The 42,642-nt window shown below is 47.3% G+C and carries 41 protein-coding genes; 34 read left to right on the top strand and 7 right to left on the bottom strand.

Annotation, left to right across the window (positions count from 1 at the left end):
* Positions 1-1,030 (top strand): tetratricopeptide repeat protein (locus QMA09_RS13785; RefSeq protein ID WP_290213503.1); only part of this gene is annotated, 1,030 nt, incomplete at its 5' end.
* Between the two features lie 250 nt (positions 1,031-1,280).
* Complete coding sequence (locus QMA09_RS13790; RefSeq protein ID WP_290213504.1) at positions 1,281-3,116, top strand: M6 family metalloprotease domain-containing protein; 1,836 nt, start codon at positions 1,281-1,283, stop codon at positions 3,114-3,116.
* Positions 3,117-3,203: 87 nt separating this feature from the next.
* Here the strand turns inward: QMA09_RS13790 and QMA09_RS13795 are convergent, their stop codons facing one another.
* Positions 3,204-3,938 carry a Bax inhibitor-1/YccA family protein gene (locus QMA09_RS13795; RefSeq protein WP_290213505.1) on the bottom strand — a complete coding sequence of 245 codons (735 nt, stop codon included), beginning with the start codon at positions 3,936-3,938 and terminating at the stop codon, positions 3,204-3,206.
* 194 nt (positions 3,939-4,132) lie between these two features.
* Here QMA09_RS13795 and QMA09_RS13800 point away from each other — a divergent pair, with 194 nt between their 5' ends.
* Together QMA09_RS13800 and QMA09_RS13805 are read left to right on the top strand one after the other, a co-directional pair.
* The gene (locus QMA09_RS13800; RefSeq protein ID WP_290213506.1) at positions 4,133-5,071 is read left to right on the top strand and encodes an HNH endonuclease; all 939 of its coding nucleotides are present in this window, start codon (positions 4,133-4,135) and stop codon (positions 5,069-5,071) included.
* Between the two features lie 266 nt (positions 5,072-5,337).
* Positions 5,338-5,673: a hypothetical protein gene (locus tag QMA09_RS13805; RefSeq protein WP_290213507.1), complete on the top strand. Its 336-nt coding sequence runs from the start codon at positions 5,338-5,340 to the stop codon at positions 5,671-5,673.
* Positions 5,674-6,118: 445 nt separating this feature from the next.
* Here the strand turns inward: QMA09_RS13805 and QMA09_RS13810 are convergent, their stop codons facing one another.
* Together QMA09_RS13810 and fdhF are read right to left on the bottom strand one after the other, a co-directional pair.
* Positions 6,119-6,601 (bottom strand): helical membrane plugin domain-containing protein, encoded by a 483-nt coding sequence (locus tag QMA09_RS13810; RefSeq protein ID WP_135504646.1) that lies wholly within the window; start codon positions 6,599-6,601, stop codon positions 6,119-6,121.
* Positions 6,602-6,607: 6 nt separating this feature from the next.
* Positions 6,608-9,544 carry a formate dehydrogenase subunit alpha gene (fdhF, locus tag QMA09_RS13815; RefSeq protein ID WP_290213508.1) on the bottom strand — a complete coding sequence of 979 codons (2,937 nt, stop codon included), beginning with the start codon at positions 9,542-9,544 and terminating at the stop codon, positions 6,608-6,610.
* A gap of 294 nt (positions 9,545-9,838) precedes the next feature.
* Here fdhF and QMA09_RS13820 point away from each other — a divergent pair, with 294 nt between their 5' ends.
* The 8 genes from QMA09_RS13820 to QMA09_RS13855 all read left to right on the top strand — a co-directional run bounded on the left by QMA09_RS13820 (position 9,839) and on the right by QMA09_RS13855 (position 16,344).
* Positions 9,839-10,222 carry a Na-translocating system protein MpsC family protein gene (locus QMA09_RS13820; RefSeq protein WP_183736512.1) on the top strand — a complete coding sequence of 128 codons (384 nt, stop codon included), beginning with the start codon at positions 9,839-9,841 and terminating at the stop codon, positions 10,220-10,222.
* Positions 10,209-11,000: a formate dehydrogenase accessory sulfurtransferase FdhD gene (gene fdhD / locus QMA09_RS13825; protein WP_183736511.1), complete on the top strand. Its 792-nt coding sequence runs from the start codon at positions 10,209-10,211 to the stop codon at positions 10,998-11,000. The genes QMA09_RS13820 and fdhD overlap by 14 nt, the downstream gene beginning before the upstream one ends.
* Before the next feature lie 219 nt (positions 11,001-11,219).
* On the top strand, positions 11,220-12,503 hold the full coding sequence (locus QMA09_RS13830; RefSeq protein ID WP_290213509.1) for an L-lactate MFS transporter: 1,284 nt from the start codon (positions 11,220-11,222) through the stop codon (positions 12,501-12,503).
* 166 nt (positions 12,504-12,669) lie between these two features.
* Positions 12,670-13,452 carry a molybdate ABC transporter substrate-binding protein gene (modA, locus tag QMA09_RS13835; RefSeq protein WP_135505106.1) on the top strand — a complete coding sequence of 261 codons (783 nt, stop codon included), beginning with the start codon at positions 12,670-12,672 and terminating at the stop codon, positions 13,450-13,452.
* A complete protein-coding gene (modB, locus tag QMA09_RS13840; protein WP_290213510.1) occupies positions 13,449-14,132 on the top strand; it encodes a molybdate ABC transporter permease subunit in 684 nt (227 codons plus the stop codon). Before modA ends, modB begins: the two co-directional genes overlap by 4 nt.
* Positions 14,133-14,138: 6 nt before the next feature.
* Positions 14,139-14,825, top strand: coding sequence for an ATP-binding cassette domain-containing protein (locus tag QMA09_RS13845; protein WP_135505102.1), 687 nt, complete (start codon positions 14,139-14,141; stop codon positions 14,823-14,825).
* Positions 14,791-15,810 carry a ThiF family adenylyltransferase gene (locus tag QMA09_RS13850; RefSeq protein ID WP_290213511.1) on the top strand — a complete coding sequence of 340 codons (1,020 nt, stop codon included), beginning with the start codon at positions 14,791-14,793 and terminating at the stop codon, positions 15,808-15,810. Before QMA09_RS13845 ends, QMA09_RS13850 begins: the two co-directional genes overlap by 35 nt.
* Positions 15,811-15,828: 18 nt before the next feature.
* Positions 15,829-16,344: a MogA/MoaB family molybdenum cofactor biosynthesis protein gene (locus tag QMA09_RS13855; RefSeq protein ID WP_135505098.1), complete on the top strand. Its 516-nt coding sequence runs from the start codon at positions 15,829-15,831 to the stop codon at positions 16,342-16,344.
* Here QMA09_RS13855 and moaC read toward each other — a convergent pair.
* Positions 16,329-16,817 (bottom strand): cyclic pyranopterin monophosphate synthase MoaC, encoded by a 489-nt coding sequence (gene moaC / locus QMA09_RS13860; protein ID WP_135505096.1) that lies wholly within the window; start codon positions 16,815-16,817, stop codon positions 16,329-16,331. The genes QMA09_RS13855 and moaC overlap by 16 nt on opposite strands.
* A gap of 84 nt (positions 16,818-16,901) precedes the next feature.
* On the opposite strand from moaC, the gene QMA09_RS13865 reads away from it, so the two are divergent.
* The 21 genes from QMA09_RS13865 to QMA09_RS13965 all read left to right on the top strand — a co-directional run bounded on the left by QMA09_RS13865 (position 16,902) and on the right by QMA09_RS13965 (position 38,543).
* Entirely contained in the window at positions 16,902-18,125 is a 1,224-nt protein-coding gene (locus tag QMA09_RS13865; protein ID WP_290213531.1) for a molybdopterin molybdotransferase MoeA, read from the top strand.
* Positions 18,113-18,625: a molybdopterin-guanine dinucleotide biosynthesis protein B gene (gene mobB / locus QMA09_RS13870; RefSeq protein WP_290213512.1), complete on the top strand. Its 513-nt coding sequence runs from the start codon at positions 18,113-18,115 to the stop codon at positions 18,623-18,625. The genes QMA09_RS13865 and mobB overlap by 13 nt, the downstream gene beginning before the upstream one ends.
* Complete coding sequence (locus QMA09_RS13875) at positions 18,622-19,059, top strand: molybdenum cofactor biosynthesis protein MoaE (RefSeq protein WP_290213513.1); 438 nt, start codon at positions 18,622-18,624, stop codon at positions 19,057-19,059. The genes mobB and QMA09_RS13875 overlap by 4 nt, the downstream gene beginning before the upstream one ends.
* Complete coding sequence (gene moaD, locus QMA09_RS13880) at positions 19,056-19,289, top strand: molybdopterin converting factor subunit 1 (RefSeq protein WP_290213514.1); 234 nt, start codon at positions 19,056-19,058, stop codon at positions 19,287-19,289. The genes QMA09_RS13875 and moaD overlap by 4 nt, the downstream gene beginning before the upstream one ends.
* A complete protein-coding gene (gene mobA / locus QMA09_RS13885; RefSeq protein ID WP_290213515.1) occupies positions 19,286-19,894 on the top strand; it encodes a molybdenum cofactor guanylyltransferase in 609 nt (202 codons plus the stop codon). Before moaD ends, mobA begins: the two co-directional genes overlap by 4 nt.
* Positions 19,863-20,879 carry a GTP 3',8-cyclase MoaA gene (moaA, locus tag QMA09_RS13890; RefSeq protein WP_290213516.1) on the top strand — a complete coding sequence of 339 codons (1,017 nt, stop codon included), beginning with the start codon at positions 19,863-19,865 and terminating at the stop codon, positions 20,877-20,879. Before mobA ends, moaA begins: the two co-directional genes overlap by 32 nt.
* A 532-nt stretch (positions 20,880-21,411) precedes the next feature.
* Complete coding sequence (locus tag QMA09_RS13895) at positions 21,412-22,545, top strand: sugar ABC transporter substrate-binding protein (RefSeq protein ID WP_290213517.1); 1,134 nt, start codon at positions 21,412-21,414, stop codon at positions 22,543-22,545.
* An 84-nt stretch (positions 22,546-22,629) separates the two neighbouring features.
* Entirely contained in the window at positions 22,630-24,150 is a 1,521-nt protein-coding gene (locus QMA09_RS13900) for a sugar ABC transporter ATP-binding protein (RefSeq protein ID WP_290213518.1), read from the top strand.
* 12 nt (positions 24,151-24,162) lie between these two features.
* Complete coding sequence (locus QMA09_RS13905; protein WP_135502847.1) at positions 24,163-25,338, top strand: sugar ABC transporter permease; 1,176 nt, start codon at positions 24,163-24,165, stop codon at positions 25,336-25,338.
* Between the two features lie 122 nt (positions 25,339-25,460).
* Complete coding sequence (locus QMA09_RS13910) at positions 25,461-26,438, top strand: substrate-binding domain-containing protein (protein WP_290213519.1); 978 nt, start codon at positions 25,461-25,463, stop codon at positions 26,436-26,438.
* A complete protein-coding gene (locus tag QMA09_RS13915; RefSeq protein WP_290213520.1) occupies positions 26,438-27,901 on the top strand; it encodes a sensor histidine kinase in 1,464 nt (487 codons plus the stop codon). The genes QMA09_RS13910 and QMA09_RS13915 overlap by 1 nt, the downstream gene beginning before the upstream one ends.
* Entirely contained in the window at positions 27,876-29,423 is a 1,548-nt protein-coding gene (locus tag QMA09_RS13920) for a response regulator (RefSeq protein WP_290213521.1), read from the top strand. The genes QMA09_RS13915 and QMA09_RS13920 overlap by 26 nt, the downstream gene beginning before the upstream one ends.
* 17 nt (positions 29,424-29,440) lie before the next feature.
* Positions 29,441-30,517, top strand: coding sequence for a D-xylose ABC transporter substrate-binding protein (gene xylF / locus QMA09_RS13925; protein ID WP_290213522.1), 1,077 nt, complete (start codon positions 29,441-29,443; stop codon positions 30,515-30,517).
* A 135-nt stretch (positions 30,518-30,652) separates the two neighbouring features.
* Entirely contained in the window at positions 30,653-31,498 is an 846-nt protein-coding gene (locus QMA09_RS13930) for a nucleotidyltransferase domain-containing protein (RefSeq protein ID WP_290213523.1), read from the top strand.
* 23 nt (positions 31,499-31,521) lie between these two features.
* Positions 31,522-32,490 (top strand): macro domain-containing protein, encoded by a 969-nt coding sequence (locus QMA09_RS13935; RefSeq protein WP_290213524.1) that lies wholly within the window; start codon positions 31,522-31,524, stop codon positions 32,488-32,490.
* A 103-nt stretch (positions 32,491-32,593) separates the two neighbouring features.
* Entirely contained in the window at positions 32,594-33,217 is a 624-nt protein-coding gene (locus QMA09_RS13940) for a flavodoxin family protein (RefSeq protein ID WP_135502861.1), read from the top strand.
* A gap of 110 nt (positions 33,218-33,327) precedes the next feature.
* Positions 33,328-33,978, top strand: coding sequence for a vWA domain-containing protein (locus tag QMA09_RS13945; RefSeq protein ID WP_135502863.1), 651 nt, complete (start codon positions 33,328-33,330; stop codon positions 33,976-33,978).
* Positions 33,979-34,084: 106 nt separating this feature from the next.
* Complete coding sequence (locus QMA09_RS13950; RefSeq protein WP_290213525.1) at positions 34,085-35,326, top strand: serpin family protein; 1,242 nt, start codon at positions 34,085-34,087, stop codon at positions 35,324-35,326.
* Positions 35,327-35,584: 258 nt separating this feature from the next.
* On the top strand, positions 35,585-36,262 hold the full coding sequence (locus QMA09_RS13955) for a response regulator transcription factor (RefSeq protein ID WP_135502867.1): 678 nt from the start codon (positions 35,585-35,587) through the stop codon (positions 36,260-36,262).
* Complete coding sequence (locus QMA09_RS13960; protein ID WP_290213526.1) at positions 36,249-37,664, top strand: sensor histidine kinase; 1,416 nt, start codon at positions 36,249-36,251, stop codon at positions 37,662-37,664. Before QMA09_RS13955 ends, QMA09_RS13960 begins: the two co-directional genes overlap by 14 nt.
* Positions 37,665-37,937: 273 nt before the next feature.
* Positions 37,938-38,543, top strand: coding sequence for a TetR/AcrR family transcriptional regulator (locus tag QMA09_RS13965; protein ID WP_290213527.1), 606 nt, complete (start codon positions 37,938-37,940; stop codon positions 38,541-38,543).
* A 223-nt stretch (positions 38,544-38,766) separates the two neighbouring features.
* Here QMA09_RS13965 and QMA09_RS13970 read toward each other — a convergent pair whose 3' ends face one another.
* The 3 genes from QMA09_RS13970 to QMA09_RS13980 all read right to left on the bottom strand — a co-directional run bounded on the left by QMA09_RS13970 (position 38,767) and on the right by QMA09_RS13980 (position 40,408).
* Entirely contained in the window at positions 38,767-39,567 is an 801-nt protein-coding gene (locus QMA09_RS13970) for a ZIP family metal transporter (protein WP_290213528.1), read from the bottom strand.
* 79 nt (positions 39,568-39,646) lie between these two features.
* Complete coding sequence (locus tag QMA09_RS13975) at positions 39,647-39,814, bottom strand: hypothetical protein (protein ID WP_175580290.1); 168 nt, start codon at positions 39,812-39,814, stop codon at positions 39,647-39,649.
* Positions 39,815-40,060: 246 nt separating this feature from the next.
* The gene (locus QMA09_RS13980; RefSeq protein ID WP_290213529.1) at positions 40,061-40,408 is read right to left on the bottom strand and encodes a hypothetical protein; all 348 of its coding nucleotides are present in this window, start codon (positions 40,406-40,408) and stop codon (positions 40,061-40,063) included.
* A 226-nt stretch (positions 40,409-40,634) separates the two neighbouring features.
* Between QMA09_RS13980 and QMA09_RS13985 the strand changes: the two genes are divergently transcribed.
* Positions 40,635-41,915, top strand: a complete 1,281-nt coding sequence (locus QMA09_RS13985) for a mechanosensitive ion channel (RefSeq protein ID WP_290213530.1) — start codon at positions 40,635-40,637, stop codon at positions 41,913-41,915.
* The last annotated feature ends 727 nt before the right edge of the window (positions 41,916-42,642 follow it).

The following is a 42,642-nucleotide window of genomic DNA, read 5'->3' on the forward strand; positions in this document are numbered from 1 at the left end:
GAACATGCGATATCGTGATATAAGTTTAGACGAACTAGAAGAAATTGAACAAGAACTGCATTTGAGCGAAGAAAGCAGAAAAGGGTTGTTGAATTACACGAAAATCGAGATTTATGATGCGATGCATACGCATTTGTCGATCCTCAGCAAAGACGATAAAGACTACCTTGATTATTATACATATATAAAGAAAAAATTGGTGTGCTATTTACTGCGCTATAGTTCAAGCGTCCATGGAAGCACTGCAAAAGAACGTGCAAAAGCTGAAAAAGTATTGAAAAGAGTGCAAAGCTACGATCGCAAAAACCCGATCGTATCTTATCGATTAGGCTGCCTGGCTTATGTGCAAAAAAAATTCAGCGAATCCATCGTCCATTTCCAAAAGGCGTTGGACTTTCAGAAGGACTATAGCGACGGAGCATTCCTGCTCAGCACGGAACAAATAAACCGAGCGGTCTTGTACTTGTCGAATTGCTCATTGCATACGGCATGCCAGGCGTTGGTTATCGGCTCAGAAAATGGGCAGAACAACGGAGCAGGAAATCCGATTTTTACCGGCTTTTTCACTCAGCTCAGCTATAATGAAGGCGTATTGAAATCCCAAGCATATCGCATGACGACATTGGACGGCACCGAATATTGTTCAATAGAGGAATGCAGCGAGACATGCAGTTCAGCGCCAAAAGACACAGTCATGCTGTTTTTCAGAGACACAGGCACGGAGCTCCACTTCAATGGCATAAAGGAGGCAGTGGCTGCACCGCACGCACACGTTCTGCGCCATCTTCTTTTAAATGCGCACCGGCTGAAAGCTGTAACGCCCGTCTGCTTAAAAGACTATTTTTTGGATAGCCATGTAATCGGAGGAGCATCGAAGCATGCCCTCGAACCGGTGATGGAAAACTTGAATACATTGTTGACGGAACTTGAAACACAGATTTCGATCAAAGAAACAGACGGCGGATATCAGTTGATCGGTTCATTCGAATATATTTTGATGGACCGGGCCGATGAACATTTGGCGGATTAATAAAAAACAGGAAAGCTGCTCCAAAGACCATTTTCATGGCTTTGAGCAGCTTTTTTCTTTGGAGCGCTGAATAACTGCTGGTTAATGGGATGCAAAAAAAAGGGGTTAAAACGTATTGCTTCGGAATCCGAATAAAATATGTAAATAGAGCTATGTGATTTATTTACAATAGATACATACTACCTATTCCAAATATACTGAATTATTTATACAATTTACCAGTACCATAAAACGTTTAGGGGGTCGAACAATGTTAAAAGTCTTTTCTACATCAGCTTTAACACTTGCTTTAGTCGGCAGCGCAGTTTTTGCCGGAGTGAACTCCAATGGCTCAACTGCCGAACAGGTAAGCCATCAAAGTGAGTTGAGCTTAGCGCATCATGTCGGAGCTTCTCCGGAACTCTCCGAAAAAGCTAAAGAACTCGGCATTGATCTGTCAAAAGCGGATCCAGCAGAAAAGTTAATGAATAAAGGCGAGAAGTTCCAAGCGCCAGGCGACAACCATGTTGCTTATAACCAAACCGAAGGGGACGTGCCGGTTCTCGTGCTTCTGGCGAAATACAAGGAAGGCGATGAGCCAATCGGTGATATGAAGGGGCAAGTGCCTGCAGCATATTACGAAGATTTGATATTCGGTGATGAATACAATCCGTATGAATTGGAGCAATTCCAGCAATACGCAGAATATAATGGTGTGAAAGTACCGACAGACCGTACGATGCAAAATGTCTATAAAGAGTCCAGTAACGGGAAAGTAAACCTTGTCCGCAAAGAAAATACGGATTTTGCTTGGGTGGAATTGCCAAAAGGGGCTTCCTATTACTTGGATCAAGATGGCACATATGCTGAAAATGGCAAGTATGTCCTGGGCAACGCAAATGGTGATGCACATACAGGAGAATTCGTACGAGATCTATTGGCAGCGGCTGACAGCGAAATCGACTTCTCGAAATACGCTATGGACGGCGAAGTGCCGAATATATTCGTCGTACATGAAGGGACCGGTGCAGAATTCAGCAGTGATCCGGCACAGTTCTGGTCGCATAAATGGAGCTTGTTGAGTGCATTGTATTACGGTAAATACTACGAAACTGGGAAGCCGGCAGATGTTTATGCAGGCATGGACCAAGGTGCATGGATTGATCAAACCGTCAAAGAAGACATGACGTATGACGGTGTTGTCGTAGACAATTACAATATCCAGCCTGGAATCGGAGGCAACGTGGCGGGCTATGACGCCGCTACAGACTCATACGACAGCAAACTGGCAACTGGGCCATTCCCGGCACAGCCAGGGGTTTACGCCCATGAATTCGGCCACGCACTCGGATTACCGGATTTCTATGATACTGTCTATTCATCAGAAGGCGTAGGGAACTACTCGATGATGGCAGGTGGATCGTGGATGCGCTATCCGAATGCGGCAGCTTATTCAGGGAATTCACCGACACTTTTTGATCCGTTCTCTAAAGTTTTCCTTGGCTGGGCAAATCCAGTAGAGGTAGCGCCAGGCGCGGCACAGACGATTACATTGCCGCCGATCAACGAAGCAGCAGCTGACAACGGAATCGTCAAAATGGAAGTTCCGGGCTCTAATGGAACCGAATACTTCTTATTCGAAAACGTTCAGCAAAAAGGGTTTAACCAAGGGTTGAGCCGCCAAGGGGAAGATGCCCATGGTTTGTTGGCATGGCATGTTGATGAAAACATCATCAATCTTTACCAAACTGCAGGATTCCGGCCGAATAACGTAGAAAACTGGATGAACAAACGCTATCAATACAATCAGTTCCAAATGGCTTCCGACGGGACTAAAGTGACCCATTATGGATTGTCAGTCCTGCAAGCGGACGGCAAATACGATTTGGAAAAGAACGCAAACCGTGGAGACGCTGCCGACTTCTTTAAAACAGGCGATGAAATCACACCTGTTTCAAGCAATGTCCATTCGGGATCGTATTATTTCTGGAAAGGCAATAATGCAACACCAGCAGATTCCGGAATTCATGTAACGGACATTGTGGAAAATGGAGATGGCTCGATCACAGCTAAATTCTTCTACAATGCAAATTCAAGCAAAAAATAACACTCAATACCTTAAAGCCGCGGCTCCTGAACTTACTGGAGCCGCGGCTTTTTCATGAAAAAAACGCCCCGAAGGACGTTTGAGTGGTTATCTGCTGCGCAGTTTTGACAGCAAACGCAGAATTTCAAGGTATAGCCAAATCAAGGTGACCAGCAAACCGAACGCACCGTACCATTCATAATACTTCGGCACTCCTTTATTGGCGGCATTCTCGATAAAGTCGAAATCCAGCACCAGATTCAATGCGGCGATAATGACGATGACCACGCTGATGGCAATGCCCAATGGCGTGGCTTCATGCAAATGAGGAATTTCGAAACCGAAAAAGCCGCCGATAAATGAAATCAGGTAGACGATGAAAATACCGCCTGTAGCTGCAACAACGCCCAGCCGGAAATTTTGGGTGACTTTGATGAACCCCGACTTATAAGCGAGCAATAAACTCAACAGCACCCCGATGGTCAATAGTACAGCTTGAAAAACGATGCCGCCGTATTGGACTTCGTATTGTGCAGATATCGCTCCGACAAACAGCCCTTCCAGCAACGCGTATAGCGGCGCTGTGAACGGTGATACCTTTGGCACGAAGATTGTGATCAACGCGACAATAAGCCCTCCGATTGCGCCGACAAGCATCAACAGCAACGCGCTTTCCGGATTGCTAAGGAATAAGTTCCAGGAAAGGACGAACGTGGCCAGCAGCAATAACAATAAAATCAAGGTTTTGTTGACCGTACCTTGAATGGTCATAGGGCGCCCGGCAACGGCGCCGCTGTGTTTCGTAAACGATTCATTTTTTAAACTCGGATTTCCGCTTCTCATAAATCTCACCTCTTTTAATAATTGGTACTTATACAAGTATATCCTTTATTTTCTACTTGGACAAAAATATACCGGAATAGAATTTCGATTTAGTTATATAACGGAAAGATGTGTGCAAGGATCGGGCAAAAATAAAAGAATTGAGTTAAACTAGAAAAAGCTAGGTATACAAGAGAATCACTGGGGGTCCATTTATGAACAGCTTTATCGTCATGCAGGGAGAAACGTATCATGAAGAACGGAACGCTGGAATCCTGTGGACGCCACGCATTGATAAATCCGGGATGGTGCCGCATTCGTGGAAAAGAATGCACGAACTGAAAGAAGGAGATCATGTTTTCCATTACGTAAAAGGGCAGATCGTCGCCATCAGCCTTATTACACAAGGCTGCAAAAACAGCATAATTCCAGGCGGGACAGAAGAAGTTTTCATCGCACAAGCCGTCTACCACGAGTTGGATTTCCCACTCGCTGTGCGAGATTATTTTGACGCAATCGAGCCTTTATTGCCATTGAAATATTCGCCTTTTCAGGAAGATGCGAGCGGCAATTCAGGCTATTTATACCCATGCAATGAAGAACTGGCCATGAAGCTGCTGGAAGTTATCACCAGCCTGAATTTTTTTGCAGTAGAAGAAGAGCAACTCGAGTTGGCGATAGAAGTGGTCAAAAGATCTACCCACAATCCGCTAATGACCATGATTTCAGAGATGGAAATGGAAATAAAGGAAAAAATGCGCCGCAGTAAAAAACAATTCAGCAAAAGCCTTATGCAATTATGGCATAATGAATGCCCGCTCTGTGGAATCGCCATCGATGCGGCATTAGCCGCAAGCTATGCGAAACCGTGGAAAGACAGCACCGATGCCGAAAGGTTGGATCCGCACAACGGCATCTTGTTATGTGCAAACCATGCAGCATTGTTCACATCGGGGTTGATTTCATTTACAGGAGGAGGGCAGCTGCATATCGCGAGCCGGATTCCGGAAGCGCAATACGCTGTCTATGGACTCAAGAAGGCCGCAAAGGTGCCAGCGACTCTTGAACATGCGCCTTATTTCCGCTGGCATAAACGCAATATCTACATCGAACCGAAAAAACTGAAGCTGGCAAAAACAGTGGAAGAGCGCTGAACAAGAGCTTCTGCCAAAAAAGCGTTTGTTAAACAGCAGGATGGTGAAGCTGAATTTCCAGACGAAGCGATAAAACAGTGAAAATTTTAAAATGCGAGGCTTACAAGTGCATGCATTCCTTTAGAAGCACCTTTCATCGAGGTGCTTTTAAATTTGAAGGAAATTTTTATTTTTCTATGGATAAATGGGTATTTTTGGTATGATGAAAAAAAGGGAACACCATTGAAGGGGTGCTGATTTTTAAATTGAAAAGAGGGAGAGGCTGAATGGAGTTCGAAATCGGCAATGGCACTTTGCATCTGCCATCACTGGATATTACAATAATCGCAATAATTTCAATTTCCTTGTTAATAAAATGGAGCAAGCAGTTGGAAACACGGCGCTTTACCATTTTCATTTATTTTTTAATCAGCACTTATATTGCACCGGTTTTTTCCAGCAGTTCAGATGAAAAGGAATTTCAGCTTTGGTTTCCGCTTGGATTTATCATCATGTTCTTTTACTTGAATCGCAGCGAAAAATACCATCCATCGAAAATGAAAGCCAGTGTTTTGGGGTTGTGCATCGCGTTGTATCGGATCGTTCTCCATTACATTGGCTAGGATAATCGATCTTGAAAATCATTTATAAACAGAAAAGGAGCGATGGGCGTGGAATTTTACAATACCATTGGGGAATTTCTATTGAGTCTACTGTTATGGTGGGGATTGCTTTTCGTGTTCCAAAGAGTTTCGAACCGCTACCCAGAAAGGAACTCCTGGAAAAAAGATCTTTCCGTTACGTTTGTCCAAAGTCTCATTGTCCTTTTCATTTTCAATGCTTTGCGGTATTTCACAAATTTGTATTAGACAAAATTCACCTTATGTCTTGTGCATGAGTTAACGCTGGCGGTGCTTCGTGATTTAAAAGTTCAGTGTTGGTGAACACGTATTTATTCCATAAGCCCAATGATGTTGTGGACTTTCATAAACCCATAAAAACAAGTTCCTTCTATATAATAGATGAAAAAGAGCTGCCGAGAATTCTCGGCAGCTCTTTTGGTATTCATTATTTTTTGCCCAAGCTTTTTCCCATGCCTTTCAGGAAATTCAAGCCGAATTTGATCGAGCGGTTGATGTCCGGATCTTTCAGCGATTTCATCAATTGGAAAATACCGACTTTCTTATCGCTTGTGCGTTCCGCTTCCGCTTCTTTCAAGCCATCTGCGACGCTTGCTGCGAGCTTTTCGGTCGTAGCGGGATCGATGGCCGTAAGCGCACCAGCCGCACTCATCATGTTATTGATGAGGTTGGTGACGGGTTCACGTGTTGCTTGGTGCACGACGATTTCAGTGATGCCTTCTTTTGCTTTGACCATTGCCAGTGCAGCGTCAAGGATGCCCGCGTCATTCAAGTCACCGGTGATTTGCAGCAATTTATTCAATGCCTGGTCTTGTTCTGCAAGCAGGGACTCAAGCTCTTTCAGCTTATTGTGCCGAATTTCATCTGGGCTCAGCTGTTTTTTCTTCAAGTGAGTGATCGGACTCGCCATAGGACATCACCTTTCTACTTTTTGATCGGTCAAATGCACATAACCTTCACGCGCCCATTTCCGTGCGACTTCAATGCCGGACTGCGGGTTGCGTTTTTTGTCGCGCGGATTAGAGCGCGGCAATGGCCGTTTGCCGTGTTCTTTCAAGACTTCCATGCGAACTTTCGTCTGCTTGTATGCAGGGGTATTCGTCCGTTGGTCGACAGCGGGACCTGTCAGGAAGTTGATCGCTGTCTCTTTTTTGACCGAGTTCATCGGCAGGAACAATTCATTGCCTTTGACGCGGGCAGTGACAATAACAGGCAGTTTTAACGCGCCGTATGGCGAAACCAGACGGACGGTCGAACCGTCTTCAAGGCCGCGTTCAGCGGCCAGTTCAGGCGACACTTCAACAAAGGTTTCAGGCAGTTTCGATTGGATGCCTGAAGATTTATTCGTCATATTGCCTTCATGGAAATGTTCCAACAGGCGTCCGTTATTGATGTGCAAATCATATTCCTCAGGGAATACAACCGGCTCGACCCAGTCAGACAAAGCGAAACGCGCTTTTTTGTCAGGGAAGTTGAAGCCATCCACATACAGGAGGGGAGTGCTCGAGCCATCCAGGCTGCCCCATAGGAAGCTGTTCCAGCCTTCCATCGAAGCATAATCCGCTTGGCTGAACAACGGCGACAAGCTCGCCATTTCCGCAAAGATTTCGCTTGGGTGGCTGTAATTCCAGCCAGCGCCCAGGCGATTCGCGATTTCCTGGACAATCCACCAATCTGCTTTCGACTCGCCAAGTTCAGGCAATGCCCGGTAAAGGCGCTGAACACGTCTTTCAGTGTTCGTGAATGTTCCTTCTTTTTCCAAGGACGGAGCGGCAGGCAAAATGACATCTGCGTATTGTGCCGTACGGGAGAAGAAAATATCCTGGACAACAAAGAAATCCAGTTTTGAAAGTACTTCATCCACGTGGTTGGCGTTTGAATCGACAAGTGCCATATCTTCGCCGACAACGTACATGGCTTTCATGATGCCTTCATCGACAGCCTGCAGCATTTGGATGTTATCCATGCCGGGCTTGTCATCGATTTTTACGCCGTAAGCTGTCTCGAATTTCAAGCGGGCGTTTTCATCTGTAACATGCTGGTAGCCAGGAAGCCAGCCAGGAAGTGAGCCCATATCGCAGGCGCCTTGTACGTTATTGTGGCCGCGGAGCGGATATGCACCCGCACCCGGGCGGCGGTAATTGCCTGTCGCAAGCAATAAGTTGGAAATGGCAGCGGACGTATCCGAGCCGCCAGTGTTTTGTGTTACGCCCATGCCCCAAAGGATGCATGTGCCATCAGCATCGCGAACCAATTCAGCAATATTGATCAATTGCTCTCTTGGAATGCCGGTCTGCTGCTCAGCGTATTCCAATGTGTATTGGTTCAACACTTCAGTGAACTCACCGAAATGATTGACGTTTTCGTCGATAAAGCGCTGGTCGTGCCAGCCGTTGTCGATCATGTATTTCGTGACCGCCATCAGCCATACCTGATCCGTCCCTTGTTTCGGGGTGATGAAGATATCCGAGCGTTCCGCCATTTCGTTTTTCCGCATATCTGCGACAACCAATTTCTGTTCATGCAATTTATGCGCCCGCTTAACGCGGGTTGCGAGCACCGGATGGCCTTCTGCAGGGTTCGCACCCACAATAATGACGAGTCCAGCGCTGCCGATGTCTTTGATTGTACCGGCATCGCCGCCCATGCCGACTGTGCGGAATAAACCGTCAGTTGCAGGAGACTGGCAATAACGTGAGCAATTGTCGACGTTATTTGATTCGAACACTTGGCGCGTCAATTTTTGGATGACGTAATTGTCTTCATTGGTGATTTTCGAAGAAGAAATGACGCCGATTGCGTCCTTGCCGTAGCTGTCGTTGATTTCCTTGAATTTTGAAGCAACAAGATCGAGCGCTTCTTCCCAAGTGGCTTCAACAAACTCATCGCCTTGACGGATCATCGGTGTCGTGATGCGTTCTTCGCTATTGACGAAGTCCCAGCCGAATTTGCCTTTTACGCAAGTGGAAATCTGGTTTGCAGGTGCTTCCGATACAGGCTGGATTTTAAGGATTTTACGGTCTTTTGTCCATACTTCAAACGAACAGCCGACGCCGCAGAACGTACAAACGGTTTTCGTTTTTTTCGTGCGTGTTTCCCGCATTGTCGCTTCTGCGTCGGAAATGGCCAAAATGCCGCTGTATCCAGGCTCCACATCTTTGACCAAATCGATCAATGGCGTCATGATGGGTTCCGGGATTGCTGTCATAAAGCCGGCTTCGCCAAGCATCGATGTTTCCATCAACGCGTTGCACGGGCAGGCCGTGACGCATTGGCCGCAGCTGACACAAGAAGAATCGTTGATTTTTGCGCCGCCGTCCCACAGTACGATCGGGCGGTCGCGTTCCCAATCCATTGTCAAAGTTTCGTTGACTTGGAGGTTTTGGCACACTTCGACGCATTGGCCGCAGGCGATGCACTGGTTCGGGTCGTAGCGGTAGAACGGGTTCGTCAAATCGACTTCGTCAACTGAACATTTCGGTTCGAACGGGTATTTCTGGTGCTCGATTTCCATCATGTCCACGGTGTTATGTACTTTGCAATTGCCGTTATTGTTGTCGCAGACCGTACAGTACAACAAATGGTTTTCTAAAATCCGGTCCATCGCTTCTGTCTGCGCCTCTTTTGCACGCGGGGAAGCGAGCTGGACGTCCATGCCGCTGACGGCTTTTGTTGAACAAGCGCGTTTCAGCTCGCCATTCACTTCCATGATGCACGTATCGCACGTTTCAATCGGATCGACTTCCGGCATGTAGCAAATTTGCGGATGCAGTATTTTCTGTTCGTTGATCACTTGCAAAATAGTCTGGCCGTCTTTGAATTCATAAGACGCGCCGTTGATGTTGATTGACATGCAAATACCTCCTTTTGGGGTTGTTTCATAATAAAAATTGCTGGTGAATTTGAAATAAAAAAATCCCACTATGAAAAAATACACCTTGACAAGTGCACATGATTCATAGTGGAATAGTGTCTTAACAGGACTTGCTAAAAGACCAATCCAATATTCTAATGGGATGAAAGCGCTGCCGCACTTAAATACGGCAATGCCTACGTATGCTATTATTATAAACAATATAATTTTCATACACAATCAATTTATCAAATAGTTACAAATAATTGTATTTTGAAGGAGAAAAAGAACATCATGTCCAAACAAATCCATGAATTCAACGATATCATCCGCAAACTCCGTAAAAACCTTTTTGGCAAAGGTCCAGAACGCATCCATACGGTTTTCGTCAACGAGATGGCCATTTCTACGCTTCATGGAAATTTGAGCCCCTCAGAAGAATTTATTGCACGGACGCCGGAAGGCAGGGAAATGGTCCATGCCGCCCGTACGCGGATGATCCAAAGCGTTTATGCAGAAGCAGCGCCGGAAGGCATGGAAGAACTGGTCGGCGCAAAATTCATCCACCTTTTCTCCGACATCAAAGTGGAAGATGATATCGCCGTGTCTGTTTTTTTATTCGACCGTCCGATCGACCAAAAAGCGGATTCGGGAGGGAAAATAGATGGCGCAAGATAAAACACGCACCATCCGCCGCTATGAGCGGGGCACATTCGTTGAAAAAGAAGACCGGGTTGTCGTCGAACAGCCGCTGACGATCAAAATCAATGGCAAAGAATTCATCACGATTGTCTGCTCGCCGGAATACGTGGAAGAAATGGCCATCGGTTTTTTAGCATCTGAAAAGATCATCCCGAATTACAAGGACATCGAAGAAATCCGCGTGGATGAAAAAAGCGGAATCGTCCACATCACCGCAGCCAAAGTTTATCCGTTTTTTGAGCAGCTGCAGAATAAGCGTTTTATCAGTTCATGCTGCGGGATGAGCCGCCAAGGATTCGTCTTTGCGCACGATGCGATGATTGCGAAAAAAATGGACAGCACACGCGTAACGCTGACGCCGGAAAATTGTTTCAGCCTGATGGAGCAGCTGGCGGACTCCGCGGAAATGTTCAAAAAGACAGGCGGCGTCCACAATGCTGCGCTTTGCGATGCGAATGGCATCATCGTATCGCGCATGGACATCGGGCGGCATAACGCACTCGACAAAATCTATGGTCACTGCCTGATGAACGACATCAGCGTGGCAGACAAAGTCATTGTTTTCAGCGGCCGCATCTCTTCTGAAATTTTGCTGAAAGTCGCGAAAATCGGCTGTGAAATCGTATTGTCGAAGTCTGCCCCGACAGAACTGGCGTTGGCACTTGCAGAAGAACTGGGCATCACGACAGTCGGTTTTATCCGCGGCCAATCTTTTAATGTCTACACTAATCCGCAGCGCATCGTCGGTGCGTAGCAGCTTTTTCTTGAAAAGAAAAAAGGGTGACAAACAAATACCGCGGTGCTATGATTCTAAACGTCTTAATATTTTGAAATCGGGCATCGCGCATTTTTGGATTATTTTGGCATATGTATTTTTTGCTTTAAAAAGTAAGCGTTTCCGAAAACTGATGAATTAGACATTCTAAGTTCATTTTACATAAGCATAAATAAGATTTTAGGAGGCAAGCGCAAGATGAAAAAGAAACCGAAAAACAGGTGGCTTATTGCCTTATCGGCAGTCGGCATCCATATCTCCATCGGCTCTGTTTACGCCTGGAGCAATTTCACGAATCCATTGATTGACCAATTCGGCTGGACCACGAGCCAAGTACAGCTTACGTTCAGCATCGCTATTTTATTTTTGGGCTTATCCGCTGCATTTTTCGGCAGCTTTGTAGAAAAATACGGTCCGCGCAAAGCCGGTCTGGTCGCTGCCATCTTTTTCGGAACAGGCATTATCGGCTCTGGATTTGCAGTCGGCTTGTCGTCATTGCCGCTGCTGTATGTGTTTTACGGCGCGCTTGGGGGCATCGGACTCGGCATCGGGTACATCGCACCGGTTTCAACGTTGGTCAAATGGTTTCCGGACCGACGCGGACTGGCGACCGGGCTTGCCATCATGGGCTTCGGCTTTGCGGCTGCCATCAGCAGCCCGATCATGGAAATGCTGATCACTTCGGTCGGCCTCGAAAGCACATTTTACATTTTAGGTGCTTCTTACCTGACAATTATGGTGCTGTCTTCGCTATACCTTGAAAAACCGCCGGAAGGCTGGATGCCTGCGGGCTTCCAAGAAAAACTCGATACCGGCAAAGTTCAGCGCAAAACGGATTTGGCTGAGCTGACAGCGAACGAAGCTGTAAAAACGAAACGCTTTTACTATTTGTGGTTTATGCTCTTTATCAACGTCACGTGCGGCATCGCAATCCTGTCAGCCGCTAAACCGCTGGCAATCGACAGCATCGGCATGACGACAGTGCAAGCTGCGGCATTAGTCGGCGTGCTTGGCATATTCAACGGCCTTGGCCGCTTAGGCTGGGCGACAATTTCCGATTACATCGGGCGCCCGAACACGTATACTGCGTTCTTTGTCATCCAAATTGCATTATTTGCGTTATTGCCATTCACGACAAACGCTTTGCTGTTCCAAGTGATGCTGGCTATCGTCTATACTTGCTACGGCGGCGGGTTCGCTTCGATCCCGGCGTACATCGCAGATATTTTCGGCACGAAACAATTGGGCGCAATCCACGGCTATATTTTGACTGCCTGGGCTGCAGCCGGGCTTGCGGGTCCAATGTTTGCAGCATACATGAAAGACCAGACAGGCAGCTACGAAGGAAGTTTGCTGTTTTTCGCGGGCCTCTTCGTCATCGCTTTGATTATTTCCCTGGTTATTCGAGTGGATATAAAACGGATCCGTTCGCTTACTAAAAAATCTTCAGTCAAACCTGTCAACAAAGTGGTCAGTGAGTAATTTCGAAAACAATCGGCCGTGGAATCTTCGGATTTCACGGCCGATTTTTATTGTTTCATCAAATTTGCTGTAAAGTTTTCTGGCTTTCTTGAATGTTATTGGCGTAGAATGGCAATATTGATAGGAAAATTCATTAAAACCTTTTGTTGATAGAGGAAGTGGCATAATGCGATTGAAAAATAAATTCATGCTGTTGGCTTTATCAAGTTTTTTCGTGGCTGCCTGTGCTGCACAGCCTGCAGCCAAAGAAGAAACCTTGATGGTGTCGGCGGCTTCAAGTTTATCCGGTGCCATGGATGAGCTGGCAGCCGGTTTTGAACAGGTCAATCCCGGAATCGCCATTGTCACGAATCTAGGTTCGTCCAGCAAACTGAGAAGCCAGATCGAAAACGGTGCACCTGCTGATGTCTTTTTATCAGCGAGTGCAGAAGATGTGGAGCTCTTGGTGGAAGACGGGTTAGCGGACGTTAAAAGCGTGTCACCGTTTGCCGGGAATCAATTGGTGCTGGCGTCATCTTCTGAAATTGGGGAAGCTCCAGATGTGAAATCCATGTTAGCGTCTTTCGACGGGACGTTTGCCATTGCGGAACCCGCCAGCGTTCCGCTAGGGGGCTATACAAAAAAAGCCTTGGAAGCGATTGGAATGTGGCAGCCTTTGGAAGGGCAGTTGATATATGCGAAAGACGCCCGCCAAGTCGTGACGTATCTGGAAAGCGGCAATGCAAATGCGGGAGTCATTTACGCATCTGATGCAGCTTTGTCGGAAACCGTTAAAAACATGGACAAAATGCCGCTGGAAAGTGTGGAAATCAATTACCCGGCTGCCCTGCTTTCGAATTCGGAGCAACCGGATCATGCCGGAAAGTTCCTGGCTTATCTATTATCTGAAGAAGGGCAGGCCATCATTGAGGAATATGGGTTTTTGACGGCAGAAAGGCTGCAGCCATGACGCCATACGATTTGTCTCCATTGTTCTTATCGCTGAAAGTTGCGGGTATTTCGACAATCTGTGTGTTCATTGTCAGCATCGCATTGGCCCGATTGATGGTAAGAAAAGAATTTTTTGGCAAAAGCATAGTCGATGCCTTCATTCTTTTGCCGCTTGTGCTCCCGCCGACAGTAATCGGGTTTGCGCTCATCGTGCTGTTCGGGGTCAATGGACCGCTGGGCATCTTGCTGGAAAACCTTTTCGGTTTCCGCGTGGTCTTTACGTGGATCGGGGCAGCCATTGCTTCGTTTGTTGTATCGCTGCCGCTCATGTACCAAAGTGTGCTTGCAGCTTTTGAAAAAGTGGACCCGCGATGGGAAAACGTCGGACGGACGATGGGCGTTTCAGAATGGCGCATATTCCGGACTGTGACCTTCCCGCTTGCCTGGCCAGGCATCCTGGCCGGCGTGATCTTGGCCTTTGCACGGGCGATCGGAGAATTCGGCGCAACGCTGATGATTGCCGGCTACATACCGGGGGTGACAGAAACCATCCCGTTGGCGATTTATTTCGCGTATGAAGCGGGACAAATGGACAAAGCCATTTTTTGGGTCGTCATAATTTCGGCGCTTGGCGTCGCTGCGATCGGCTGGGTCAATTATTGGCGCAGGAAAAACGCCATCCGCATTGGAAGGGAATGACGTCGAATGCTTACTGTAGATTTCACGAAAAAACTGGATCATTTTACCTTGTCAATGGCGTTTTCGATGAACGATGAAATCGTGGCGTTGATTGGGCCATCAGGTTCCGGGAAAACGACACTGCTCAATTGCATCGCCGGCATCACGCAGCCGGATGCAGGAATCATTGCATTGAACGGCACGGTTTTTTATCAAAGCGGCCAAAAGCCATTGAAAATACAGAAACGGAAGACTGGTTATTTGTTCCAGGATTATGCCTTATTTCCGCATCTTTCGGTGGAAGAAAACATCTTATACGGCACCAAGCGGGGCAGTGATTTGTCGCATATCACCGCATTATCAAAACTGCTCGGCATCTCGGGATTGCTGGCTAAATACCCGCATCAAATCTCCGGCGGGGAAAAACAGCGGGTCGCGTTAGCCCGGGCGTTGGCGGCGAAGCCGGATATTTTGCTGCTGGACGAGCCTTTTTCCGCTTTGGATGATGATACGCGGGCGAGGTGCCAGGAAGAACTGCATAAAATTCACGAGCAATGGAAGATACCGGTGATTTTTGTGACCCATTTAAAAGCGGATGCCGAAAAACTTGCAGACCGCATTATCAAAGTGGATCAAGGACAAATGACAGAACAAGGATTGTTGGAAAGAGGTGGGGTTGTTGGAACAGAGATACTCAAGGCAGATTTTATTTAACCCGATCGGTGCTGAAGGGCAGGCATCCATTCAACAGGCCGTCATCACGATTATCGGCTGCGGGGCATTGGGCTCAGCAATTGCAGAGTCGATGGTACGTGCCGGAGCCGGCGAAATCCATCTGGTGGACCGGGATTATGTCGAGTTTTCAAATCTGCAGCGCCAGCAGCTATTCACGGAAGAAGATGCGCAAGCGATGACACCGAAAGTGGTGGCAGCTGAAAAAAGGCTGAAAGCAATCAGGAAAGACCTTCAACTCCATACATATCTTGAAAACCTAGATGCCGCATTGATGGAAACACTCATCAAAAAAAGCACCCTTGTGATGGATGCTACAGATAATTTCGAAACGCGGCTATTGATCAATGATGCCAGCGTCAAATATGGCGTGCCTTGGATTTACGGCGCTTGCGTCGGCAGTTCCGGGGCTGTTTTTCCGTTCGTTCCGGGACAAGGTTCCTGTTTCCGCTGTTTGGTTCCAGTGCTGCCAGCGGTCAATGAAACCTGTGACACAGTGGGCATCATTTCACCCTCTGTCCAGGTGACTGCCGCTTTGCAATGTGCGGAAGCGATGAAATGGCTGAGCGGAAACAAACAGGCCATGAGGAAAAAAGTGCATTATTTCAATTTATGGGACAATACCCAATACGATATCGGCATCGTGCGCATCAAAAACCCCACCTGTGAAACTTGTGGTGAGAACCCGAAATTCCCTTCACTTGCACGGAATTCGGAAGGCCTGTACGCCGTATTATGCGGCAGAGAAGCGGTCCAGATTTTGCCGGATCCGGAGCGCAGCATTTCGCTCGATGACGCGGAATTTGCAGCACGCAGGATGGGTGCTGAAGTGAAGCGCACACCTTATTTTGTCCAGATGCAGGCACTTGGTTTTCGAATGGTGTTTTTTGGGAACGGACGCATGATCATCCACGGCATCCGCAATATAGCGGAAGGCCGAAAAATTTATCATCAGCTTTTTGGCTAGACTGAAGGAGGCTCTACAATGTCAGAAATTTTTCACTTGGAACAGCGCATCAGCATCGCGATTGTGACGGTCAGTGATACACGCAGCCTTCAAACAGACGAAAGCGGGCAGCTGATCCGAAAATTGGCACAAGAAAAAGGCCTTGTCATCGCGGCTTATGAAATCGTCAAGGATGATGCAGAAGAAATCCGGAAAACAGTTTCCCGACTGCTCGAACTTGAAAGGGTTGATGCCGTCATTACGACAGGCGGCACGGGCATTGCCAAACGGGATGTCACATATGAAGCGGTAACGCCGTTATTTGAGAAGGAGCTTCCAGGTTTTGGCGAGCTTTTCCGTTTCCTCAGCTATACAGAAGACATCGGATCGAAGGCGCTTCTAAGCCGTGCCGCAGCCGGAACTTCTGTCCATAAAGCGCTGTTCGTTTTGCCTGGATCGCGTGGCGCCGTCCGCCTGGCCATGGAAAAGCTCATTTTGCCGGAAATCCGGCACATTGTCTTTGAATTGACGAAACATCTTCAAGCGCGTGAATAATCGCCGGATTTTCCGCCGCTTTTGTGCAGCAGCATTGTCGGTCCGATGACCATTTCTTTACCGGCAGCTTTGCACATATCGTAAATGGTCAGTGCAGCGGCTGAAGCAGCGGTCAACGCTTCCATTTCAACGCCTGTCGGGCCTTTGGTTTTGACGGTGGTGGATAAAATGACTTCGTAATGGCCTCGTTTTTCATCGACATCCCATTCGAATTCGATATCTACGCCGCTCAGCGCCAGCGGATGGCACATCGGTATGATCTGCGCTGTGTTTTTCGCTGCCATGATGCCGGCGACTTGCGCTACTGCAAATACATCGCCTTTTTTATTGGACCCGTCCCTGATCTGGCTGTAAATGTTTTGGTTAACGATGACGGAAGTTCGTGCGCGGGCGATGCGGACAGTCTCTGCTTTATCGGAAACGTCGACCATTTTAGCGCGGCCCTGCGTATTGAAATGCGTTAGTTCGTTCACAGAAATCATCCTTTTCACATATAATGATGAAAGTATAACATGGATTTTAAGGAGATGTAGCCAGTGGTTGAAAAGCGAATACCGATGCAAGTGAAAGATGCGGTTGACTTGGTCATGAGCCATGCCGGCAGTTTAGAGACCGAAAGTGTGGCATTAGAAGACAGCTACGGGCGCATTTTGGCGCAGCCATTGACGGCGACAACGGATGTACCGCCTTTCAATCGGTCGCCGTACGACGGCTATGCCATCAGGTCAGCCGATACTGCGGGAGCATCAGGCACTTCCCGTATCCCTTTCAATGTCATCGATCATATCGGCGCCGGCGAAGTTTCAAGAAAAACGCTGAATGCCTTTGAAGCCATCCGGATCATGACGGGAGCCCAGTTGCCTGCAGGTGCGGATGCGGTCGCGATGTTTGAGCAGACGGTTGAAAATGGGCAGTCGTTCACGCTCCGCAAACCTTTTAACAAGCTTGAAAACGTGTCGCTGCAAGGCGAGGATGTGGCACATGGGGAAGAGGTCATCGAAAGCGGCAATCTCATCAACCCGGGAACGATCGCTTTATTGGCGACTTTCGGCTATAGCCAGCCCCAAGTGGCGAAATTGCCGACAGTAGGCATTTTGTCGACGGGCACCGAGCTGCTGTCTGTAGGCGATGCGCTGGTGCCGGGCAAAATCCGCAACAGCAACGGACCGATGATCATGGCACAATTAAAGCGCATGGGCATCCCTTGCAAGATGTACGGCATGTCGATCGACAATCTGGATGAGAGCTTTGAAGCGGTCCAAAAAGCGGCACAAGAAACCGATTGCCTCATCACGACGGGCGGTGTGTCGGTCGGCGATTTCGATTTTCTGCCAGCGATCTACGAGCGCTTGGGCGCGAAAGTGCTGTTCAATAAAGTCGCCATGCGCCCGGGCAGTGTCACGACAGTCGCTGTCGCAGACGGCCGGTTCTTGTTCGGCTTGTCCGGCAATCCATCCGCGTGCTTTACCGGATTTGAATTATTCGTCCGTCCGGCGCTGCTGAAAATGATGGGTGCGGAAAAACCTTTCTTGCCTCATACTACAGCTTTTTTATCGGAGGATTTTGAAAAAGCCAATCCTTTTACACGCTTTATCCGCGCGGTATACGATGGCGAAACAGTTCGCCCGGCTGGATTTAATAAGTCGAATGCTGTATCATCTATCGCACGAGGCAATGCATTGATCGTCCTGCCTGGGGGAACCCGGGGCTTTGTAAAAGGGGACCGCGTCGATGTCTTGCTCCTCGGAGTGGAAGAAGGTGCCGCCAAGTGGATGGTTTGACAGTCCTGCAAGTAGTGGGTTTTAAAGACAGCGGCAAAACGACGTTGATGCTCGAGCTGATCCGTCAGGCGGCGGCAAGCGGCAAAACCGTTGCGGCAGTAAAGCACCACGGCCATCCCGAACCGCTGGATATGCCCCCGGCAACAACCGATAGCATGCGCTTTTTCAACGGCGGTGCTGCGGCTTCCGTCGTCTTTGGCGGCGGGGTCATTCAACTGCACGTCCAAAAGAAAGAGGCAGCTGTAGAAGAGTTGGTCGCCATGGCTGCAACTGCTGATACTGATTTTATCTTTATCGAAGGGTTCAAAGATGCACCCTATGAAAAAATAGTACTGATCCGCTCCGACAGCGATTGGGAGAAATTGAAATCGCTCAGCCGCATAGCGCTCGTCATTGGACATGAAGGCGTAAGTGCTGCCCATGGAGCTGTAATTGGCCGAAATGAAAGTGATCGAATTTCAGGATGGTTCGCGGATTGGATAGAGAGGAAATCGACATGAAAACATTTGAAATTGTTTCACATAAGATTGAACCGCAGCAATACGCGGACATGGTCTTGCGTCCGGAAGCGGGAGCAGTGACTCTCTTCACCGGCCATGTACGCGAATGGACGAAAGGCGTGAAAACGCTGTATCTGTCGTATGAAGCATACATACCAATGGCAGAAAAAAAGCTGGCGCAAATCGGAGCGGAAATTGAAGAGCGGTGGCCAGGCACTAAAACCGCCATTGCCCATCGCATCGGAGAACTGGCCATAAGCGACATCGCTGTTGTCATCGCCGTTTCGTCACCTCACCGTAAAGCAGCCTACGAAGCGAATGAATACGCCATCGAACGCATTAAGGAAATTGTGCCGATCTGGAAAAAGGAAATTTGGGAAGACGGCGAAGAATGGATTGGCGACCAGAAAAAGAAACCAGGAGGTGCCGTATGATTACTGTGCATTATTTTGCTGGACTAAAGGAATTGACAGGGGTTGCACGAGAACAAGCAGATTTGTCAGGCCGGACAGTTGAAGAACTATGGCAATGGGTTTCAGAAAAATACCCGGGCATTGAAGCCGGAGCAGCGCGAGTTGCCGTGAACGAAGAATACGCATTGCTGGAAGATCGATTGGAAACAGGCGATGTCGCGGCATTCATTCCACCGGTCAGCGGAGGATGAATGAAACGATCGGAGTTTTGCTTGCCGGCGGCTTGTCAAGGCGTTTCGGCTCGCCGAAAGCTTTTGCCGAACTGGATGGCAGAGCCTTTTACGAATATGCTTATGCTGCATTGGCGGCAGTCTGCAGCCACGTCGTCGTCATTACCCGGCCCGAATTAAAGGGCCGCTTTCCCGGCAACCTGGATGTCATAAGTGACAATCCAAATTTTGCAGGCAATGGGCCGCTTGCCGGCATCTACACGGCGATGTCCGAGCGGCCAGCGCGCCAATATCTTGTGTTGCCATGCGATATGCCGTTCATCAGCGCTTCGGAAACAGCGGCTTTTATGGATTTGGCATCAGAAAAAATGGACATCACGGCAATTAGTGCCGACGGCCACAATATACCGTTATTCAGCCTGTGGAATGCCGGCGTCCTGGATCTGTTGGAAACGGACCTCGAAAATGGCCAATTGCGGGTAATGGAATTTATGGCGAAAGTCCAAACTGAATGGCTTGATAGTTCGGCAGTCGGCGGCTTCGACGCTTTTCGCAACATCAACACACCGGATCATTTGAAAGGAGCCGATGAACATGGCAGTGAAACCCATACAAGACCGATTTGAACGGCCAATACGTGATTTGCGCATTTCGGTGACGGACCGCTGCAATTTCCGCTGCTCCTATTGCATGCCGAAAGAAGTGTTTGGCGATGACTATGCGTTTTTGCCGAAACAGGAATTATTGACGTTTGAGGAAATCCATCGCCTTACTACCGTATTTGCAGCGATGGGCGTGAAAAAGATCAGATTGACTGGCGGCGAACCCCTTATGCGGCGCGGGCTTCCGGATTTGGTCAAATCAATCCTTTCCGTAGATGGAATTGAAGACATCGGCTTGACGACAAACGGCTTGTTGCTCGGTGCGCATGCCGAAAATTTATACGCAGCAGGGCTTCGGCGCTTAAACATCAGTTTGGATGCTTTAACCCCAGAGCTTTTTGGCGAATTGAACGGCCGAGGCGTGAAGCCCGATCTGATATTAAAGCAAATCGACTTCGCACAGCAGATCGGTTTTGACATCAAAGTCAATATGGTCGTGCAAAAAGGGGTCAACGAAAGCGAAATCCTGCCAATGGCAGCGTATTTCAAAGAGCGGGGCATCACGCTCCGTTTTATCGAATTCATGGATGTCGGCAATGACAATGGCTGGAGCTTTAAAAAAGTCGTGACCAAAAAAGAGATTTTGGAAAAGCTCCAGGCTGTCTATGATCTCGAACCAGTCGAAGAAGATTATTACGGCGAAGTGGCGAAACGTTACCGGTTCGCCGGCAGCGAATCGCAAGTCGGCTTTATCACGTCCGTGTCGGAATCGTTTTGTTCGACTTGCACACGCGCACGCTTATCGTCCGATGGCAAATTCTACACGTGCCTTTTTGCCGATTCCGGGTTCGATATCCGTGAATTGGTTCGCGCCGGCTTGGACGACGCGGAATTATTGCGCCAAATCAGTGCGGTATGGCAGCGTCGCGACGACCGCTATTCAGACGAACGCACCGAACTGACAGCGAAAAACCGCAACAAAATCGGCATGTCCTATATCGGCGGCTGATTAAACTTTCTGCACAATATAAGGTGGACAAGATCCGTTCTCAAACGGCCTCTTGTCCACCTTTTTTATTTCGTATAATCCGAATGAAACTTGGAACTGCGAAGAACTTTCTGCTTATGTTCCTGTCTATTCTCACTAAGATATCATTCGATATGGAGCAAAACTGCGTAGAAAACCTTACTGCTCCTGTCCCTGTCTCTGTCTCTGCATCGCTGCGCTAGCTTCGAGACATTTAAGACCGTTGCTGCGCTAGCTTCGGGACAAAAAGTACGTTGCAGTGCTACGCACTTCGTCGCAAAGAATTGCCCTCGCAGGCTTCGGTCAACTCTTGCCCGGGGCAAGCGAGGCAGTTTTACGAAATATCGATACTTAATTTTCATTAGTTCAACAAATAGTAAGAATAAAAAAACATGCCGAAGCTAAAAAATTCCAGACTATATTAAAAGAGTGCTAGTGATAGCGCTTTCATTAAAAATTTCTGAATTTATAATTAAGGAGTAATGAAATATACCTAAAGAAGAGGGGTTAAGAAATGGGCAAACGGTTTAAAGGGTTCACGCTATTATTGATGGTCATGATTTTTGCCTTGATTGCAGCTGGCTGCAACTCAGGAGATTCAGATTCAGGATCGGGTTCAGGCGGCGGAAGCGGCGTCGACGTAGGAATTATCCTGCCGACAAAAGATGAGCCACGCTGGGTACAGGATGAGCAGCGCTTTAAAGATGCTTTAGCGGATTCGGATTACTCAACAGAAATTCTATTCAGCCAAGGATCTTCAGCAAAAGAAAAAGAAAATGTTGAAGCATTGCTGAACAAAGGCATCAAAGTATTAATCATCACACCGCATGACGGAGCAGCGGCAGCAGCGGCTGTAGAAGCAGCGAAGAAAGATGATGTCACAGTCATCGCTTATGACCGTTTGATCACAGATACGGATGCAGTGGATTATTACGTTACATTCGACAGCTTGGCTGTTGGTGCAGCACAAGCGCAATACTTGCTCGACAACATCGATGGATCTGGCGTACCGCTTTACTTGTATGCCGGTGCAGCATCTGACAACAACGCATTCCTATTCTTCGAAGGCGCATGGAAAGTGCTTCAGCCGAAAATCGCTGACGGCACATTGGTCATTGCCAACTCAAGCGAAGCGGAAGCGTTGAAAGACTCTGCAGACTTGTCGCGTGAAGACCTAGGTAAAATCATCGGCCAGGTTACGACAAACTGGGATCCGAACGAAGCCAAAAACAAAGCACAAACGCATTTAACTGCAGCATCTGATGCACAAAAAGGCGACGTCGCAATTTTGGCGCCGAACGATGGCACAGCACGCTCGATTGCCGATGTATTCGCTTCAGACAGCGCAGTGACGAACTATCTATTGACTGGCCAAGATGCTGAGAAAGCATCGATCCAATACATCATTGACGAAAAACAATCGATGACAGTATTCAAAGATGTTCGCACATTGGTAGAAGATGCGATGGGCATGGCAATTGAAGTGCTTGACGGCAACACGCCAGAAACTACTGGTACTTACGACAACGGCCAAGTGGAAGTCAAAGCAAAACAGACTGACGTTATCGTTGTGGACAAAGAGAACGTCAAGCAAGAATTGATCGACTCAGAGTACTACGATGCAAGCGAATTTACAGGCCTCGAATAAAAACGGAATATGAAAAGGAATAGTGATAGATTTTTCTATCACTATTTCTTGATTACATAGCATTTTCAGCAGGGAGGCGATCGAATGAGCGACTATATATTGGAAATGAATAATATTACAAAGCAGTTTACCGGAGTGAAGGCATTGTCCGATGTCAGTTTCAAAGTGAAGAGAGGCGAAATTCATTGCTTGATCGGTGAAAATGGCGCAGGGAAATCGACGTTGATGAAGGTGTTAAGCGGCGTTTATCCTTACGGCACATACGAAGGCGATATTGTCTTTGAAGGGCAGGTCCAGAAGTTCAACACCGTAAACGACAGTGAAGCGGCTGGAATCGGCATCATTTATCAGGAGCTTGCATTGTTTCCGGATCTTTCCGTTTACGAAAACATTTTCGCAGGCAATGAAATTAAAAAAGGTCCGTTCATTGATTGGAACCAGACGATCACCGAAGCTGGAAAATTGCTGAAAAAAGTAAAGCTGAAAGTGAAACCAGAAGTGCTTATCAAAGATCTGGGCGTCGGCAAGCAGCAGCTCATCGAAATTGCGAAAGCATTGAGCAAAGACGTCAAATTGCTGATCTTGGATGAGCCGACAGCAGCGCTGAACGAAGACGACAGCGAAAATCTGCTGGAATTGCTGAAAGAGCTGAAAAGCCAGGGCATCTCTTGCATCATGATTTCGCATAAGTTGAAAGAAGTGATTTCCATCGCTGACAAAGCGACCATTTTGCGGGACGGCAAGACGATCTGCACGCTGGATGCGGCAAAAGGCGAGATCAAGGAAAACTTGATCATCAAAAACATGGTCGGGCGTGACATCGAAGACATTTATCCGAAACGGCCGGACAAAAAAATTGGTGATACTGTACTCGAACTGAAAAATTGGTCGGCTTATGACATCGAGCTGGGCCGCAATGTTGTCAAAAATGCCAACCTGCAGCTGAAAAAAGGGGAAATCATCGGCATTGCCGGTTTGATGGGATCTGGCCGCACGGAACTTGCGCAAAGTATTTTCGGCAACCCGAAAGGCTATAAACTGGATGGTGAATTATTGGTTTTTGGCGACAAGAAAAAATTCAAGCACACAAGCGACGCCATCAAAGCGAATATCGCCTATGTAACGGAAGACCGCAAAGGCGATGGCCTGTTCCTCATCCAGGACATCAAAAGCAATGTCTCTGCTGCGCATTTAAAAGGGATTTCGCATAAGGGCATCTTGAATTTGAACGAAGAAGTCAAAGTCGGCACCGATTACAAAAACAAGCTCCATGTCAAAGCGAACTCGCTCGAACAGATTGTCGGCAAACTCAGTGGCGGCAATCAGCAAAAAGTATCGCTCGGCAAATGGCTTTTTACCGGGCCGAAGATTTTGATTTTGGACGAGCCGACGCGCGGCATTGATGTCGGGGCAAAATTCGAGATTTACACGATCATGAACGAATTGATCAATGAAGGCTTGAGCATCATCATGATTTCCTCGGAACTCGGGGAAGTGCTCGGCATGAGCGACAGGGTCTATGTCATGGCCGAAGGCGCGATCAAAGGGGAATTGGATATATCAGAAGCAACGCAAGAATCGATCATGGAACTCGCTACGCAATAGGAGGTTAAAAGGATGAATTATTTTTCGGAAGCAAAAACATTATTAAAAGAAAATATACGCGAATACGGAATGTATATAGCGCTTGCTGTCATCATGCTGGTTTTTGCAATCCAGACGGACGGTTTGTTCTTGTCCTCAAGGAACATCAGCAATTTGCTGGATTCTGCGGGCTATATCGCCGTATTGGCAGTCGGTATGACATTGGTCATCGTCATCCGGCACATTGATTTATCAGTCGGGTTTTTAGCCGGGTTTCTTGGAGCGGTAGCTGCCATCTTCCTGACCCAGATGGGCGTTTCGGTGTTCATCACCATTCCGGTCATTTTGGTTTTCGGCGCGTTGATCGGCCTCGTAAACGGCGTGCTGATTGCGAAAGTCGGTATTCCGGCGTTCGTTGCAACCTTGGCCGGGATGCTCATATTCCGCGGTGCGCTTTTGCAAGTCACGGAACGGACCGGCACGATTATCGTCAACGATGACGGTTTCAATGCAATCGGCAATGGGTTCATCCCATCGCTGATGGAGATCAACGGCTTGCACTTATTGACGCTGCTAGTCGGTGTGGTCGGCATCCTTTTCTATATCTACAGCGAGTTTTCCACACGCAGAGATAAGATGAAATACGGCTTTGAAGTCATGTCCATCGGCTTATTCATCACGAAGATCGTTTTGATTTCCGCAATCATCGCTTACATCACGTGGCTTTTAGCTGGCTATAACGGATTTTCATGGACAGTGATCATCATGCTGGGCGTCGTCGTCATCTACCATTTCCTGACGACGAAAACAGTTCTTGGCCGCCACATTTACGCAGTCGGGAGCAACCCGGAAGCTGCACATCTCAGCGGCATCAATGTCAATAAAATCACCTATTTCGTGTTTGGTTCGATGGGTATGCTTGCAGCCCTTTCAGGAATCCTGTTCACGTCGCGCCTGCAATCGGCAACGACGACAGCCGGAACATTGTTTGAGCTAGATGCGATCGCGGCTGCTTATGTCGGCGGCGTATCGTCTGCAGGCGGCGTCGGCAAAGTGACCGGCGCGATCATCGGGGCAATCGTTATGGCTTCGTTGTCGAGCGGGATGAACTTGCTGGGTGTCGGCATTTCCTATCAATACATCATCCGCGGGGGTGTTTTGGCAGCAGCTGTTATATTCGATGTCATGACCCGAAGAAAAAGAGGATAAATCCCTAAAAACGGCGCCAGGCATCCTTGCAAAAGGGAGCCCGGCGCCGTTTAAACTTGCTATTGTGAATTTTTCTTCAAATGGTAAGATGATATCAGTCTACAGCAAAGGAGGCAGCTTGCATGAGGAAAAAAGTGATCATTGTCCTCCTGTCATTAAGTGCTATCTTTCTGGTATTCACGATCGCTTCCGCAGAAAAAGTGTTCCGGCCGAGCACCGAGCTGCCGAAATCGGTTTCGACAACCAATGGCAGCCCGCGTCTTGTTCTCATTACGCAAGAATTGGAAACTTCATTTTGGGACGAGGTGGCTGCAGGAGCGAAAAATATGGCGCTTGAAGAAGGAGCCCAACTTGATGTTTGGGGCAGCTACGGCACGAATTCAGATGAATTTCTGAAAAAATTGGAATTGGCGATTCATTCGAAGATGGACGGCATCATTGTACAGGGGCTGGACACTGAAGCGTTCAATGAATTGACGAAAGTAAAAGCGGCATTTTATGGCATTCCCATCATCACCGTTGCAAACGACGTGCCAAAACAGGAAAGCTTGCGCAAAACATACGTCGGTTCCGACCAGTTCGATGCAGGCAATCTCCTGGCGAAGGAATTATTGATAGATATGGAACACCAGGGCGAAATCATTATCTTGTCCGATGAAGATTCCCAATACTACCAGCAGCAGCGCATCGCAGGAATGATGGATGTTTTTAAAGCTTATCCGGCTGTCACCGTAACGAACAGCCAAACCTCCAGTTCGAAAGAACAAGTCGTTGCTGCTGCCCAGGACTTTCTGAACAAAAGCCCGGACGCCAAAGGCATCGTTGCAGTCAATGCGAATCACTTGGCTGCGATGCTGCAGGAGATTTCACGCCGGACACAAGTGGAACCTTATCACATCTATTCTTTTGACGACGGCCCCGATGCTTTAGCGCTGTTGGAACAAGGCGAAGTGGATGCATTGATTAGGCAATCGCCAGAGGAAATGGGCAAAAAAAGTGTTGAACTGATGATAGACTGGATAGCCAGTGAATCGGAGCCTCTGGATACAGAAGGCTATATCACAGACATTGAATTGGTGAAAAGAGTGGATGGTTCCTGATGAAGACAATACAGCAAAAAATCTGGATGCTTGTCGCCATCGTCCTGTTTGTTATGATTGCGATTTGGTTGACCCTGACATTTTATAACCAAAAAACGCAAGACCAATACAACGAAATTTTGCAGCGCTACCTGGAAATGAATGAAGTGACGAATGCAAGCCAGCAAGTGATTACGGATTTGAATAATTTTCTGATTGACCCTTCATTCAATAACGAAAGCAGTCTGAGCAGTAGCACTAGAAATGTGTTGGCTGCGCAATCGGCCGTGTCCGAGCTGCGCAATGAAGAAAATGATTTTATCCTGACCAATTACATTAACCTGATCGACAGTTTTTTAGAGACGGTTGAACGCTCTGTGAGTTATCAAAACGCCGGCGATGCAGATTCATCGCTGGCGGAGTTTTCAGAAGCCAACCGCATATCGACGTATATTTCTGAAATGACCTTGTCGATTATTGATTCGGAATTGAAATCGTACGAGTCATTTTACCGCGATATTATCGCCAAGTCCGATGACCTCAATCAAATGGGCATTTGGCTTTTCCTGATGATGACTTCATTTCTGTTATTGCTGGCGTATTTGTTCTCGTTGAGCATCACGCGGCCAGTCCATCAATTGCGCAAAGCCGCAAACGAATTATCGAAAGGCAGGTTTGATTTGCCGATCAAAGTCGATTCCAATGATGAAATTTCGTTCCTGGCAAGGACTTTTGACAATATGCGCGTCAGCGTCAATAACCTTTTTGCTGAAACGCAGATGAAAGCTCAATTGGAAATCGAGCTGCAGGAAAATAAGTTATTGCTGCAGGAAAGCCAGCTGCGCATCCTGCAAAGCCAGATCAATCCGCATTTTCTGTTCAATACCTTAAACACCTTGTCCAAAAAAGCGTATTTGGAAGGGTCCGAAGAAACAAGCGATTTATTGGTGAACGTGGCCGGCCTGTTCCGCTACAATTTGAAACGCATGGACCGTCCCGTCACGCTTTACGAAGAAGTTGTCGTTTTAAAGCAATATATGGAAATTCAGAAAGCCCGTTTTCCAGATCGGCTTCATTTCCACACAGAGGTGGACGACTCCTGCCTGATGATTGAAATACCAGGGCTGACACTGCAGCCGCTCATCGAAAACGCGGTGATCCATGCGATTGAACCGCAGGAAGATGGAGGCCATATCTGGTTTCGCATCATTGACCAGGAAGAAGAAGTCCGGATTGAAATTGAAGACAGCGGCGGCGGCATGAGTTTCGACAAGCGAAAGCAATTGCTTGAAGGAACCATCATTCCCGAAAATGGCCATTCAACTGGCATCGGATTCTCCAATGTCATGAAGCGGCTGGCATTGTTCTACAGCCGCGAGTCAATCGTTTCAATCGACAGCGAAGAAGGCAGAGGCACAAAAATCATGTTGAAACTACCGAAAACAAGGGGGATTGCAGATGCAGGCGAAGCTGCTGATCGTTGATGACGAACCAATTGAACGCCAGGCCATGCAGGCGATCTTGCAAAAAGCTTTTCCGGACATTGAAATCAAGCAAGCAAAAAACGGCAAAATCGCCATTGACATTGTAGATGACTGGAAACCCGATATCGTCTTTATGGATATCCTGATGCCCGGCATGACAGGGTTGGAAGCAATTTCAACAATCAAGGAAAAACATGAGGATGATATCCAATTTGTTATGGTCACTGCATTTGAAACGTTTGAATATGCCCGCCAAGCCATTAAATTAGGGGTCAAGGATTATTTGCTGAAACCAAGCAAGGCCAGTGATATTGCAGACGCCCTCGGGAAAATATTGGAGCGGCTGAAGCAGCGGGAACAATGGGGGCATCCGATGCTGCATGACCAGCAATCCATTCAAAAAGCGTTGGCGTTAGTCGAAACGGATGTAGTGACTCAATTATTATTTGATCATGTGCATGAAGTGCATATTGATATGCTCATGGAAATGCTGGAAATTCAGCCTTCTGATGAAAAATTCGTAATGGTCGTCATTGTTCCGGAAAGTACAGAACTGAATTATTCGGCGATCAAAGAAAAGCTGAGAAATGCTGGCGGGTTTTGGATGGGAGCCATGTACGGCAGGCAATTGCCCATCATCGTTTTTCGTGATGAAGGCGTGTCTTTCCGTTCCCAGGCGGTAGCGCTTGCCAATCAAGTGCTCGAAATTGCCCGGGAAAAAGGGGACAAAGGATGGTTTATAGGTTTTGGGAATGTCTGCCATTCATTGGAAGAAATCAGGCAGTCCTACCAGGAGTCATTGATCGCGACGATGGATGCCGCATACCGGAATAGCTACCGATTTTATGCCGACGTCCCAAAATTGGCGCATGGCAGCGGTGCACATTCATTGAAACAAGAAGAACGAAAATTCTTTGACTGGATTCGCCTGGGCGAATGGGAGCGTGTCGAACAGGTTTCGGCTTCATTAGTTGAACGGTATGAAGGGCTGGGCACAGAAGTTTTAATAGCGCAGCAGAGGATGCAGGAATTATTATGGGTCACTTCGCGCATCATGGAAGAAATCGGAATTGAATCGGACGTACCGTATTTCACCGTCCAGCCGAAAGATTACCGCATGCTGAAAAAAGAAGCCGCCCAATTAATGGCGCTGCTGAAAAATGCATATTTGATGCATGGAAATCGCCTTGAGGCGGATAAAATTCACCAGATCAGGCAATTTATCATGGACCATTCGCACGAAGACATTTCACTTGAAGCCTTAGCGAAGCAAGTGGATTTGAGCCCGATTTACATCAGCAAAATGTTCAAAGAAAAACTTGGCATCAATTATATTGATTTTTTGACCCAATGCAGGATTGAAAAAACGAAAAAATTGCTTGCCGATCCGGAGCTCAGCTTGAAGGAAATCACGTTTGAAGTCGGCTACCATGACCCGAATTACTTCAGCAAGGTGTTCAAGAAAATGTGTGGAATATCACCGACCGATTACCGGAAATCGATTGTTGGATCCAAGGAATGAGCAAGGGGCTGCTGAAGATGAAAAAACTGGCATCCACCAAGTTCCTGGTTTTATCTGTATTCGTCATTTCTTTACTGATGGCCGCAGGCTGCAGCAAACAGCCTATCCCCGAAGAAACGCATAAACAAACGCCTGTGCAGGATGAGGAAAGCAGTGGGGAACCCGTGAAAATCGGCTTTTCAATGGATACGCTGAAAGAAGAGCGCTGGCTGAAAGACCGTAATTTGTTCAGGCAGGCAGTCGAAAGACTGGGTGCGGAAATTGAAATTCAAGCGGCGAATGGCGACGACTCGCTGCAAATTGCCCAAGCAGAAGAGATGATCAACAAAGGCATCGACGTTTTGGTCATCGTTCCGCATAATGCTGAAGCAGCCGCCGCGATTGTCGCTAAAGCCCATCGCGCTGGCATCAAGGTCTTGTCTTATGACAGGCTTGTCAAAAATGCAGATATTGACTTATACGTCTCGTTTGATAACGAAAGGGTAGGCGAATTGCAGGCGATGGAAATGCTGAAGCAAGCGCCCAAAGGCAAATACGTTTACATTGGCGGTGCGGTGACGGACAATAATGCCCATTTGCTGAAGAAAGGGGCATTCAATGTTTTGCAACCATACATCGACAAAGGCGATATAACGGTCACTTATGATCAGTGGACCGAAGATTGGACGCCGGCAAATGCTTACATCAATATGGGGCAGGCGCTTCAGTCGAACAATAATAAGGTCGATGCGGTGATTGCAGCGAATGATGCCACTGCAGGCGGTGCTATCCAGGCATTAGGCGACCAAGGGCTCAAGGGAGTCGTGCCGGTCGCAGGGCAAGATGCCGAGCTGGCAGGCGTCCAGCGCGTCGCTGTCGGGACGCAGACAATGACAGTGTACAAGCCGATTGATATATTGACTGAGCGTGCCGCCGAACTCGCTATTAAATTAGCGAAAGGCGAGCGCATCGATGTCAACCGGACGGTCAATAACGGGAAAATCGAAGTGCCGTCGATTCTGCTGAACCCGATTGCCGTAGTCGAGTCGAATATTAGCAAAACAATCATTGAAGATGGCTTCCATTCACGGGAAGATATCTATCAGATTGAATAGCATCAGCCGCCGGATCTTGTTCCGGCGGCTTTTTTGCGGCAAAGGCTTATATTAATTGGGAGTTAATGTTAACATTAGTGAAAACATTTCAGGATGGACACAGCGCTTCAGCTGCATCCAAGAAGGAGGGAAAAGATGGCAGCGGAATTTTTCAGCAGGCACCAAGAACGAGATGCCCTTTTGCCCGCAAAGCGCCAACAGCTTTTGGAGAAATGCATGGAAGATTTGACGGCCGACAAAAATGTCCTGGCGGTTTACCTGAGCGGTTCATTGGCAAAGAAAACACATGACCAATATTCGGACATCGATTTGCATATTATCGTCAAAGCCGGCCGTAAAGCGGAATTCATCCTGAATAAGAAAACAAGATCGGAACGATGGGGAGAGGTGCTGTTTCACGAAGGCATTAACCCGGTAGCTCCGTATATCGTCAGCCATTATAGCTGTTTTGTGAAAATCGATAGCTGGTATCATGCCCCGGACGAAATCAAACCGTCGCATTGGCTCCAAAAAGCCCAAATCCTCTATGATCCGGATGATATCTTGAAAGAGATATTGGCCGCATCAGCACATAAAATTTATCAAGTGTCTATAGAAGAAGTGGAAATGTGGAAAGGCAAAGTCCTCGCTTTTGCGCACGAAACCTACCGGGCTGCCATGCGCAATGAATCCTATTACGCAGCGGCAAACTTGGACCGGCTGCTCAGGTACATTGTCTCAGGCTGGTTCATGGAAATGGAACAGCATTTTGACGGCGCTTTCAGCAGCTGGTCAAAAGTCGAAGGCGGCAGAAGCGATTTGAACGAACGGGAATTGGCGCTTCTGAGCCAATGGCAATCAGGCCGCAATACCGAGGACATCATGGCAGTCCTCGAACAGACGGTGCCCGAAATTCTCCGCCTGAATGGCGTATTGAGCCAAAAAGTCGGCATTGAAGAAAACCGGGAGCTTATGGACCGTATTCTGCGCATGGCCTATTAATCGAAGATCAGGGAGTGGACGCAATGCCTTTGGAAATAATCAGGAACGATTTAACAAAAATGCACGTCGATGCCATCGTCAACGCAGCAAATTCAAACCTTCAGATGGGAGGCGGCGTGTGTGGAGCTATATTCCAAGGGGCCGGCGCCAGTGAAATGCAGGCAGCGTGCAAAGAGATCGGCGATTGTCCGACAGGGAACGCGGTGGCGACGCCGGCATTCAACCTGCAGGCGCGCTATGTCATTCATGCAGTAGGCCCCGTATGGCAAGGCGGCGGACAAGGAGAAGAACGGCTTTTGCGGTCCGCCTATTCAACGTCCCTCAATTTGGCGCAGGAGTTGGGCTGCGAATCGATCGCTTTTCCGCTTATCTCATCAGGGATTTACGGCTACCCAAAAGATCAAGCTTTGGAAGTTGCCGTTTCAGAAATCCGCAGATTCCTGCAGGATCACGAGATGCTGGTCTACCTGGTCGTCTTCGACCAAAAATCCTTTGTTATCAGCGAAGCGCTGGCCGATTCCATCAATTCCTATATTGATGAACATTACGTCGAGGAAATGGCTGTCCGCTATCCGCGTTTGGAACAAGAAGTTATTCTTCACGAGGCTGAGACAAAAATTCCGGCTTCTCTTGAAGACTTTCTGGCTGACATCAATGAGCCGTTTTCAGTGCGTTTGCTGCGTTTTATTGATGAAAAAGGCATGGAAGATGTTGAAACGTATAAAAAAGCCAACGTCGACCGCAAGCTGTTTTCTAAAATAAGAAATTCACCTTCCTACACGCCGATGAAAAAAACAATCATCGCTTTTGCCATTGCGCTGGAACTTGATCTGGATGAAACCGAGGAATTATTGGAAAGCGCGGGCTATGCCTTGTCGCGCAGCAATAAATTCGATGTCATCATCGAGTATTTCATCGTCCATGAAAAGTACGATATATACGAAATCAATGAAGCCTTATTTTCTTTCAATCAAGCGCTTTTGGGCGCGTGATCCGAATGCCTTTCCATGAAACAGCAGCCTCTCTTTGTTTAATGGATTCCGGACAGGGAACTTAGATAAAGAGAAAAGCTCGATATGGAAAGGATGATGCAAGATGCAGACATTAAAAGCGGTTTTTTTGAATTGCTCATTAAAAAGTTCGGACGAAACTTCGAATACGGAAGGATTTATCCACGATGTGCAAACCCATTTCAATCAGTTAGGCGTTGAATCGGAAATTATCCGGCTCGCCGATTGGACCATCGGCTATGGCATCGAAGAAGATTTAGGCGGCGATGACCAATGGCCGGAAATCTTCGAAAAAGTCAAGGCGGCGGATATTGTCATCATCGGCACCCCGTTATGGCTCGGCGAAAAAAGTTCGATTGCCACATTGGCGATCGAGCGCCTCTATGGCAGCAGCAGCTCAACCAATGATAAAGGCCAATCGATTTTTTATAACAAAGTCGGCGGAACGGTCATTACCGGAAACGAAGACGGGGCCAAGCACGCAGCGGCTTCGATCTTATATGGCTTGTCCCATATCGGATTCGTCATTCCGCCGAATGTTGATGCTTACTGGGTAGGCGAAGCAGGTCCGGGTGCATCGTATATCGAAGCCGGGCGGGACAATGAATTCACGAAATCCGCTATCGAACGCCTGGCGTATAATACCTACCATTTAGCCGGCATGTTGAAAAACAATCCCATTCCTGCACAAGGCAATACACTGGAATAAATACATCTACATGCACACGTTTAATTATTTGTCGCTTGTAAAGCGACCTCTCGCCTCTCCGGAAATCGTATCCTGAAGTTGTAGACAAAACAACTTGAGGAGGAAAAAACATGAACAACGAAATGACGGAATTGGTATTCATCTTGGACAAAAGCGGCTCGATGGCCGGACTTGAAAGCGACACGGTCGGCGGCTTCAACGCGCTGATCGCCAAGCAGAAAAAAGAGTCTGGCGATGCACGGGTCACTACGGTGCTGTTCAATCATGGCTATGAGCTGCTGCACGACCGCATACCACTGAACGGCGTTCGGCCGATCACGGAAAAAGAATACGAAGTCAGCGGTACGACAGCGCTGCTGGACGCAGTCGGCGCGACTATCCAAAAAATACGCAATGTCCAAAAAAGCACCACTGAGCAAGAACGCGCCGCAAAAGTGATTTTTGTCATCACAACGGACGGCATGGAAAATGCCAGCTGTGAATATACACATGAGAAGATCAAGGCTTTGATCGCCCGCCAAAAAGAAGAATTCATGTGGGAGTTCATTTTCCTGGGCGCCAATATCGACGCCGCTGCGGCCGCAGAGAAATTCGGCATTGGCAAAGAATTCGCAGCTGATTACCATGCAGATGCGGAAGGCACCGAATTGAATTTTAATGTGTTGAGCGAAGCGGTAACTTCGTTCCGCCACAACGAAAAACTCGACGGCCAATGGAAAAAAGACATCGAAGCCGATTTCATTAAACGGAAACGCCAATAAGCTCCTGTTTTAAGCCGCTTCAGCCACATATGCTGAAGCGGCTTTTGGTTTGCTGAAACTTTTAAAGCATCTAGCGAGTCTACTCAAGTATAAGGGGGGATACAAGATGAAAAAACTGCTGTTTGGAGCAATTGGGGTGTTGATCATATTTGTGAGCGGATGTGGCCAACCCGGAAATTCTACAGGCACCAACGTAGCTGACGATGTGGAATTCGGAAAAGACGATTACCAAAACATCACCTTGTCCGGCAATGCTTTGGGTATGGCGGTGCTGCCTGAAATCAAACCTGACAACAGCGGCAATGCATTCATTTCCCCTACAAGCCTCTACATGGCATTGGCGATGGCCTATAACGGAGCGGACGGCAAAACGAAAGAAGAAATTGCCGACGTGCTGCACACTGAACTGGATGCTGAAGGCATGAACCGGGCGAATGCTTCGCTCCTCGCAATGCTTGATAAAGAGTCAGAAGCAATCACGTTGAATGTCGCGAACTCGATGTGGCTGAATGGCGAATTTCAATTGCAAGAAGGGTTTGCCAATAGCAACCAGGATTATTTTAACGCCGAACTCGAAGTGATTGATGTCACTGCAGCAGGGACAGCGGATAAAATCAATGGCTGGGTGGACGATGCGACAGCAGGTAAGATAAAAGACATGGTAGCCGATCCGCTTAACCCCGATCTTGTGGTCATGCTGCTGAACGCCATTTACTTCAACGCCGACTGGCAATTTGAATTTGATGAAAAACAAACTGCGGCAGCTCCATTTTACAGTGAAAATGGAGAAACCGAGGAAAAGCAATTCATGCAGATGGAAACGGTGCTGGATTATATGGAAACCGATGAATTCCAGGCAGTTGCTTTGCCTTACGGTGAAGGGGAGATGACTATGAATGTATTCCTGCCGGCGGAAGGGACAACGCTTGCAGAATTTACAGAGTCCTTGACCAGTGAAAAGTGGGAAAGCTGGAAAACCGGATTCAGTGAACAGCCCGTGTCGATCCAAATGCCGAAGTTCCAGCTCTCTTATGAAGTTGAGCTGAATGATGTGTTGAAAAAGCTGGGAATGGCGACAGCCTTTCAAAAAGGAGCGAACTTTTCAAAAATAATCGAAGAAGATGACCCGCTTTGGATCAGCTTAGTGAAGCAAAAAAATTTCGTAGAAGTGGATGAAAAAGGAACGGAGGCAGCTGCAGCAACTCAAATTGATATCGTTACAGAATCGGCGGGGCCAGAGGCAGTGTCGATGGTGGTGGATCGGCCGTTTTACATCGCCATCAGCGATGAACAGACAGGGGCAATCCTCTTCATGGGGGCGATCCGCGACCCGCTAGCGGCAAAATGAAATAAGCTGGATAATTCTTTCTCCGCTAAGTTATGGCTTAGCGGTTTTTTGAAGTTAATGGTTTTAATTGACTGGCTGCAGTTATACTAATGCATTTTAGAGGGAGGTGAAATTAAATCGACCTAAATGCTACCATTTCCTTGTTATCCATGGTAAATTTTCTTAAATGATGGGTTTCTGAAAATTTCATCTATTTTTCATTTGAATATGTTCTAATATAGAGAGAAGGAAGATTGACGGGCGGAAGGGGTGTTTGGGATGAAGGTGCTTTTGGCGGAAGATGATGAGATGTTGGGGGAATTGACAGTGCATTTACTGAAGAAAAAAGGGGCAAAGTCAGTAGACTGGGTGATGGAAGGCGAAGATGCCTACGATTACGCGCGTGCTTCTTTTTACGATGTTATTGTATTGGATTGGATGATGCCGAATGGCGATGGCGTTGAAATTTGCAAAAAGCTTCGGAAAAATGGCTATAGCGGCGCTGTACTGATGCTGACGGCGAAAGACTCCCTCAGCGACCGGGTGGAAGGCCTTGATGCAGGAGCAGATGATTATCTGGTAAAGCCTTTTGAAATCGAGGAATTATGGGCCCGGTTGCGTGCATTGGCCAGGCGCACGTTTTCACCTTTGCAGGAAGAAATCGTAGAATTTAATGGACTTAAAATCAACCGGACTTCCCATAGCGTGTGCCGCAATGAAGAACAGATCAGCTTGACGCCCCGTGAGTTCGAGCTGTTGGATATGCTTGTACAAAATCGGGGCAAGGTTTTAACCCGTGAATTGATATTTGACCGCATTTGGGGGTTCGATACAGACGTGTCGATGAAGACGATCGACGCCACGATGAAACTGCTGAGGAAAAAAGTTGATGCCGATGAAGGCGAAAGCCTGATCGAAACAATCAGGGGAGTAGGCTATAAAATTGAAAAAACCTGATGCCAACAAAACCAAAAGCAAAGATGTCTTTTCCCGGACGCGCAATCGGCTGACGCTTTTTTACAGTCTGGCCATCATCGCGTTTCTCTTCGTTTTTGTGCTTTTTACCCTGTCGGTTTTTTATGTCGAATTGAAGCAGGATCAGGAGAAGACGCTCACCTTGTTATCCGATAGGGAAGTATCGATGGCTGAACGTGCTCTTTATGGCAGCGGAGGAGCCTGGCGGGAGCAGGAGCGCAGAGTGCTTGCGGAAAATCACGTGTTTTATTACATCACTGACAACTCAGGCGATTTGATGATCAACCAGGATGATTACGAAGAGCTGCGCTTTCTTTATCTGGACTTGATCGATAATTGGGTCACAGAAGACATCGAAATAAAACGTTTTCCGATCGATATCCCGAAAGACGATCCGCTTTTTGCCGACTTCCAGGATTTTGAACGGGAAGTGCTGGTGCTGGCTCGGCCGGTTTACCATGACGGGAACCGTATCGCTATGATGTACATGGGAATCGACAATAGCTTTTACAAATCAGTCATGCAATGGCTAATTATCGTCTTCAGCGGAGTTGCGCTGCTTTTTGCGTTAATTGGTGTGTTATTGAGCCGCTGGATGGCAAAGCGGGCGATGATTCCTGTCGAGCAAGCTTATAATGTGCAGCGGGAGTTTGTGTCAAATGCATCACATGAATTGCGGACACCGCTCAGCGTGATCCTGTCTGCAGTAGAAGCATTGGAAATGGAGAGCGGCAATAGCCCCTTCTCGAAAAAAATTCAAACGACCTTAAAACACGAAGTCAAACGGATGTCGAAACTGATTACGGAATTGCTGGCTTTGGCCCGGTCCGATTCCGACCAGGCTGTCCTTGAAGTGAAAAAGGAATGGTTCAACTTCAGGCCGGCAGCAGCGCAAGTGATGGCTTCGCTGAGCGAATTGAGCGCAAGGAAAGGGATTCAGCTGGAGCTTGATGCGAACGATGAGATCTTTGTCCAAGGAGACAGCGATCGCTTAACACAATTGCTGTATATCCTAGGGGAAAATGCCATTAAATACACACCAAGCGGTGGCAAGGTGCAAATCGCACTTTCAGTGGAACATAAGAAAAGGCAAGGGGAGCTGTCATTAACTGTGAAAGACAACGGCATCGGAATGGCGCCGGGAGACCGGGATAAAATTTTCGAGCGTTTTTACCGCGCTGATAAGGCACGCTCACGCAAAGAAGGCGGCTATGGCCTCGGCTTATCCATTGCAAAATCGATTGTCGACATGCAAGGCGGAACAATTGGCGTCGACAGTACGGAAGGGGAGGGGACTGTCTTCAAGGTCCATATCCCGTTCGGCGCATTGCCGGAAGAACTGCAAAAACGGAATGTCTATTTCACAGAAAAGGAAATGGAATGATTTTGCTCTAAAGAAACACCCTTGAATCCATCCAGCTAATGGCTAGGATTCAAGGGTGTTTTTATTTTGCCGCAGCTCCCGAAAAGCCGCCCATAGCGGCATCTCGTGAGCTGTGGAAAGAAACCCACAGGCAGGCGGGGTTATCCACAAGAAGCGAGAATGGGTGCGTATATAGCAGTACGACCGTATTAATAAAAAAAGAGAGCAATAAATAATTTAATACAACTGTACTGAATTATTTGAAAATTACTATTATTCTGATAGAATAGAGTCATGCCGAAACTAATGGATCACCCAAAACAAAAACAAGCAATTGCCGAAGCCGCGTGGAGAGTTATTATGCAACAAGGTATGCAAAAAGCGTCAGCCAGAAATATTGCGAAGGAGGCCGGATTATCACTCGGAGCAATGCGCTATTATTTTTCGGCGCAAAATGAATTATTGGCCTATGCCAATCAACTGGTCCATGCCAGATTGGCGGAAAAAATCGACACCATATTCCAGGACGATGTGCAGCCGAAAGAGAAAATTCTTCGTGTGTTGCTTTGCCTGCTGCCGTCAAGGGAAGAACCCATGCTTGAAACATCAGTCAGGTTGAGTTTGAAGATGGCGTGCACGCAAGATGCTGAAAGCATTGGAAAGGTACCGGACGCCGCCTATTCGGCAGCGAAAAATGTCATCTCGTATTTAGCACTATTAAATTTAATAGTGAAGAATGCGGATCTAGAGCTTGAAACTGAGCGTTTGTCAGCATTGTTGGATGGGCTGGCTATGATAAGCCTAGCGAATCCTGCAGAAGCCGAAGAGGCGAAAATCAAAAGGCTTATACGTTATCATTTGAATTCAATCTCCACCGAAAGTTTCAGCGAGCCGAAATGACCACTACGCCAGTTTAACAAAAAATCTGCAGCCAGGGTATAGGCTGCAGATTTTTTTGCTTGTATTCAGCTAATCGATAAGGGAAGCAGGTATGTTTGAGGAATACAATTGCTAGAACTACTCATTTGTATAGATAATCTATGATTTATACAAAATAATGCATACTAAATTTAGATTACATAATATTTATATTTAATACTAAATTAATTGGATTCAGTGTTATTCAGCTTAATGCGACATCAAGCATCATCATAACCGCAAAGCCGATGAGCAGGCTGTTTGCAGCAAGTCCATGATTGCCGTTTTCCCGTGAACCTGGAATCACTTCTTCTGCGACGACGAAAATCATTGCGCCAGCAGCGAAACTTAATGCATACGGCAGCAGCGGCTGCATCATGCTGACCGCTAAAGCGCCGATCACCGCCGCAACCGGCTCGACAAGCGCCGATGCCTGTCCGTAGAGAAAGCTTTTCAAGCGGGACTTTCCTTCAAGGCGGATCGGCATTGCCACCGCAATTCCTTCAGGGAAGTTCTGCAGCCCAATGCCGATTGCCAAAGCGACGGCTCCTGCGATTGATGCTTCTTGATAGCCGGCCGCCACAGCACCGAAGGCAACGCCAACAGCGAGGCCTTCCGGGATATTGTGCAAAGTGATTGCCAGCACCAAAAGCCGGCTTCGATTTGCGCTTGGCGGGATATTTTTGTCGGATGGGTGCTGGTGCGGGATGTACCGGTTCAAAATGAAAATGAACAAGCCGCCTGCTAGAAAGCCTGCAGCACTAATAAGCCATGCAGGGCGTATGTGCGCTTGTTCCGCCATAGCTATCGCAGGAGCCAGCAGGGACCAAAAGCTCGCAGCAATCATGACTCCTCCTGCAAACCCCAGCATAGCATCCATGATTTTCAGATGGATGTGTTTAACGAAGAATACAGTAGCAGCACCGATTGCTGTAACACCCCAAGTGAAAAGCGATGCAAGAAACGCCTGCATGACCGGAGGCAAGGCGATCAACCACTCAACCAAAAATCATCACATCCTCTTATCTGGATTTGTGAAATCTAAAAAACCGCTAATTCACTGAAGAATTAGCGGTTTCTATGGGTTAATAACTTAAAGCTTTTTCGTACAGCCAGCGTTTTAGGTTGCCGGCGGAATTGAAGGAGATGGCTTCGCCTGTAGCTTGATGCTCTGCTCTGACCACAACATTCGATTCATTGGATATGAAGGCCCAACCTTCTTCCATTAAAGTGCGCGTCATTTTTATGACCATGCTTGATCCTCTAATTGTCTCCATGCTCACTTTGCTCATCCCCTTCACCGTTATAATTCCATTATATAAAATTCGCTTAGAAAACAGCAATTATAATGTTTGATAGGTTTATTCCTTCTTTCATCTTCCTTTAAACCTGAAATGAAAAAAATAAAAAGGCCCGCACGTTGGTCAGCGGGCCTTTAACGATCGGGTTAAAAAGGCTGGTTCAGTAAATTTTCCAATGCTTGTTTTTCGAGCTTGATCTCATTTCGAGTCCGGATCCGCATTCTTCTGGCTACTGCCAGAGGCGGGCTCCAGCTCAGCAATCCCTGCGCCAGCAGCTGCTGTCAGGTAATGCCATTTTTTATTGCCAGCCAATGCCAGCCCAGTTCCTGCAATCGCTAGCGCTGCATTCATGCCAGATACTGCACGCCCCGCATCCCATTCACGATCCAGGCTGTCGATCCGTTCTTTAATGGCCTCGTTGCTTTGGCGCTTGAAATACCCCACATTCGCTTCGATTTGGCGCTCGATTTCCTGATTGATGGAATCGGGTGTATTGGCTTGGGTTTTCGATTGGCCAGTCGGCAATTCTACGGTGGTTTCTTCCATAATATAATCCCTGCTTTCCTATAAGAGTATGCCTTCTTATTATTCCGCATGGCATAAATCCTAAACATCGGAGAGGGAAAGAGAAGAAGCGTAAAAAGCATCAGGCCATAAGTAGGGAAAATTTCTGAATAGTTAGCGGAATTGGGTTTATTTTCGAAAAAAGGGGAATATAATAGTAGCAATTATTTTACTTTGCTGAAAATACAAACTGAAAGGAGAAATGAAAATGAATGACATTACAGTTGCATTTCGGGACATGTGGTACAACGTTGTCAATTTCCTGCCGAACATCCTGGGCGCAATCCTTTTGTTATTGGTCGCATGGGTAGTTGCAACCATCGTACGCATGATTTTCCAAAAAGGATTGAAGAAAGTCGGTGCGGACCGGGCAATGGTCAAAGGCCACATGGCGAAAACAGTGGAGGATGCAGACTCAAAGCTCGATTCCATCGGTAAAATCTTCTATTATTTAGTGTTTATCCTCTTCCTGCCAAGCGTCTTTGAACAATTGAACATGGGAGCAGTTGCAAGACCGATTTCCAATATGATGGACAAATTGCTGGCCTTCCTGCCTAATCTCTTGATGGCTACGATCATTTTGGTTCTAGGTTTCTTCATCGCAAAATTTGTAAAGAATCTTGTTGTTACGCTCCTTGCAACGGTGAACATCGACCGTTGGTTCAATAAGCTGACAAATAAGACGGACACTCCGAAAAAAATGTCGGCGAGCGATAAGAATACACTTGCCAATGTTTTGGGGAATGTCGCTTTCATCATCATTCTCATTCCGATTGTCACAATAGCGCTTGAGACGCTTGAAATCGAATCGATTTCACAGCCGATCACTTCTATGCTGAACCAAGTGCTGAACATGATTCCGAATATCTTCGTGGCGATCATTCTGATCATCGTTGGTGTCATGATTGCGAAATTTATCGGAGACCTTCTCACTAGCTTGTTGAAAGGCACGGGAATCGACAATGTGTCAAATTACTTGAACACCAGCAGCAATCCGAACGTGCCAACCTTTGATTTAGCGAAAATCATCGGTAAAACAGTTCAAGTTTTGATCATCATTTTCTTCACAGTCGAAGCTTTGAACGTCTTGCAATTGGATGTATTGAATAATATCGGCTCTGCGATCATCAGTTACCTGCCGCTTGTATTGAGCGCATTGATCATTCTGGGCATCGGTATTGTCGGTGCAAACCTATTGGGCAATTACATCACTAAATCATCCGGCAACCGGATGACGGGCGGCATCGTGAAATATGCCATCATCATCATGGCTGTCTTCATGACTTTGGATCAATTGAACTTTGCAACGAATATCGTCAATCTGGCATTCCTCTTCATCGTAGCTGGACTTGCAGTCGCATTTGCGATCGCATTCGGCATCGGAGGCCGCGATATGGCAAAACGCCAATTGGAGAAATTTGAAGCAAAAGCGGAAGCGGAAGAAAAGAAACCGAATCCGCCGACAAACGACGACTACAGAAGTTTCTAAGGATTTCTTTAAAAAAGAGTAATGAGCACTAAAGCCGGGCAGTGGTTTAACACAGCCCGGCTTTTAGACTGTAGAGAAACATAGATGGTTGTTATGCATTTCGCTTCAGGCGGACGCGTTCCGCGGGCCTGGCTTCAGTCTCCTCGTCGCTGGAAAAAGAGCTGCTCCTGCATCGCTGCGCCCGCTGGAGTCGCCGCCTTCCGCTTCATTCCAAAGTATCTCTCAGTAGCGAGTTATTTCTTTTACTGAAAAACACGAAAGATACACTTTCTGTAGTTTCATTCCTGTTCTCCAGATATGAAGCAAAATAGCGGAGAAAACCGTACTGCTCCTGCAGTGCTGCGCACTTCGTCGCAAAGACTTGCCCTCGCAGGCTTCGGGTAAGTCTTGCCTGCGGGGCAGCGTAGCGACGAGACAGCTGAGACCCCGCAGGGAGCGAAGCGACTGAGGAGGCTTGGCGCTCGCCCGCGGCAAGCGGAGCTGTTTTGCGAAATATCGACTCCATCAAAAAAGGATTTATTTTTATCAACAAGCTAAAACCAGGCAGTGGTTAAACACTGTCTGGTTTTTTCCGTTGATTTTAAAATTTTTAGGTGGTGGCTAAAAGAACTGGTTAAACAAGTGTATATCCAGAATTTTCTTACGTGTGATAATAGTCACAATTAATTATATAGAAACATAACACTCTATTAAAAAAAGCTCTGAATATAGTTTGAAAAATATTTTT

Source organism: Planococcus sp. APC 3906, from assembly GCF_030407685.1.
Lineage (GTDB): Bacteria > Bacillota > Bacilli > Bacillales_A > Planococcaceae > Planococcus > Planococcus koreensis.

Bases quoted from the DNA above. Each gene is read 5' to 3' on its own strand.
- QMA09_RS13910 (WP_290213519.1), top strand. From the start codon at position 25,461: ATGAGGAAAAAAGTGATCATTGTCCTCCTGTCATTAAGTGCTATCTTT.
- QMA09_RS13875 (WP_290213513.1), top strand. From the start codon at position 18,622: ATGAAAACATTTGAAATTGTTTCACATAAGATTGAACCGCAGCAATAC.
- QMA09_RS13915 (WP_290213520.1), top strand. From the start codon at position 26,438: ATGAAGACAATACAGCAAAAAATCTGGATGCTTGTCGCCATCGTCCTG.
- modA (WP_135505106.1), top strand. From the start codon at position 12,670: ATGCGATTGAAAAATAAATTCATGCTGTTGGCTTTATCAAGTTTTTTC.
- QMA09_RS13830 (WP_290213509.1), top strand. From the start codon at position 11,220: ATGAAAAAGAAACCGAAAAACAGGTGGCTTATTGCCTTATCGGCAGTC.
- modB (WP_290213510.1), top strand. From the start codon at position 13,449: ATGACGCCATACGATTTGTCTCCATTGTTCTTATCGCTGAAAGTTGCG.
- QMA09_RS13865 (WP_290213531.1), top strand. From the start codon at position 16,902: ATGCAAGTGAAAGATGCGGTTGACTTGGTCATGAGCCATGCCGGCAGT.
- mobA (WP_290213515.1), top strand. From the start codon at position 19,286: ATGAATGAAACGATCGGAGTTTTGCTTGCCGGCGGCTTGTCAAGGCGT.
- xylF (WP_290213522.1), top strand. From the start codon at position 29,441: ATGAAAAAACTGGCATCCACCAAGTTCCTGGTTTTATCTGTATTCGTC.
- QMA09_RS13820 (WP_183736512.1), top strand. From the start codon at position 9,839: ATGTCCAAACAAATCCATGAATTCAACGATATCATCCGCAAACTCCGT.
- QMA09_RS13800 (WP_290213506.1), top strand. From the start codon at position 4,133: ATGAACAGCTTTATCGTCATGCAGGGAGAAACGTATCATGAAGAACGG.
- QMA09_RS13790 (WP_290213504.1), top strand. From the start codon at position 1,281: ATGTTAAAAGTCTTTTCTACATCAGCTTTAACACTTGCTTTAGTCGGC.
- QMA09_RS13930 (WP_290213523.1), top strand. From the start codon at position 30,653: ATGGCAGCGGAATTTTTCAGCAGGCACCAAGAACGAGATGCCCTTTTG.
- QMA09_RS13795 (WP_290213505.1), bottom strand. From the start codon at position 3,938: ATGAGAAGCGGAAATCCGAGTTTAAAAAATGAATCGTTTACGAAACAC.
- QMA09_RS13975 (WP_175580290.1), bottom strand. From the start codon at position 39,814: ATGGTCATAAAAATGACGCGCACTTTAATGGAAGAAGGTTGGGCCTTC.
- moaA (WP_290213516.1), top strand. From the start codon at position 19,863: ATGGCAGTGAAACCCATACAAGACCGATTTGAACGGCCAATACGTGAT.
- QMA09_RS13895 (WP_290213517.1), top strand. From the start codon at position 21,412: ATGGGCAAACGGTTTAAAGGGTTCACGCTATTATTGATGGTCATGATT.
- QMA09_RS13985 (WP_290213530.1), top strand. From the start codon at position 40,635: ATGAATGACATTACAGTTGCATTTCGGGACATGTGGTACAACGTTGTC.
- QMA09_RS13935 (WP_290213524.1), top strand. From the start codon at position 31,522: ATGCCTTTGGAAATAATCAGGAACGATTTAACAAAAATGCACGTCGAT.
- QMA09_RS13810 (WP_135504646.1), bottom strand. From the start codon at position 6,601: ATGGCGAGTCCGATCACTCACTTGAAGAAAAAACAGCTGAGCCCAGAT.
- QMA09_RS13900 (WP_290213518.1), top strand. From the start codon at position 22,630: ATGAGCGACTATATATTGGAAATGAATAATATTACAAAGCAGTTTACC.
- QMA09_RS13950 (WP_290213525.1), top strand. From the start codon at position 34,085: ATGAAAAAACTGCTGTTTGGAGCAATTGGGGTGTTGATCATATTTGTG.
- QMA09_RS13805 (WP_290213507.1), top strand. From the start codon at position 5,338: ATGGAGTTCGAAATCGGCAATGGCACTTTGCATCTGCCATCACTGGAT.
- fdhF (WP_290213508.1), bottom strand. From the start codon at position 9,544: ATGTCAATCAACATCAACGGCGCGTCTTATGAATTCAAAGACGGCCAG.
- QMA09_RS13905 (WP_135502847.1), top strand. From the start codon at position 24,163: ATGAATTATTTTTCGGAAGCAAAAACATTATTAAAAGAAAATATACGC.
- QMA09_RS13980 (WP_290213529.1), bottom strand. From the start codon at position 40,408: ATGGAAGAAACCACCGTAGAATTGCCGACTGGCCAATCGAAAACCCAA.
- QMA09_RS13845 (WP_135505102.1), top strand. From the start codon at position 14,139: ATGCTTACTGTAGATTTCACGAAAAAACTGGATCATTTTACCTTGTCA.
- fdhD (WP_183736511.1), top strand. From the start codon at position 10,209: ATGGCGCAAGATAAAACACGCACCATCCGCCGCTATGAGCGGGGCACA.
- QMA09_RS13940 (WP_135502861.1), top strand. From the start codon at position 32,594: ATGCAGACATTAAAAGCGGTTTTTTTGAATTGCTCATTAAAAAGTTCG.
- QMA09_RS13855 (WP_135505098.1), top strand. From the start codon at position 15,829: ATGTCAGAAATTTTTCACTTGGAACAGCGCATCAGCATCGCGATTGTG.
- moaD (WP_290213514.1), top strand. From the start codon at position 19,056: ATGATTACTGTGCATTATTTTGCTGGACTAAAGGAATTGACAGGGGTT.
- QMA09_RS13965 (WP_290213527.1), top strand. From the start codon at position 37,938: ATGCCGAAACTAATGGATCACCCAAAACAAAAACAAGCAATTGCCGAA.
- QMA09_RS13945 (WP_135502863.1), top strand. From the start codon at position 33,328: ATGAACAACGAAATGACGGAATTGGTATTCATCTTGGACAAAAGCGGC.
- QMA09_RS13920 (WP_290213521.1), top strand. From the start codon at position 27,876: ATGCAGGCGAAGCTGCTGATCGTTGATGACGAACCAATTGAACGCCAG.
- QMA09_RS13955 (WP_135502867.1), top strand. From the start codon at position 35,585: ATGAAGGTGCTTTTGGCGGAAGATGATGAGATGTTGGGGGAATTGACA.